Below are 56,304 nucleotides of genomic sequence, written 5' to 3'. Positions count from 1 at the left end.
ACCGGATGATTCGCCTGGACGGCGTGGGGCAGGTCTTCGACGGACGCGAGGGCCAGGTGACCGCCCTGGAGAAGATCGACCTGCACGTTCGAGGCGGTGAGTTCGTCACGCTGATCGGCCGGTCCGGCTGTGGCAAGTCCACGCTGCTCCGGCTGATCGCGGGACTGCTGCCCCCGACGTCCGGTGCGGTTCAGGTGGCGGGGGAGCCCGTCACCGGACCGCGCCGGGACGTCTCGTTCATGTTCCAGCGGCCGGCGCTGCTGCCCTGGCGTTCGGTGTTGTCGAACGTGATGCTGCCGGTCGAGATCGACAAAGGCGCGGGCGACCGCAGCAAGGCGGCGTACCGGGACCGGGCCCATCAGCTGCTCGAACTGGTCGGATTGCAGGGGTTCGAGCGGCGGCTGCCGCACGAGCTGTCCGGCGGTATGCAGCAGCGGGTGTCGCTGTGCCGGTCGCTGATCCGCGACCCGCAGGTGATGCTGATGGACGAGCCGTTCTCCGCGCTCGACGCGCTCACCCGGACCGAGCTGTCCGAAGAGCTGCAGCGGATCAAGATGGAGCTGTCCACCACGATCGTGTTCGTCACGCACTCGATCGAGGAAGCCGTCGTACTGGCCGACCGGGTGGTCGTGCTGACCCCGCGGCCGGGCCGGATGCGGGAGGTCGTCGACATCGATATCCCGCGGCCGCGCAGCCTCGGCCAGAACGCGCACCTCACCGAGGTCGCCGCGATCAGTGGCCGGCTGCACGCGCTGCTGGCCGAGAAAGAGTCCGACGAGGTGCGCCCGGTCGACGAGGTGCGGTCGCGATGACCCGGCGGACGATGCCGAAGCGGACCTGGCTGACCGACTCTCCGGTGGCCGCCGTCGTACTCCCGATCATCGGCCTGGCGGTCGCGATCGGGCTGTGGTGGGGCGCGACGGTCGTGTTCTCGATCGAGCCGTATCTGCTGCCGAGCCCGTGGGACGTGGTGGTCAAGTTCTTCGAGCAGCCCGGTTACCTGCTGCAGGAGACCGGTACGTCGTTGCTCGAGACGATCGAGGGGTTCCTGCTCGCGATCGTGATCGGCGTACCGATCGCGGTGCTGATCGTCCGCTCGGTGGTCCTCGAGCGGCTGGTGTACCCGCTGCTGCTGATGGTGAACTCCATCCCGAAGGTGGCGATCGCGCCGCTGCTGGTGATCTGGATGGGCTTCGGGCAGTGGCCGAAGGTCGTGATGGTGCTGCTGATGTGCTTCTTCCCGATCGTCATCTCGACCGCACAGGGGATGAAGTCGACGCCGACCGAGCTGGTCGAGCTGATGCGGTCGCTGAACGCGAGCCGGGTGCAGGAGTTCTTCAAGCTCCGGCTGCGGTACGCGATGCCGCAGATCTTCACCGGGTTCAAGGTGGCGATCTCGCTGGCGGTGATCGGTTCGGTGATCTCCGAGTTCGTTGGCGCCACCAAGGGACTCGGGTACGTCATCCAGCAGTCCGGCGCGAGCGCGGACACCACCCTGGCGTTCGCCGCGATCAGCCTGCTGAGCGTGATGAGCATCGCCTTGTTCTACGCCCTGGTCCTGCTGGAGCACTGGCTCCTCCCATGGGCGCAGGAGAAGCGATGACCGCACAAGCTTCTGATGCGGATCGGCGGGTGCTGGTCCGGCGCGAGTGGCTGGAGGCGACCGTGGCGGGCGTGTTCACGGCGCTCGGGTTCGACTCCGCGGACGCGACCGAGATCGCCACGGCGCTCGTCGAGGCCGACCTGCGCGGCGTCAGCTCGCACGGCGTGATGCTGGTCCCGATGTACGTCGAACGCCTGAACGCCGGCGGCGTGACCCGGGAACGCGAGCTCGACATCCTGTTCGACGCCGGCGCCGCGATGGTGGTGGATGCCCGCGGCGGGATGGGCCAGCTGTCCAGCCCGCAGGCGATGCGGCACGCGATCGAGCGCGCCGGCCGGTACGGGATCGGCATCGTCTCGGTGCGCAACGCCCACCACTTCGGCGCGGCCAGCCGTTGGGCGATGCAAGCCGGCCAGGCGGGGTGTATCGGTATCGCGATGTCGAACACCACGCCGCTGATGCCCGCCCCGGGCGGCGCGGAGCGGCTGGTCGGCAACAACCCCCTCGCGATCGCGGTGCCGACCACGGCGGGTGTGGAGATCGTCCTGGACATGGCGTTGTCGGCTGTTGCCCTGGGCAAGATCCGGCTCGCGGCGTCGGCCGGGCGGCCGATCCCGGACACCTGGGCCACCGATCCCTCCGGGACGCCGACCACGGACCCGGACGAGGCGGTGCTCGGCATGCTGCTGCCGGCCGCGGGTCACAAGGGCTTCGGGCTGGCGCTGATGATCGACGTGCTCACCGGTGTCCTGAGCGGCGGCGGGTGGGGCGACCAGGTCCGCCCGCTGTACCGGGAGCCGGACCGGCCGAACGACTGCGCGCACCTGTTCCTGGCGATCGACCCGGAGCTGATGGGCGGCGTGGAGGACTTCAAGCGGCGCTCGTCCGGACTGGCTGCTCGCGTCCGTGGGAGTGCGACGGCGCCGGGGGTGAACCGGCTGTACCTGCCGGGCGAGATCGAGGCCGAGCGCGCGGCGCAGCAGCGGCGTAACGGCGTACGGATTGAAAGGTCGGGCCTGGACGGATTGCTGGCGGCCGCACGCGCGGTCGGCGCCGTCATCCCGACGGGAGGGATGTTGAACTGATGCCGAAGACACAGGTTTCCACTGAGGCGCTGCGGAGCCCGAACGGGGTGTTCTCGCAGGCGACCACGATCGAGGCGACCGGGCGGCTGGTGTTCGTCTCCGGGATGACCGCCCGCCGTCCGGACGGCAGCATCGCCGGCGTCGGGGACGTCCGGGAGCAGACCCGGCAGGTCTGCGAGAACGTGAAGTCGGCGGTCGAGGCGGCCGGCGGCACGCTCGCCGATATCTGCCGGGTGGATGTCTATGTGCGCAACATGGAGGACTTCGCCAAGATCCACGAGATCCGCGCGCAGTACTTCATCGAGCCGCTGCCGGCCTCGACGATGGTCGAGGTCAGCAAGCTCGCGCACCCGGACTACCTGATCGAGATCAACGCGATCGCCGTGATCGCATGACCAGGGGGTGAACTCGTGATGCGTGGTGTCGAGTGGACCTGAGATGAAGTACGTGACGGTGGAGTACGCCGGGAGCGAGCGGCCCGGCGTACTCGACGGCGATACGGTTCTGTTGCTCGATGCAACAGACCTGACCGAGGTGATCGCCGGTCCGGCCGAGGTGGTGGACAAGATCCCTTACAGTGAAGAGATCCTGCGCGCGCCGCTGCGGCGGTTCCGGCGCGACATCCTGTGCACCGGGTGGAACTACTGGGACCACTTCGAGGAGAGCAAGGGCAAGCGCGAGGGCCAGGACGTGGACCGGCCCGAGCACCCGACGTTCTTCACCAAGGGTCCGGACGTGGTGATCGGTCCGTACGACGACATCGTCTATGACCCGGCGATCTCCGCCAAGTGGGACTACGAGGCCGAGGTCGCGCTGGTGATCGGCAGGACCGGCAAGAACATCCCGGTCGACGAGGCGCTCAACCACGTCTGGGGCTACACGCTCGCAAACGACGTGTCGCAGCGGGACCTGCAGCGTGCGCACGGCGGGCAGTGGCTGAAGGGCAAGAGCATCGACGACACCATGCCGCTGGGTCCCTGGATCGTCACCGCCGACGAGGTGGGTGACCCGCAGGACATTCACCTGCAGTGCCTGGTGAACGACGAGGTACGGCAGGACGCGTCCACGCGGCAGATGGCGTTCGACGTCGCTACGCTGATCAGTGAGCTGTCTTTCGGTATGACGTTGCGCCCGGGTGACCTGCTGCTCACCGGTACGCCGGCCGGCATCGGAAACGCCCGAGAGCCACAGGTGTTCCTGCAGGACGGCGATGTGGTCGTCACCCGGTCCGACAAGCTCGGCTCGCTGCGCAACCGGGTGGCTCGGGTATGAGCGGGCCACTGGAGTTGTTGCCAGGTGGCGGCAAGGGAGGGCGCCGTACCCTCGCCGAACACGCGGCCGCAGAGCTGCACCAGCTGATCCTGTCCGGTGAGCTACCCAGTGGTACGCCTCTTCGCCTGGTGGAGCTGGCCAGCCGGCTCGAGATGAGCCAGATGCCCGTACGCGAAGGCCTCCGTCGGCTCGAGGCACTGGGCCTGGTCGAGATCATCCCGCACCGTGGCGCGTGGGTGCGTGACCTGTCCCTGGCGGATCTGCGTGACACGCACGAGACGCGGCTGGCGTTGGAGAGCCTCGCAGTACGCGCGGCTGCGGCTCACTTCACCGACGAGGACCTGACGAAGGCAGCGGCGGCGCTGGCCGAGCACCTCCGGTTGTCGCGCGCGGAGGACTCCGCGGGTGCCCGTGGGGCTCATGCGGACTTCCACTTCGCGATCTACCGGGCCAGTGGTTCGCAGTGGTTGCCGCGAGCAATCGAGCCGGTCTGGCAGAACAGCGAGCGGTACCGGTTCGGCAGCCGTCCCACTGCGTTCCTGATCGAGCGGAGCCGGCAGGAGCACCAGGCGATCCTGGACGCGTGCGTGGCACGGGACCCGGACGCGGCGGAGCGGGCGTTGCGCAGTCACCTGGCCGGCGCGTTCCAGCGGATCACCGAGACCATGACATCGAAGCAGAAGGAGACGCCGTGAAGGTGAGCTTCGATGCGACCGGTGAGGTCGTGGTGATCACAGGAGGCGCCCAGGGCATCGGTGCGGCGCTGGCTGCCGCGGTGAACGCCGCCGGCGGTACAGCGGTCGTCTTTGACCTCAATGCACCGGCGAACGGCGTCGAGCACGTCAAGGTGGACGTGGCGGACCGGTCCGCGGTCGAGGCCGCAGTAGCGGGTGTGCTGGAGCGGTACGGACGTATCGACGGTCTGGTCGCCGGTGCGGCGGTGCAGCCGCGGTCGCCGGTGCTGGAGATCGATGCGGCCGAGTGGACGCGCACGTTGCAGGTGAACCTGGACGGTGTGGTCTGGGCGTGTCAGGCCGTCGTACCGCACATGGTGGCGCGACAGTCCGGTTCGGTGGTGGTTTTCACGTCCGGGATGGCGTCGACCGGCTTCGCGGGTGCTGCGGCGTACGCGGCGAGCAAGGCGGCGCTGGTGGCGTTCGCCAAGACGCTGGCGGTGGAGGTGGCCGGCGACCGGGTCCGGGTGAACGTGGTCGCGCCGGGGGTGATCGACACCGAGCAGTTCCGAGGTGCGAACGCCGGTGCGGACCGGGAGCACTGGCAGGACACCATAGGTATCGGCGACCCCGAGGACGTGGTCGGCCCGTTGCTGTTCCTGCTGTCCGACGCGGCCGCGATGACCGGGTCCGTGCTGACCCGGGAACGCGCCTTTGCCAAGCTCACAAGCTTCGTGGAGTGAACTCGTGAACCAACTGCCTGTCGCCGTGGTGGGTGCCGGACCGATCGGTCTGACCACTGCGCTCGGTCTCGCGCACTACGGCATCCCGTACGTGCTGCTGGAGGAGGACGCCGTCCTGTCCTCCGACACCAAGGCCGGTACGACGCTCAGCCGGACGCTGGAGATCTGGAACCGGTACGGCGCGGTCGACGGCATCCTCGGTGCCGCGCTGCGGATCGACGAGATCGGCGACATCGACCGGGCCACCAACACTCCGCGCGCCTCGGTGCAGCTGGCCGAGCTGGTGAACGACACCCAGTTCCCGTTCGTCATCAACCTGCCGCAGCAGAAGATGGAGCCGCTGCTGGCGGCAGCTCTTCCAGAGCCGGTGCGGACGCAGCACCGGATGACGTCGTTCGAGGTCCGCGACGATCGCGTAGTACTGCAGCTGGAGACGCCTGACGGCCCTCAGGAGCTGGAAGCGTCGTACCTGCTGGCCTGTGACGGTGGGCGTTCGCGGATCCGCGATGCGCTCGGGGTGAAGGTGGTGGGGGAGACCCTGCCCGAGCGGTACATGCTGATCGACGTAGTGGTGGATCTGGACGTCGACAACGCCCGGGACTACCCGTACCTCGCGTACTTCGCGGACAAGTCCGAGTGGATGGTGCTGATCCGGCAGCCGGACAACTGGCGGTTCCTGTTCCCGCTGGCGGCCGGGGCCGATGCGCCGGGCGACGAGGACCTGCTGGTGAAGGTGAAGCAGTTCATCGGCGAGGTGGACCGGATCGAGCTGCTCGGCTCGGTGGTCTACAACGTGCACCACCGGGTGGCGGAGCAATGGACTGTCGATCGCAAGGTGTTCCTGATGGGCGATGCGGCACACCTGATCACTCCGATGTGGGCGCTCGGTCTGAACACGGGTGCGCTGGACGCGTCCAACCTGCCGTGGCGGCTGGCCTGGGTACTGCGTGGCTGGGCTGATCCGTCGCTGCTGGACGGCTACGAGCAGGAGCAGCGACCGGTGGCGATCGAGGGCTCTGGCGAGATGGCGGAGGCGGCTCGCAAGTACATGTCCTTCCAGCGCGGTGCTGTCACCGAGGACACGGGAGCGTGGGCCACGGCGTACAACCGGACGCTGCTGAGCGTGCGGCTGGACGTCGAGGGTGTGGGCGACTGGTCGATGGTGGCTACGTCCGCTGCGCCGCCTGCCGTACGGGCGGGTGACCGGGCGCCGGACCTGGTGCTGCAGAGTCCCACCGGTCGTATGTCGATCCACGACCTGTGCCGGGACTCGTTCGTGGCGCTCTACTTCACCGACGTACGGCGCCGGCCGGAGATCCCGGTGAACGAGTCGCCCGCGTTGCAGCACTACGCGGTGTCCCGGTGGGACGCGCCGCACGACTCCGGTCTGCGGGACAGGGCGCTGTTCGATCCAGGCAGCGTCGCCACCAAGCGGTACGGCGTACCGGCGGACAGCGTCGTACTGATCCGGCCGGACGGCCACATCGCCGCGGTCGCCCCGATGGGTACTGGTGTGGCTGAGGAGCTGTACACCCGGGTCACTGGTCGGGAGGTGCCATGAGCTTCAACGAACCGCTGCAGGAGATCCTGCTGCAGACGGAGGACCTGGAGTGGGTGGAGAAGTCGCTGGACGGCCTGTCCCACAAGATGCTGTGGCGGGACCCGGTGACCGAGGCGTCGATCGCACTGGTGCGGTTCGAGAAGGGCTCGGGGATCCCGTCGAAGCACAAGCACGCCTCGAACCAGTTCATGTTCTGCCTGTCCGGCCGGTACGTGTACCTGCCGACCGGGACGACGCTGACCAAGGGCAGCTTCTACTGGAACCCGAAGGGCGTCGTCCACGGTCCTACGCGCGCCGAGGAGACCTCTGTCCTGCTGGAGGTGTACGACGGTCCGCACTACCCGGAGCGTCCGGACTTCTACGACAACGACGAGGACGCGCGCTGACATGGCCGGTTGGGACGTCCACACGCACCTGATCCCGCCGACCGTGCTGGCGGCAGCGCATCGGGGTGAGTTCGGGCTGTCCGTCGACAACGGCTTCCTGGTTGTCGACGGGGAGCGACTGCCGCTGCGTCGGCTCGCCGACCCGGCTGCACTGCTGCACTGGGTCTCGTCACAGGACCTCGACGGTGCTGTGGTGTCAGTGCCGCCGGCTCTCTTCCGGTACGACGCCGGCATCGAGTGGACCGAGCTGGTGAACCAGGGCCTCCGGGAGCTCGCCACACCGCAGCTGCGCGTGCTGGCGCACCTGCCACTGCTGGACCCGGCTGCACCCGCTGTAGCCGCCGGACTGGCCAGTGAGGGCGTCTTCAGCGGTTTTGCCCTCGGTACGCCGAGTTACGCCGGGCTGGATCCGGTGTGGCGGGTGCTGGACGCGCTGGAGGCGTTCACGCTGATTCACCCGGGACACAGTGACGACAAACGGCTTGATTCGTTTTACCTGTCGAACCTGTTGGGGAATCCGTACGAGACCGGACTGGCGGCTGCTTCGCTCGTCTTCGCGGACGTGCCGGGGCGGTTTCCGGGAATCCGGTTCTGTCTGTGCCATGGGGGTGGTGTGACGGCTGCCGTCGCCGGACGGTGGCAGCGCGGGATCGACCAGGACCGGCCGGGGATCGAGCCGGTGTCCTTGCCGGTGGCCGAGGCACTGCGCCGCTTCTACGTCGACGATCTGGTCCACGACGACGCCGTACTGGAGCTGCTGACGAAGACGTTCGGGCCCGAGCGGGTGCTGGCCGGGAGTGACTGGCCGTTCCCGATGGGCAGCGACGAGGTGTCCGCCGCGCGGTCCGCCGCGGCCGAGGTGCTGACCCGGCCGCTGGCGAAGGAGGTCGCCGAGTGGTGAGACGTGTGTTCTGTCTGGTCGAGGTCGTGATCAGATATCAAATCGTGGGGAACGGGGTAGAAGCGTGAGTACACGGGGGACTGTCCTGCGCAGTCATGGACCGGGGGAGCAGCCGAAGGCCGAAGAGGTCGAGCTGACCGCCGGTCCGGGTGAGACGCTGGTGGAGATGCGGCTGGCCGCGGTGACGCCGCTGGACCGGTCGACACTGGCCGGACAGCGGCCGTCCATGTCGTCTGGGCCGTTCATGCCTGGCTCCGAAGGGGCCGGTGTGGTGGTGAGCTCGGACGTCGCCGAGGCGGGTACGTCGGTGGTGGTCCGGGGCGAGGGCGTCGGCGTGACACGGGACGGTGTCTGGGGCCGGTACGCCGTCGTGCCGAATGCCGCCGTACATCGGCTGCCGTCTTCGCTCGAGCCGGGTACGGCGCTCGCGTTGATGACGCCGGCGTTGACCGCGCACACCGCCGTACGACGGGTGGCCGACGTACAAGAGGGCGAGACGGTCGTGGTCACCGGCGTCACCGGTCTGGTCGGGCACATGTGTGCTGCGATCGCACGGTCGGCCGGTGCCTCGCGGGTGATCGGTCTGGTGTCGCTGGACGACCGCGCTGACGGTGCGACCGGACTGGTGGATCAGCTGGTCCGTGTGGACGGTCTGGGGCAGGTGGGCCGGGAGCTGCCGTGGTGCGACGCAGTCATCGACACCATGGGTGGTCCGGTGGCCGGTGGGGTGCTCGGGCACATCTCTCCGGGCGGGCGGATCGCCGTACTGGGCTACAAGGCCGGTGAGTTCACCACGATCGATCTGCACCAGTTGATCGGTCGGGACCTGCGGGTGCTGCCAGTGAACCTGCAGCGGACCACGTTGGCACCGCATGCGGTCGGTCAGGCGCTCGCCGATATCGCAGCGGTGTCCTGGCGAGCGGACTACGACGTCGTACCGGCCGAGCGAATCGGCGACGTGCTGGAGCGGCAAGCAGGCCGGGTTCTGCTCGACCTGACAGGGCTCTGAGAAAGCGTCGGTGGCCTAGACCACTCATGTTTACTGGGCTTTGAGCTGAGCAATCTGTCGTCGAAGGCCTCCAGATACCCGGTCGGCGGCTACGGTACCTCCAGAGCTGAATAGGAGAGAGGCAGCCCGCTACTGATGATCCGACGACTCGAGCTCACGCCTGGGGGGCCGACCGGCCGTCGTACGCTCGCCGAGGAAGCTGCCGCCGAGCTGCACGAGCTCATCCTGTCCGGCGAACTTCCCAGCGGTACGGCGCTCCGGCTGGAGGAGCTCGCCAAGCGACTGGACATGAGCCAGATGCCGATCCGGGAAGGGCTCCGGCGGATGGCGGCACTCGGACTGGTCGAGATCGTCCCGCACAAGGGCGCCTGGGTGCGTGAGCTGTCGATGGAGGACCTGCGCGACACCCACGAGACCCGGCTGGCGCTGGAGTCGCTGGCAGTCCGGGCGGCCGCGACGCGGTTCTCCGACTCGGACGCGTCGGCTGCCCGGACCGCATTGGCCGAGCACGTCCGGTTGTCGAAGCTGGGCGACAACATCGCGTCCCGGCAGGCGCACACCGAGTTCCACTTCGCGATCTACCGGTCCGGCGGGTCGCGGTGGCTGCCGCGGGCGATCGAACCTGTCTGGCAGAACAGCGAGCGCTACCGGTTCGGTTCGCGGCAGACCAAGGCCCGGATCGAGCAGACGCGTCGCGAGCACCAGGCGATTCTCGACGCGTGCCTGGCGCACGACGAAGAGGGTGCGGAGGCAGCGCTGCGCGAGCACCTGGAAGGTGCCATGCAGCGCATCACCGAGACGATGGAGCGTCGCTCCAAGCAGTGAGCTCCTCGAACCGGTCCTGCTGCCAGCCGGTCGCGTCGAACACGGCACGCAGCAGCAGTCCGTCGCTGCTCGCCCGGTGTACGCCGAGGAGCTCTGCGAGCGGCTTGCTGCCCAGGCCGTCGTAGTACTCGTCCAGGGCCTGCCGCCGGCGCTGCTCGGATGCTCCGCCGATCTCTTCCAGCGGCGCATCGCACCCTTTGACGTGGCCTGACCCGACCTGCTGACCCGGTGCGAGCTGCTGGATCAGCTGCTCGCCCGCACGCACGTCCTGAGCTCTTACGCGTGCACCCAGTGCACGACAGTCGACGCGCTGGAGTGCACGCTGGACGCCTTGTGAGATCGCGATGTGGTCCGGGTGACCCGTCAGCCCGTCAGTGCCTACCGTGAGGATGAGCTCCGGTTCGATCACAGCGGCCGCGACCTCGATCGCTTCGGCCAGGTCGTCCGGTGACGCCATGGCCAAGGAGTGTGGTCCACTGCGGCCGCCGTCGTCGATCCACTGGTCCACTGCGCCCAGCCAGTCCCACTCGCTGATCCCGAGCAGTGAGCAGGAGGCGCTGAGGTGATCGAGGGCTCCGTGCATGCCGGCGGTAGCGACCCGCAGTACGACGTGCCAGCCCTGCTTGTTCAGTACGGATGTGGCGGCGCCTGTGGCGAACACCTCGTCGTCAGGGTGGGCGTGGACTACTAACGCCGTACGCATCTACTCAGCGAGATGTGCTGGGAAGCCGCCGGTGGCGATCGGGCTCCAGCGCTCCGGGGTGATGCGGATGAGGCACTTGCCCTGCTTCACCATCGCCTCGCGGTACTCGTCCCAGTCCGGGTGTTCACCGGAGATGGAGCGGTAGTAGTCGACCAGCGCCTCCACCGCGTCCGGCAACTCGATCACCTCGCCGCTGCCGTCCACCTGCACCCACGCGCCGTTCCACTCGTCCGACAGCACGAGCACGCTGGCCTTGCCGGCCCGCTTCACGTTCGTGCTCTTCGCCCGCTCCGGGTACGACGAGATGACGATCCGCCCCTCGGTGTCCACACCACCCGACACCGGCGAAGCCTGCACCGTCCCGTCGGCCCGGGTAGTCATCAGCAGCATGTGATGACGCGGCCGCACGAACTCCAGCAACCCGTCGAGCTCGACCTTGGTATTGGTGGCAATAGTCCTCGGCATGGCTCCCACCTTATGTGCTGGGCTGTTGCAGATCTGCTGGGGTGATGAGGTGCTCCAGTTCGTCGTCGGTGAGCTGGTTGATGAGGTGCTTGGCACGTTGGGCCTGCGGGGTCGTGGGCAGGGCACCGTCGAGCAGGTCGGGAAGGAAGAGCTCGTAGCCGGCCCGGGCGCGGGGCGAGTAGCGATGGCGGGTGCGGGCTACTGCCGAGGAGACGCGGATCGCATGCTCGTTTCCGGGAGGTACGCCGGGGCGGTCGGTCTCCCGCGCGGCGAAGCGGAAGCCGTTCGCCTTGTCGCAACTCGGGCACCCGGAGTCGCCGGCGCCGAGTGTGGCGCCGCAGTCCGGGCAGGTCAGTTGGTTCAGCGCGCCGTCCACGATCCGCCAGTCGAACTCGGAGGTGTCCTGCAGCACGACCTCGGCCAGCTCGCGCGGTTCCGCCGTACCACCCGACTCCGCGCAGAAAGTGTCCCAGGCGGCGTCGATACTGGCCTCGACCTGCCGCAAGGCGGTGGTGAACCGAGGGTGATCGACACGACGCATGCCCCGGACTCTAGCCAGCCTCAGCCCTGTGGACGACCGGATTGACTTGTTCGAACAGGTGTTCGAACATGGAGATATGACGGGGAGCGAGGAAGCGGGAGGCCGGGTCACAGCGCTCGACCACGCGCGCCTGCTCCTCGCCAGAGCCAAGGCGCAGAAAGGCGCCGCCGAAGCCGATCCGGGGTATGAGGCGCCGACTCGGGTTCCTTCGGTGGCTCGGGTGCAGCAGGCGCTGGATACGGCGGGGGTGGATCGGGAGCTGCCGACGCATCCGGCGGTGGGTGAGCTGCTGGCGGGGGCGAGCCTGCGTGGCGGTTCGGTGTACTCGGTGCGCGGGAGTGCCGCGCTGGTGATGGCGCTGATGGCCGGGCCGTCCGCGGAGGGCGCCTGGTGCGGTGTGGTCGGCGTGCCGTCGTTCGGGGCCGAGGCGGCGCGCGGCCTCGGGGTGGACCTGGAGCGTCTCGTGCTTGTTCCGGATCCGGGGCCGGAGTGGCTGAGCGTCGTCGCCGCGCTGGTCGACGCGCTGACCGTGGTCGTCGTCCGCCCGCCCGGCGAGGTGACACCGGGGGAGGCGTCCCGGCTCGCCGCACGGCTCCGGACCCGCGGCGCGATGCTGATCGCGTACGGGTCCTGGCCCGGCAGCGAGGCCCGGTTCGAGATCGAGAGCAACACCTGGACCGGTCTCGGCGACGGCGAGGGTCTGCTCGCCGCCCGGCGCGCGACCGTCGCGGTGACCGGCCGGCGCGCCGCCGTCCGGGCTCGTCATGAGCTCTGGCTGCCCGCCCCCGACGGCACGATCCGCTCCACCGGGACCGCGGAAGCCCGGCCGGAGGAGTGGGCGGACCAGATCGGTGCGGTGGGCTGATGAACGGGCTGATGAACGGGCTGACCCGGACGATGGTGATCTGGGTGCCGGACTGGCCGGTGGCGGCGGCCGCGGTGGCGACCGGGCGATCACCGGCCGAGCCGATCGCCGTACTGGAGAAGGGAAAGGTGCTCGCCACCTCCGCCACCGCACGCGCCGAAGGGGTACGGCGCGGGCAGCAGGCCCGGGACGCGCAGTCGCGGTGCCCGGAGCTGGTCGTGCTGAAGTACGACCCGGTGATCGACGCGCGGTCATTCGACCCGGTGATCTCGTGCCTGGAGGCGATCACGCCGGGCGTGCAGGTGATCCGTCCGGGGATGTGCGCGTTGAAGGCGCGCGGCCCGGCGCGGTTCTACGGCAGCGAGGAGGCCGCCGCGGAGAAGCTGCTCGACCGGCTCGAGACGTACGACGTGCACGGCGGCCGGATCGGGATCGCCGACGGGCCGTTCGCCGCGGAGCAGGCGGCCCGGGTGAGTTCCGCGCAGACCCGGGTGCACGTGGTGCAGCCGGGCGGTTCACCGGAGTTCCTCGCGCCGCTGTCGGTCGACGCACTCGAGCAACCGGCGCTCACGGATCTGCTCCGCCGGCTGGGGTTGCGGTCGCTGGGCGCGTTCGCGCAGTTGCCCCGGACCGAGGTGCTGACCCGGTTCGGCCAGGACGGCGCCTTCGCTCATCGGCTGGCCCGTGGGTACGACGATCGCCCGGTGACCGGCCGGGAGATCCCGCCGGAGCTCACCCGGACGCTCGACTTCGAGCCGTCGGTGGACCGGGTCGACCAGGTGGCGTTCGCGGTCCGGGCGGTCGCCGACGAGCTGATCGCCCGGCTGACCGAGCTCGGGCTGGTGTGTACGACGCTGCGGGTCGAGGTCGGCACCGAGTCCGGGCGGATCCACGAGCGGGAGTGGCTGCACCCGCGCTGGTTCACCGCGGCGGATGTGGTGGACCGGGTGCGCTGGCAACTGCAGGGGAGCGGTACGGCGACCAGCGAGCTGACCTCACCGGTCGTCCGGGTGCGGCTGATCCCGGACCAGGCGGATCCGGTCGGCGCGCATGTCGACGGGTTGTGGGGCGGCGGTCCGGACGAGCGGATCCACCGGGCGTTGTCGCGGGTGCAGAGCATGCTGGGTCACGGTGCGGTGATGTCGGTGGTGATCGGCGGCGGCCGCGGATTCGCGGAGCGGCAGACGCTGGTCCCGTGGGGCGATCCGGCCGTCCCGGCGCGGTCCCCGGACCAGCCCTGGCCCGGTGCGATCACCGGTTCGGTCGGTGCGGCCAAGCGTTGGCCGGCGCTGGCGCCGACCACGGTCTTCCCGGAGCCGATCCCCGCGAAGGTGTTCGCCGCGGACGGCGCCCAGGTCTCGGTCAGCGCCCGCGGTGAGCTGTCCGGCGTCCCCACCGCGTTCACTCTGCTGCCGGCCCGCGGCCCCGGCGTTCAAGTTGCCAACAGCAACAAGATACACCCGATCACCGCCTGGGCCGGTCCCTGGCTCACCGCGGAGCGCTGGTGGGATCCCAGCACCGAGTCCCGCCAGGCCCGCTTCCAGTTCCAGACCGCCGACACCCGGGCCTGGCTCTTCACCCTCCACCAAACCACCTGGCAAGCCCAAGCCACCTACGACTGAGTCAGGTGAAGTCGATGCGCATCACGGTGCGGCGGAACCGTCCGGAACATTAAGTTGGTGCGTATGCATCGGAGCCGGGTTTCTACGTTTCTGATCGACGTCAAGCGGGACGAAGTGCAGGACGCTACGGCGTTCTGGTCCGCGGCTCTCGGCGTACGGACGTCTTCGCCGGACGGGGAGCCGCAGTTCATCAGCCTGCACGACGCGGTGCCCGGGTACGTGACCGCGATCCAGTCCGTCGACGACGAGCCGCGGTACCACCTGGACATCGAGACCGACGACGTCCCCGCCGAGGTCGCGCGCCTGACCGGGATCGGCGCGGTCGAAGTCGCGAGCTGGCAAGGCTGCCACACCCTCCGCGCCCCGGGCGGGCATCTGCTGTGCGTCATCCCGGCGCACAGCGACCCGGCGTACTTCGAGCAGCACGCGACCGTCTGGGGCAGCGAGTAAGAGCTCAGGCGACGTGGACGGCGGGAGGCTGGGCGAGCGCGAAGAGGCGGTCGAACACCGCTGCCCGGTCGAACTGCAACGCGTACGCCCGCGCGCGCTGCTCGGCCCCCGCGCGCTGCTCGCGGGTCCAGTCGCACACGACCTCGTCAAGCACGGTCCGCAGCGTGGCCGGGTCACGCTGCGGCACCAGCAGGGCCGTATCACCGACCGCCTCGGGGACACCGCCGGTCGCGCAGGTGATGATCGGCCCGCCGCCGGCGAGAGCCTTCTCGACCAGCGCGATCCCGAACGTCTCCACGAACTCCGGCTGCTCGCGGGTCGGCAGCACGAACGCCGCGCTCCCCGCCATCAGCGCCGGCTTCTCCGCGTCGTCCACGTCGGTCAGCACCTGCACCCGCTCGCCCAGCCCCGCTGCCGCCACCCGCGCCACCACCTCGGCTTCCTGCGGCCCGCGCCCGGCCAGGACCAGTTGCACCCGCTCGGCTGACCGCGACCCGGCGTAGGCGTCGATCAGGTCGTCGACCCCCTTCGCCGAGGCGATCCGTGACAGGAACAGCACGTACCCGTCCCGCGAAAGGCCACGCCGGGCAAGAGTTTCGGCGATCCTGTCATCGGTGAGCGACAGGTAGGACCAGGAGTCGACGGCCGGGTAGGAGATGGCGATCCGCTCACGGCACTGCTGCGCGAACGTCGTACCGTGCATGCCGTCGAGAGTCGCCGCCGAGGCCACGATCAGGTCCCTGGTGTACTCCGACACCGCCACGCAGTGGTCGGCCGCCAGGTAGACCGACAGGATGTGCGCGGCCGCCCCGAACCGGCCGGTGTTCACGCACTCGCGCACCACGTTGGTGATGTCGGAGCCCACCGCCTCAGCCACGGTGATGACCTGTGCGGGCCCGATCCGGCGCGCCACCTGGACGGCCTCCTGTACGGCGATCGCGTGCGGGCTCAGGTACAGCGACATCGCCACCGTCGGCACCCCGTCGCTGAACAGCTCGACCAGCCGCCCGATGAGCCCGGACAGGTACCGCCCGTCCGGAACTCGGTAGTCACCAACGGGATCGGGCCGCTCCACGGTGATGCCAGGGCTGTACGGCAGCACGCGATCGAGTGGTTTCAACGGCAGCCCGGCCGCCTCCAACGCGTCCAGCGGCCAGGTCACGATCCGCACGTCGTCGAACCCGCGGGTGAGTGCCACCTCCGCGAGGCACCGTGCCTCACCGGAGTGCCCGCAGATCACTGGGTCGGCGCGGACAACAAGGACCAGGCGGCGGTTGGGTGCGGACGGGACGAGCGTGTCCTCGGCGATGTTCATACCTCACCTCCAGCGGCGTGCAGCGGGTCGGATGTGGATGGTGGCCTGATCTGGGTGCCCCAGCCGGAGGGCCGAGGGCCGAGCTCGATGTGCAGGTTGCGGATGTGCCGCAGTTCCTTGCCGGAGATCCAGGGGCGTTCGAGGGTCTTGCCGTCGACCGCGATGGATTGGACGTAGGAGACCGGTCCGCCTGCCTCGACCGGCTCGAATCCTGTGGTGGTGATGGACAGCTCGCCCTCCGGCAGCCGGGTCGTGGACTCCGCCACAGCCGGCGCGCTCACCAGGAACAGGTTCTGCCCAGCCACCGGGAACAGCCCGAGCGTCGCCCACACGTACCAAGCGGACAGCCCGCCGGAGTCGTCGTTACCCGGAAGCCCGCCCCGGCCGGTGCCGAACTGGTTGGCGACCGCGGCATGCACCACCTCGGCGGTTCGGTCCGGCCGCCCGGCGTAGTGGTAGGACCACGGCGCCTCGTAGTCCGGTTCGTTGTTCAATCCCTCGAACCGGCACAGGTCGTACCCGGCGTTCATCTCTGCCACGCTCGGCGCCACCCCCGGCTGGGTGACCGGTGCGGCGCCGTACCCGAAGAAGCGGTCGAGCAGCCCGACGAACGCCTCGTCGCCGCCGGCCAGTGCGATCCGGGCGCGCATGTCGTGCAGCAGCCGGAAGGAGTAGTTCCACCGGCCGCCCTCGTAGAACGTCGAGTCGCGCAGCAGGCCGGTGCCCGGGTCGTACGCCGCCCGCCAGCCTTGGGCGAGGTCGCGCATCTGCTGGGCCAGCGGCCGGTCGCGCACCTTGCGGGCGATCGCCGCGGTGCAGTGGTAGGCGTACGCCAGGTCGAGGGTGTGGCTGATCGGGTGAGCCACACCGTGCACCAGATAGTCCTCGCCGTACGTCCGGCGCAGGTCCATCTCCAGGTGCACCATGGCCCAGTCCCAGTCGACACCAGGTAGATCCAGTTGGCACAGGTCGGCGAAGAAGGTGTGCGCGAGGGCGCTGCCCTGCCGGGAGAACCGGTCGGCGCCCTTGGCCATCCGGTAGCCGATCGGCAGGTTGCCCTCCTGCTCGCAGATCGACAGCAGCGCGCCGGCCAGTGCTACCGAACGCTCCGGGAACAGCGTGGTCATCAGCGGCAGCTGGGTGCGGTAGATGTCCCACATGGTGCAGATGTCGAAGGCGTACGGGCCCTTGGTGGTCCACGACGGGCTCTCGTCCGGGGCGAAGCACGGCTTGACCATCGAGTGGTAGAGCGCGGTGCCGAAAACCGTTGCCTGGTCATCGGACTCGGCCTTGATCTCCACCTTGCCGAGGTGGTCACGCCAGCCGGCTGCCGTGCGCTCACGCCGCCCGGCGAAGGTGGCCTGAGCGCGGCCGACGTCCGCGCGGAGGTTGTCGCGGGCCGTCTCACACCCCCGCAGGGAGAACCCCAGCCGTACCTCGACGGTCTGCTCGGCGCGCGAGGGACCCATGAACATCAGCCCGAACGGCCGCAAGGTGGTCGGCCGGATGTAGTCGAAGTCGAGGCGGGTGCCGCCGGGCATCAGGCGCCGGTCGTACCACAGCAGCTGCCGCCAGCCGGGAGCGTCGACCTCCAGGTGCACGGCGAGCGGCACCCCCTCGACGTGGATCTCGCCTTGAGCCACCCCAGGCTCCAGCATCGCCAGGTGCGCCTTGAGCGGCACAGTCCGGCTGTGCGGGATGGCCAGGCCGCCGGTCGAGGCGTCGATGACGATCCGGGCGGCGTCGTGCGCCGGGAAGGTGTACCGGTGGACGGCCGACTTGGCGCCGACCGTCACCTCGCAACGCACCCCGGAGCTCAGCGTCGCCGCGTAGTAGCCGGGCTCGGCCACCTCGTCCAGCAGGTCCCACGTGGTGCCTAGGTCATCGAGCGGGCCGAGCATCGGCGTGACCTGGAAGTAGTTGTAGTACTTGCGGATCGCGCCGGTGCCGGACTGCTGGAAGTGGGTGAAGCCGGAGGCGACCGGGCGGTCGTACAACAGGTCGGGCACGCCCTCGGTGTTGAAGTCGTACAGCCCGTAACCGGTCGGATAAGCCCCGGAGTACGGGCAGGCCGACACCATCCCGAAGGGGTGCATGGCACCCGGGTGGGTGTTGCCGACCTGCGGCTTGGGCCACCACCAGGTCGCGGCCAGGCCCTTGGGCGTGGGCAGGTCGGTGGCGCCGGTCCCGATGAACGGGTCGACGTGCTCGTACATCATCGGGCCTCACCGCCTCACGCGGCTGACGTGGACTCTCAAAGTAAGAAGCGCATGTTTCAGCCGTGTGTTCGAAGGAGACGCGCAGGTTACGACCGGGCCGTCGGCTGGCAGCAGAATCCGGCGATCGGGCCGTACCGCCCGGTCTACGCTCCGACACATGACTGAGCTTGCGGCGACGTTTCAGCAGGAGGCAGTGGCGGAGGCCTATCAGCATCGGCCGCCGTACCCGGCCGAGGTGTTCGATCGGCTCGTGGAGTTGATCGTCGACGAGCCGCGGCGGGTGCTCGACATCGGCGCCGGCGAAGGCGCGATCGCGCGGCCGCTCGCGCCGCGGGTCGAGCACGTCGACGCGATCGACTTCTCCGCGCCGATGGTCACGGCGGGCAAGCAGCGCCCGGGCGGCGATCACCCGAACGTCACCTGGCAGGTCAACCCGATCGAGACCGCCGACCTCGACGGCCCGTACGCATTGGTGACGGCTGGGGCGAGCATCCACTGGATGCCGTGGGAGGAGACGTTCGCGCGCATCGTGCCGCACCTGACGCCGAACGCCCAGCTCGTCGTCGTCGAGCACGGCCCGGTGGACATGCCCTGGTGGGACGGCGTCGTACAGGCCATCCAGAAGCATTCGCGCAAGAAGGACCACGACCCGAAGTACAGCGTCGTCGAGGCGATCCGTGACCGCGGCCTGCTCGATCTCACCGGTACGGCGCGGACAGCGCCGGTCACGTACCGCCAGAAGGTCGCGGACTACGTCGAGCAGTTCCACTCGACGTCGAGCCTGGCGCGCGACCTGATGACCGCCGAGGAAGCAGCCGACTTCGACGCGATAGTTGAGGAAGCGGTCCACCCGTACGCGAAGGACGGCCTGCTGGAGCTGACGCTCCAGGCCGAGCTCAGCTGGGGCCGGCCGAAGATCGCAGGGTAGCCGCGCGCGCCCGCAGGTAGCGTTGCTCGGGAACACTCTGGGTGAGCCGCGCGGCGAGCTCGTACGCCGACTGCGCGGCAGCCCCCTCGCCGGACAGCTCGAGCAGATGCGCCCGTACGGCGGCCAGCCGGTGATGGTCCTGCAAGGCCGGATCCACGTCGTCGAGCAACGTCAGCCCGGCGGCGGGGCCGTGCACCATCGCGACCGCGACGATCCGGTTCAGCGTCACCATCGGACCCGGCGCGGTCGCCTCGAGCAGTTCGTACAGCATCAGGATCTCGCGCCAGTCGGTCTCGTCGGCGTCCGCCGCCGAGTCGTGGACCGCGGCGATCGCCGCCTGCAGCTGGTACGGCCCGACCGGCGCCGACCGCAACGTCGACTCGATCAACTCGGTGCCCTCGGCAATCGCCGCCGCATCCCACAACGACCGGTCCTGCTCCGGTAACGGCACCAGCGCACCGTCCGCCGTCGTACGGGCGGGCCGACGCGCGTCGGTCAGCAGCAGCAACGCGAGCAGCCCGGCCACCTCACCCTCAGCCGGCAACGAAGCATGCAGTTGGCGCGTCAGCCGGATCGCCTCCGCGCTCAGCTCGACGCGGTGCAGCGACGTACCGGACGAGGCCGTGTAGCCCTCGTTGAAGACGAGGTAGAGCACATGCAGTACGGCGGCCAGCCGCTCGGGCTGCTCGGACGCCGGCGGCATCGCGAACCGCGCACCCTGGAGCTTCGCCTTCGCCCGGCTGATCCGCTGCCCGATCGTTGCCTCCGGCACCAGAAACGCCCGCGCGATCTCACCGGTCGTCAACCCGCCGACGGCGCGCAGTGTGAGCGCCACCTGCGACTGCGGTGTCAGCGCCGGATGACAGCACAGCATCAGCAGCGTCAGCGAGTCGTCGTCCGACGACGCCGGCTCCGGGGGAGTCCACGACGCGACGGTCTCCTCCCGACGCGTCCGGGCCGCCTCGTTCCGCAGTACCTCGATCCGCCGCCGCGAAGCGACCGTGATCAGCCAGCTGCGCGGATTGGCCGGAACACCTTCACCCGGCCACTGCAGCGACGCGGCCAGCAGGGCCTCCTGTACGGCGTCCTCGCACGCGTCGAAGTCGCCGTACCGCCGGACCAGTGCGCCGAGTACCTGCGGCGCCTGCTCCCGGAGCAGCTCCTCGAGCATCAGCTGAACGCGCTGAGGTCACGGACGGGACGTACTTCCACGACGCTGAACGGCGCCTCCGGGATCTGCGCGACGATCTCCACCGCGCGGTCCATCGAGTCGCACTCCAGCAGGTAGAAGCCGGCCAGCTGCTCCTTCACCTCGGCGAACGGGCCGTCCGTCGTCATCGGCTTACCGTCGCGGACCAGGACCTGTTTGGTCAGCTCCGGGGCGTCCAGCGACTCCGACGCGACCAGCTCACCGTGCACGGCGAGCGCCTCGTGCAGAGCGGCGTACCCGGCCATGCCTTCCTTCTTCTGCTCGTCGGTCATCGAGTCCCAGACCGCACGGGACTCCGGGTTGCCGTAGATCAGTACCAGGAACCTCATCTGCTCAGGGTAAGCATCACCCTTGGGTATCGATCGGGTCACCGGTTCGTCGCAGGCGTAGCGGCGGGGAAAACGGCGCGTTCTGGTATCAGGGGAAGGTCCGGGCCTGCCCCGGGACGCCGGGCGTAAACCTGTCGGGGCTCCCCAGTAGAGTTACGACGGGAATCCAGGGTGGAGAGAGGGAGGGGTCGCGTGCCGGACTTGGAAGTGTCCGACCGGGTGTGGACGATCCCGAACGCGCTCAGCTTCCTGAGGTTGCTGGGAGTGCCGCTGTTCCTGTGGCTGGTCCTCGGACCCAAGGAGGACGGCTGGGCGCTGCTGGTGCTGGCCATCTCCGGGTTCACCGACTGGGCCGACGGCCAGATCGCCCGGCGGATGAACCAGACCAGTCGCCTGGGTCAGATGCTCGACCCGGTGGCCGACCGGCTGTACATCTTCGCGACCGTCATCGGCCTGGCCCTGCGCGACATCATCCCCTGGTGGCTGGCGATCGCGCTGCCGCTGCGGGACCTGCTGCTCACCTTCACGCTGCCGGCGCTGCACCGCCGCGGGTTCAACGCGCTGCCGGTGCACTTCCTCGGCAAGTCCGCCACGTTCTGCCTGCTGTACGCGTTCCCGCTGCTCCTGCTCGGCGACGGCGACAGCACCCTCAACCTGCTCGCCCGCGTGTTCGGCTGGGCGTTCGCGATCTGGGGGACCGGTCTGTACTACTGGGCCGGCGCGCTGTACTTCGCGCAGCTGCGACACCTGGTCCAGACGGTCAAACCGATCAAGGACTCGGCCGGGTGACCCAGCAAGCCCCCGAGCAGTCGACCCAGCAGCCGACCCAGCAGCCACGACGCGTCGACGCGTCGATGTCACTGCTGAACAACCTGATGGCACACCCCCTCGACGAGGGGTACGCGGTCGCGGCCCGGACCCGTTCCGACACCGCCAGCAAACAGACCCGGTCCCGGCACCGGGTGATGCTGGTGGTGGCTGCCGCCGTACTGGGCTTCCTGCTCGCGGTCGCCGCCGCGCAGAACTACCGCAGCGCACCGGAGGCGGAGAAGCAGCGCAAGGAGCTGATCACCCGCATCAACCAGGCCGACAACCGGCTGACCGACCTGCGCAACAACCAGTCCCGGCTCGCCGACGAGGTACGCCGGTTGCAGGCGAGCGGACTGAGCAACGACAGTACGGGCGCCGCGCTGCAGCAGAAGCTCGACGACCTCGAGCTGCAGACCGGGGCGATCGCGGCCACCGGCCCGGGCATCAAAGCGGTGGTCGACGACGCCAAGGACGCCGACGCGAAGGAAGGCCGGCTGCTCGACGTCGACCTGCAGCAGCTGGTCAACGGTCTGTGGACGTCCGGCGCGGAGGCGATCTCGGTGAACGGTCACCGGATCACGTCGCTCACCGCGATCCGCGGTGCGGGCAGTGCCATCACCGTTGACTACAGTTCGCTGACCCCGCCGTACACGGTGCTCGCGATCGGGGACACCGCGACCATGCCGGCCCGGTTCGCACAGAGCTCGGGCGGGCAGTGGGTGCAGTACCTGGTGAGCAACTTCGATGTCCGGATGACGATCACGACGGAGGACTCCTTGCTGGTGCCGGCCGATGCGACCATCGCGTTGCGCTACGCGAAGGTGAGAACGAGATGATCGCCGTACTCGGGCTGGTGATCGGTGTCGTCGTCGGTCTGCTGGTGGCGCCCGACGTCCCGGACTGGGCGCAGCCGTACCTGCCGATCGCGGTGGTGGCCGCGCTGGACGCGGTGTTCGGCGCGCTGCGCGCGTTCCTGGACGGGATCTTCGACGACAAGGTGTTCGTCGTGTCGTTCGTGTCCAACGTGCTGATCGCGGCCCTGATCGTCTACCTGGGCGACCAGCTCGGCGTCGGCTCCCAGCTGTCCACCGGTGTGGTCGTCGTCCTCGGTATCCGCATCTTCACCAACATGGCCGCGATCCGCCGGCACATCTTCCGGGCCTGACCATGAGCGACGAGATGCCCGACAAGCCCGCGCCGGCCGCGAAGCCGGACCAGTCCGCGAAGCCGGAGCCGGAGCAGCCCGCGAAGCCGGAGCAGGCCGCGGTCGAGGCGCCGCAGCCGCAGACTCCGACGCCGATGCCGAAGCCCCGGACGCCGAACCTGGCGCTGCGCCGGTTGTGGGCCGGGTTCAAGCCGTCCCGCGGACAGGCGATCGTCGCCGTCGTGCTCGCCCTGGTGGCCTGTGTGGCGGTCGTGCAGGTCCGGGTGAACCGGGCCGACGACGGCTACCAGAACGCCCGCCGCGAGGACCTGATCGCGATCCTCGACGGCCTCGGGCAGAACACCCGGCGGCTGGAGAGCGAGATCGCCGACCTGGAGGAGCGGAAGAACTCGCTGTCCTCCAGTGCCGACAAGGCGCAGACCGCCCGCGAGCAGGCAGAGGCCCAGGTCCGCACCCTCGGCATCCTGGCCGGTACGCTGCCCGCGCAGGGTCCGGGGGTCCGGATCACGCTGAACGACCCGCAGGGCAAGATGACGTCGAGCAACCTGCTGGACGCGATCGAGGAGCTGCGGGACGCCGGCGCCGAGGCGATCCAGATCAACGGAGCCGTCCGGGTGGTGGCCAGCACCGACTTCGTGGACGACGCCCCGGGGATCGGGATCGACGGCCAGAAGGTGAACTCGCCGTACGTCATCGAGGCGATCGGGGAGTCCCACAACCTGTCCGAGGCGGCCAACTTCCCGGGCGGTCTGGTCAGCGAGGTGACCGGTCCGCAGGTGGGCGGAACCGCCGAGGTCAACGAGCTGGAGACCGTCGCGATCACCGCCTTGCACGCGCCGGAGGAGCATCGTTACGCTCGCCCGGCGCCCAGCCCCACGAAGTAGAAACGAGGACAAAGGTGTACCCCGAAGACCTGAAGTACACGGCCGAGCACGAGTGGCTGAAGGCCGGCGAGGAAGGACCCGTGCGGGTCGGCATCACCGACTTCGCGCAGGACCAGCTCGGTGACATCGTGTACGTGCAGCTGCCCGATGTCGGCAGCGTGGTGCGGGCCGGCGACGCCTGTGGCGAGCTGGAGTCGACCAAGAGCGTGAGCGACCTGTTCGCCCCGGTGAACGGCACCGTGACCGCTGTCAACGAGGCGCTCGCCGACCAGCCGGACCTGGTGAACAGCGACCCGTACGGCGAGGGCTGGCTGCTCGACATCGACGTCGAGGACGCCGCCGAGGTGGCCGCCCTGATGGACGCCGAGGCCTACCAGGGCCAGCTCGACCAAGGCTGATAAGTTACGGACCTCAACCGCTGGTCGAGGGTTGAGGTCCATGTCCACACTGTTACCACGGGGTCTATCGAAAACGTCGCCGGACCACCGGCGATCGGGAGGATCACAGCATGCCGTTCTGCAACCAGTGCGGGCACGAGAACTCCGAGGGCAGCCGGTTCTGCTCGCAGTGCGGAGCGATGCTGCCTGGCGCGGACCGCCCGGCGGCGGCCCCGGCGACGCCCCAGCCGACGCCGGGCGTCACCGACACGGCGATGCTGACCCCGATCGGCGCCGAGCCGGAGCCGGAGCGCACCGGTGAGCCGCTGTCGGCCGACGACGCGGCCGCTGTCGGCGCGCTGCCGGCCGGGTCCGCCCTGCTGATCGTCCAGCGCGGGCCGAACGCGGGCAGCCGCTTCCTGCTCGACGTCGACGTGGTCACCGCCGGCCGGCACCCGGACAGCGACATCTTCCTCGACGACGTGACGGTGTCGCGCCGGCACGCCGAGTTCCGCCGCGACCCGTACGGCGTGAAGGTCCGCGACGTCGGCAGCCTGAACGGGACCTACGTCAACCGCGACCGGATCGACGAGGTCCAGCTGACCAACGGCGACGAGGTCCAGATCGGCAAGTACCGGCTGGTGTACTACGCCAGTGGCCAGGCCTGACCCCAGCGCCGAGGGGCCTGCGGGCGGCCGCGGCATCGGAGAGGTGCTGCAGCTCCTGCAGGCCGAGTTCGCCGACGTCACGATCTCCAAGATCCGCTTCCTGGAGTCCGAGGGGCTGGTGACGCCGGCCCGGACGGCGTCCGGCTACCGCAAGTTCAGTGCCGCCGACCTCGACAGGCTGCGGTACGTGCTGACCGCGCAACGTGATCAGTACCTGCCGCTGAAAGTGATCAAGGAACACCTCGGTGCGATCGACCGCGGCCTGCAGCCGGCCGCTGCCGGTCCGCCGGTCGCGCCGAGTTCGTTGCCGCAGACACCAGGTCAGCCGGTCGCGGACGACTTCGGTGCCGCGAGCACCGAGCTGCGGCTGACCCGGGACGAGCTGCGGGCCGCTGCCGACGTAGGTTCCGACCTGCTCGACGAGCTGGAGAGTCACGGCCTGGTCGTGGCCAGCGGCAACCACTACGGCGGCGACGCGATCGTGATCGCGCAGGTCGCGGCCGAGTTGGCGGCGTACGGTCTCGAGCCGCGGCACCTGCGGGCGTTCCGTACGGCGGCGGACCGGGAGGTCGGCCTGATCGAACAGGTCACCGGCCCTCGCCGTACCGAACAGACCGGCGAGCTGGCCGCCCTCACGGTCCGTCTGCACACTGCCCTGGTCCGCTCCCGGCTCCCGCGTTCGTAAGGCTGTCCACAGCGGACCCCCGTGGGCCTGCCCGGGGCTTCCCCTCGGAGTAGGCTGAACGTGTGCGCGAAGTCGACGTGGTCGGAGTCCGGGTGGAGATGCCCTCGAGTCAGCCGATCGTGCTGCTGAAAGAGGTCGGAGGTGAGCGATACTTGCCGATCTGGATCGGCGCTGCCGAGGCGAGCGCGATCGCCTTCGCCCAGCAGGGCATGGAGCCGCCCCGGCCGCTGACCCACGACCTGTTCGCGGAGACGATCCGCGTCCTCGGGCACACGCTCAGCCAGGTCCGGATCGTGAACCTGAACGACGGCATCTTCGAGGCGATCCTGGTGTTCGACGACAAGACCGAGATCTCGGCCCGGCCGTCGGACTCGATCGCGATCGCGCTGCGGACCGGCACCCCGGTGTTCTGCGCCGACGAGATCCTCGCCGAGGCCGGTATCCCGGTCCCGGAGAGTGAGACGGACGGCGCCGACGAGGTGCAGGAGGAAGAGGAGGTCGAGCGGTTCCGGGAGTTCCTCGACCAGGTCACCCCGGAGGACTTCGACAAGAGCTGAAACACCACCCAGACCTAGGTAACGATTCGTACGGCAGTCGCGACACGCTCTCGGCTCGATGCGGTTGTCGTTGACCCGGTTCGGGCGGCGGCTTACCGTGAAGAAGTCGTGGGGTGGTGTTACTCCACGGAGATGACTCGTTCCAGTCGGTATCCAGGGAGGCTCAGGCGTGACACGCACCGGGGACACGGATCTGACGGCGCAGTCGACGTCCGACGCGCACGCAGAGGCGGCCGCCACCGCCGGCGTTCAGGGTCTGCTGTTCGACGACGACCTGCGGCCGATGCCGGAGGACGTCGGGTTCCGGGGTCCGACGGCCTGCGCCGCGGCCGGGATCACGTACCGGCAGCTCGACTACTGGGCCCGCACCGGCCTGGTCTCCCCGTCCGTCCGCCCGGCGACCGGCTCGGGGACGCAACGGTTGTACGGTTTCCGTGACGTTCTGTTGCTGAAAGTGATCAAGCGGCTGCTCGACGCCGGGATCTCGCTGCAGCAGATTCGGACCGCGATCGCGCACCTCAGCAAGCGCGGCTTCGACGACCTGACCCAGATCACGCTGATGAGCGACGGCGCGTCGGTCTACATGTGCTCGTCGCCGGACGAGGTCATCGACCTGCTGGCCGGCGGCCAGGGTGTGTTCGGGATCGCGCTCGGCGGTGTCTGGCGCGAGGTCGAGGGTTCGCTGTCCGAGCTGCCGACCGAGCGGGCCGATGGCCACGACGAAGGCGACTCCGAGGGCCACTCAGGCGACGAACTCGCCGCCCGCCGTCGCGCCCGGATGACCGGCTGATCTGGTTTCTTCTCTGTGCGCCCACTCACTGCTGACTCGCTCCGCGGTGTGTGGGCGACATTGTTGTTACCCCTGAACGCCGACGACTCGATCGACTTCGCCCGCCTGGAATCCCAGGTCGAGGTGCTCGGCCGCAGTCAGCTGGACGGGCTGTACGCCCACGGGACGGCGGGGGAGTTCCAGACCCTGACCGAGGACGAGTTCGACCGGATCAACGAACTCCTCGCCGCAGCGGGCAGGCCGTTCCAGATCGGTGCGAGCCACCCCTCCGCTCAGGTCCAGCTGTCCCGCGTCCGCAGGGCGGCTGCCCTGCAACCCGGCGCGATCCAGGTGATCGTCCCGGACTGGCTGCCGCTGAACGCCCACGAGGTACTCGACTTCCTCCGTCGGACCGCCGACACGGCTGGTGACGTGCCGCTCGTGCTCTACAACCCACCGCATTCCAAGACCACCATCGGGCCGCGGCAGCTAGGTGAGTTGGCGGCGGCAGTGCCGACTCTGATCGGGTTGAAGACTGCCGGCGGTGACAAGGCGTGGTTCGACGAGGCCACGCGGTCGAGGCTGGCGATCTTCGTGCCGGGGCACTTCCTGGCGAGTATGTCGTTACTCGGTGCACACGGCAGCTACTCGAACGTGGCAGCGCTCTCGCCGAACGGCGCCGTCGCGTACGCCGCGGACCTGGACGTCGAGCGCCGCGTCGCCGAGTTCTTCGCAGCCCACGTCGTACCGCTGCAGAAAGCCGGACTGTCGAACCCGGCGCTGGACAAGTTCCTGGCCGCGGTCGGCGACTGGGCCGACGTCGGCCCCCGGGTGCGCTGGCCGATGCAGTCGGCGACCGCGGAGCAGGTCGAGGCGGCGCGGCCGGTCGCCCGGAGCCTGCTGCCCGAACTGTTCGGAGATTCCTGGTAGCCTCGAGGCAGCCGTTCACAGCACTCGGGAGAGACCCGTGTCATCGGGCGCCGAAGGGGCAATTCCTCCCCGGAACCTCTCAGGCCCATGGACCGAGTGTCGCAGGCGACTCTGGAGCGCAGCGCGCGTGACAGAGGGGGAGGCCACCGGCAGCGACAGTCAGCATCGGAGCCTCTAGTGAACGACACCCCTCAGCTTTCGGCCACGTTCGCCGACCGGCACATCGGTCCGCGCCCGGACGAGATCGCCCGGATGGTCCAGCTCCTCGGGTACGACGACGTCGACGCGCTGGTCGACGACGCGGTGCCCGCGTCGATCCGCTCGGCCGAGGCGCTGCGGCTGCCCGAGCCGGCCTCCGAGGTCGACGCGCTGACCGAGCTCCGCCAGCTCGCGGCCCGCAACACCGTCGCCACCTCGATGATCGGCCAGGGGTACTACGGCACCTTCACGCCGTCCGTGATCGTCCGCCGCCTGGTCGAGAACCCGGCCTGGTACACGGCGTACACGCCGTACCAGCCGGAGATCTCCCAGGGCCGGCTCGAGGCGCTGCTGAACTTCCAGACCGTGGTCTCCGACCTGACCGGGCTTCCGACCGCGAACGCGTCGCTGCTCGACGAGGGCACCGCGGCCGCCGAGGCGATGACGCTGGCGCACCGCTCGAACAAGAAGAGCAAGTCCGACCGCTTCCTGGTCGACGCCGACACCTTCGCTCAGACGATCGCCGTCGTGCAGACCCGCGCCGAGGCGCTCGGGATCGAGGTGGTCGTCGCCGACACGACCGACGGTCTGCCCGAGGGCGACTTCTTCGGCCTCCTCGTCCAGTACCCGGGGTCCAACGGCGCCGTCCGCGACCTCAGGCCGCTGATCGAGGCGGCACACGGTCGCGACACGCTGGTTGCCGTGGCCTCCGACCTGCTCGCGCTGACGGTTTTCGAGGCGCCGGGGGAGGCGGGCGCGGATATCGTCATCGGTTCCTCGCAGCGCTTCGGCGTGCCGCTGTTCTACGGCGGCCCGCACGCCGGTTTCATGTCGGTCCGGTCCGGCTTGGAGCGGTCGTTGCCCGGTCGTCTCGTCGGCGTCTCGGTCGACTCCGACGGCGCCCCGGCGTACCGGCTGGCGCTGCAGACCCGTGAGCAGCACATCCGTCGCGAGAAGGCGACGTCGAACATCTGTACGGCGCAGGTCCTGCTCGCGGTCGTCGCGTCGATGTACGCCGTCTACCACGGTCCCGACGGGCTGCGGTCGATCGCCGACCGTGTGCACTCGTACGCCGGCAAGCTGGCTGCCTCGCTGCGCGCCGGTGGTGTCGAGGTCGTGCACGACGACTTCTTCGACACCGTCCTCGCCCGGGTCCCGGGCCGCGCCGCCGACGTGGTGGACGCCGCCCGGCAGAACGGGATCTGGCTGCGGCTCGTCGACGCGGACCACGTCGGCATCTCCTGCGACGAGAAGACCGATGTCGCGACGCTGACCCGCGTCTGCCAGTCCTTCGGCGTGCAGTACGACGACACGCTCGAGGCCGCTGCTCTGAGCGTGCCGCGGACCACGGAGTACCTGACGCACCCGGTGTTCAACACGCACCGGTCCGAGACGGCGATGCTGCGGTACCTGCGCAAGCTGTCCGACAAGGACTACGCGCTGGACCGCGGCATGATCCCGCTCGGGTCCTGCACGATGAAGCTGAACGCGACCACCGAGATGGAGCCGGTCACCTGGCCCGAGTTCGCCGACATGCACCCGCTGGCGCCGATCGAGGACGCGGCTGGGTACGTGACGCTGATCAGTCAGCTGGAGCGCTGGCTGGCCGAGGTCACCGGGTACGCGAAGGTCTCGATCCAGCCGAACGCGGGCTCGCAGGGTGAGCTGGCCGGTCTGCTCGCGATCCGCGGCTACCACCACGCGCAGGGTGACCACGACCGCAACGTGTGCCTGATCCCATCAAGCGCGCACGGCACCAACGCCGCCTCCGCGGTGATGGCCGGCATGAAGGTCGTTGTTGTCAAGGGCAACGACGACGGCACGATCGACCTCGACGACCTGCGGTCGAAGGCCACCGAGCACGCGGCGAAGCTCGCGGCGATCATGATCACGTACCCGTCCACGCACGGCGTGTACGAGGAGAGCGTCCGCGAGGTCTGCCAGATCGTCCACGACCACGGCGGCCAGGTGTACGTCGACGGCGCGAACCTGAACGCCCTGCTAGGGCTCGCGAAGCCGGGTGAGTTCGGCGGCGACGTCAGCCACCTGAACCTGCACAAGACGTTCTGCATCCCGCACGGCGGCGGTGGCCCCGGTGTCGGCCCGGTCGCGGTCGCGGCGCACCTGGCGCCGTACCTGCCGAACCACCCGCTGCTCGACGAGGCCGGACCGGAGTCCGGTGTCGGCCCGATCAGCGCGGCGCCGTTCGGCTCGGCCGGTGTGCTGGCGATCTCGTGGGCGTACATCCGGATGATGGGCGCCGAGGGGCTGACCGCGGCGACGAAGGCCGCCGTACTGACCGCGAACTACGTGGCGAAGCGGCTCGAGGGTGCGTTCCCGGTGCTCTACACCGGCGAGAACGGCCTGGTCGCGCACGAGTGCATCCTGGACCTGCGGCCGATGACCAAGGAGACCGGGATCAGCGTCGACGACGTCGCGAAGCGGCTGATCGACTACGGCTTCCACGCGCCGACCATGTCGTTCCCGGTCGCCGGCACGCTGATGGTCGAGCCGACCGAGTCCGAGGACCTCGGGGAGCTCGACCGGTTCTGCGACGCGATGATCGCGATCCGGCACGAGATCGACCGGGTCGCCGCGGGCGAGTGGCCGGCCGCCGACAACCCGCTGGTGAACGCGCCGCACACCGCGGAGTCGGTGATCAACGACAAGTGGGAGCACGCCTACACCCGCGAGGAGGCCGCCTTCCCCCGCTCGGTCGACCGCGCCTCGAAGTACTGGCCCCCGGTCCGCCGCATCGACGGCGCGTACGGCGACCGCAACCTGATCTGCTCCTGCCCTGCACCTGAGGCGTTCGAGTAGGCCTGCTCGACTGTCAGGTCCGAAGCAGCGTCAATCTGGTCGAATCGGATCGGGTGACCAGGAGCAGGTCGGCCGACAGGACAGTCAGGTTCCCGGTGAGGTCGACCGACTTGGACTGTCCCGTCTGATCGAACGCCCGCACACGGTCGCCTCCGGTACGGATCCACACGTAGGAGCCGAATCCGGTGGTCGCCGTGGTGGCTTCGACGGGCAGAATCTTGCCGCCGACCTGCACCGAGCCGTCCTTGGTGTACTCGACCAGGGTGGTCCCGTTCGCCGACCCGTCGGGACTCGATCTCGAGACCACCCGCCAGGCCAACGGCCCACCCGGCACCGGAGAAACCTGCCACCCCACGGCGGCAGGCTCTGCTGTGGGGAGGGTGGCCAATGCCCCGTCCCGAACTCGAAGAAGGCGCACTGCGACGACATCCTGACCCGTCTGTCCATAGTCGAATACGATCGCGTGCTCGACACCGAGACCACCCCAGCTCGCGCTCGTCCCGGGTGGCATCGACCACAAGGTCGTCCCCTTCCGAAGGTCGACGCCGACCGGGACTCCGCCGGGCGCCTTCGGACGCGTCGACCGCACCAGGCCGATCAAGGTGCCGTCGACCACGTCCTCGCCAATCAGCCCGGAACGGCGCCACAGCTCCTTGCCGGTCCGCGCGTCGTAGGCGATCGTCAGCGGTGCACTGTCCTTGTCGTCCCAGTTCAGGTCTTCCCACTCATTCCCTTGGACACCGACTGTCGCCACCACGACACCTGCCTCGGCGTCAGCGACGCTGATGAGACGCAGGCCTTTGGAGCTCGACCCGCCGTCCGGCGGCGCCGCGGAACGCATCGGCTCGGTGTGCCAGACCTGTGACCGATCGGCCAAGGAGAAGGCCACCAGACCGCGGTCTCGGTACGGCTTCAGCTCTTTCGGCTTGCAGTCATAGCTTCCGTCCTGACAAGGACCGAGTTGATATGGCAGCACGAGGATTCCATCGCGACCGGCGGCGACGGGCCAGCCGGCACGGCCGGGACTTGCTGTAGCACCGCCGATCTCGAACTCGCGTGGCAGTTGGCCGGCCCGCCATCGGACCGATCCGCTGTCGCGGTCGATCACGACGGAGTCCTGGTCCCCGGCGACCTTTCCCCACCCGGTGACCACCAGCGAGGATCCGATCAGGTCGGCGCTGGCGACATTGACGAGCGGCTGGTTGTCGACCGTCCAGACCTTGGTGGGCTCGAGCGGATCGGCAGCCGGTCCGTCGTACGTGGCGGGTGTGGAACCCGGGGCCGGCGAAGGGCTCGAGCCGGCCTGAGGTGAGGACCCGGAGCTGCAGCCCGCGAACACGAGTGCCACGCCGGCAGCGAGCACCGCGAGGGAAGGACGAATCGGAGGCATGGTGAAGGGTCTCTCCAACTCCGGGGTTGACAGAGGCGTGCAGGGTAAGACCGGCGAGACTATTCGACGGTGAGGTCAGGCCCTTGACGGTGCACGGGCAAGGTGATTCGCGAGGGTGCCGCAGCCTACGATGGGCGAATGTCTGTGCGCGCTGACACCGCTGCTGCCCTGTACGCCGAGGTTGCGGCGGCGCAGGGGGATACCAAGTTGCCCTCGGTGAATGCCGGCCTGGTCCGCGACGGTGCGTTGGTGTGGACCGCGGCGCGGGGGCGGTTCGCCACTGCGGACGGTGGATTGCCGGGGTCGGATGTGCAGTACCGGATCGGGTCGATCACGAAGACGATGACGGGGATCCTGATCCTGCAGTGCCGAGACGACGGGCTGCTGTCGCTGAACGATGCTGTGGGCAAGCATCTGCCGGGGATCGCGTTCGGGGACCGGACGATCCGGCAGCTGCTCGCGCACAGCGGCGGGATGAACGCGGAGCCCGAAGGCCCTTGGTGGGAACGGAATCCGGGCGTCACGTTCGACGAGCTGACCGCGGCGATGGACGACTCGCAGGCGGTCGGCCCGGTGGATCGGCGGCACCACTACTCGAACCTCGGGTACGGCCTGCTCGGCGAGATCGTCGCCCGCCTGCGCGGAACGTCTTGGCTGGAGCTGACGCAGGAGCGCATCCTGGATCCGCTCGAGATGCGGCGTACGTCGTACTTCCCGGAAGGCCCGGCCGCCGACGGGTTCTCGGTGCATCCGTTCAGCGGGCAGCTGGACCCGGAGCCGGCGTACGACTCGGGCGCGATGGCGCCGGCGGGGCAGTTGTGGAGCACGATCGAGGACCTGGCGCGGTACGCGACGTTCTGGATCGACCCGGTGCCCGAGGTGCTGAGCCGGGAGTCGGTCGAGGAGATGGCGGCGTCGGTGGCGTCGGATCCGCGGGAGGGGCTGAACGCGTCGTACGGGCTCGGGCTGCGGCTGATCGCGGACGATCCGCACCTGCTGATCGGTCACACCGGTTCGATGCCGGGCTTCCTCGCCGGTCTGTTCGTCGACCGGGTCCGCCGGGTCGGTGCGGTGACGCTGGGCAACGCGACGTACGGCCGGGTGGCCTCGCTGGCTCCCGACCTGGTCCGCATCCTGACGAGGTACGAGCCGCCGATCATGCAGGAGTGGGTGCCGGAGCCGCCGCTGGCCCAGGGCGCCGAGCTCCTCGGCCACTGGTACTGGGGCAACACGCCGCTGACGATCTCCGTCTGCGCGGGAATCCTGCAACTCTCCGGCGGCCTCACGACCCGCCTGTCACCGCTCGCCCCCGACCTCTACCAGGGCCGCGACGGCTACCTGTCCGGCGAAAAACTCCACGTGATCCGCGACGGCGACACCATCACCCACCTGACCGTCGCGACGTTTGTCCTCACCAGAACGCCGTACGGTAGTTAGGCTGTAGCAAAACTGCCTAGACCACATGGAGTAGATCAGGGGTAGATCGCCCGGCTGCTTACCGGGAGGGCGCAGGTTCGAGTCCTGCCTCCATGTCGAAGCGCTGTTCCATCCTGAGAACGGGGGTTCCGGATGTACGCGACGGGCCGGCTTCAGCACGCGCTCGAACGAGCGCTGGTTGCGGACGATGTCGCCGTACGGCGGCGTGCCGCGGTCCGGGTCGATGCCTGGCGCACCGTTCTGGAGGGCATGGCGTCCGGAAAGCTGACGATCGGGTCGCGGACTCCGGTCGCCGACACGCCCGCGTGGGTCACGCTCGAGGTGGTGACCGGAGGGTTCGTGACCGGACGGTACGTGGCGGAGTCGCCGCCGGGTGCCGAGGAGCTCGCCCGGCTGCCGGTGAACGCGCCGGGGGAGACGGATCGGGAGCGGGTCAATCTCTGGTACCTCGGTGACGAAGGGCTCGCGGAGCTGGGGCAGGCGCTGCGTACCGGGCGTTGCCGCGTCGACGTACCGGAGGAGTCGGCGCTGCTGGTGGTCGCCTGGTTGCTCGAGAATGGGCACTTCGCCGCGGCGCTCGACCTGGTGGCCGAGCTTCGCCCGTTGATGCACCGTCTCCGTTTCACTCCGACGTTCGGTCCGTCGTCGGCTCCGGCCGGGGCGGTGGTACGACGGCAGTCGGTGGACGAGGCCCGTGCTCAGTTGCGACAGGCAACGGTGCCGCCGCGGATCGCCGCGATGCGGGAGACCCTCCAGGTCTGGAACCCGCTCCACGACCGGCTGGTGTCGCTGTGGTGCGACACGGTCGACGGTGACCTCCCGGAGCTGATTTCGGGCGTGGTGAACGGTGGCTGGCCGTGCCGGGTCTGGCCGGACGACTGGATGGAACGGCGTAGCCAGTGGCTGGACGACTACGCGACCGCGGCTGAGCTGCACCATGCGCGGCACCCGAAGAGCAACTTCGCGCGGCTGCAGGCGGCGCTGGAGCGCTGTCCCGTCGACAGCTCGGCCTTGACCGGTCGCGAGGTCGGATGGATCCGGCGTGCGCTGGCGAACACGATCAGCGCCCACGGCGCACCGGGATCCGAGGCCCGCGCGACCTTGCGTACGGCGCAGAACGAGGTGGCGGCGCGTCCGACGTACGCGACGTTGGCGCACGTGCTGAGTACGCGGCTGGACCGCTTCCCGCGGGACGGCGGACTGCCCGCGCTTGATCCGATCGCCGGGGCCGTCGACGGCGCGGAGCTCCCGGCGGCCGCCGGCGTGGCGATGCCGCCGCATCTGCTGGCGAAGGCGGCCCGGGCGCTCGAGGCGCCGATCGGTGAGTTGGTGGATCGCGGCGTCATCGGCTCGGGCGAGGTGCTCGCCGAGGTGCTGCCGCAGGTCACGTCGCAGTTGCTGGCGGCAAATATCGCGGACCCGGTGCTGGCCTCGGTCTATGCGCAGACCTACGCGGCCTTCCGCCGTCGGCGCAGTCTTCTGCTGCTCAACCTCGAACACCAGGTGCGGTTCGACGAGCTGCCGTGGGTCGCCGCGGTCGCGCCGTACCGCGACCGCTCGCAGAAGGCGACGCGGGCCGCCGCGCAGACGCTGCGGGAGACCACCGCCGTCGCGCTCGGCGCGTTCCCGCAGACGATCCTGCCGAACCCGCTGGTCCGCGAGTTCCATGCGCTGGTCAGCCAGGCCGGCCTCGGACTGCCGCTCGTCGAGGAGGTCGCTGCCGACATTTTCATGGGCACGTTCACGGCGAAGTGGCGGGAGGCGGCGTCGGTCGCGAGCCGGGTTCTGTCCGGGACGCTGTACGCGCGCTACTACGACCTGCCCGCCGCGTGGCCGGCCGCCGAGCAGCGTTCGCGGATCCGCTGGCGCAAGCTGACGGCCGACGACTTCGCGGAGCTGTGCCGCCGGCGTGCTCAGGAGGCGCACACCTCGCAAACTCCTGGGTACGTCGCTCAGAACGGGACCGTGCTGGAGCAGAGTCAGATCCTGACCTCGCACAACCTCGCCGTACTCGTCGAGGCGCTCGACCTGACCGACTGGCTGCGGGAGGTCGGCCCCGAGCTCGCGGACCGCGCGTTCAGCTGGGCGATCCAGCGTCAGACCCAGCCGGTCTCGACCTGGATCAGCGGGCTGCAGGGCCTGAAGAACACGGCGTACGCGTGGCGTCAGGGGATCTTCTTCCTCAGCTACTGCGACGGCGCCGACGTCCTGGCCAAGCTCGAGGAGCGGGCCGGCGTCCTCGGCCCACGGTTCGCGCCGGCCGTGACCGGGCTGCTGGACGTGGCCGCGGGGGACCGCTTCGACGCGCACGGCCGCACCGGACGCGGCGGCCGTCGCCTCCTCGGCTGGACCACCGGCCCGCATTGGTGTTCTGCATCGTTGCATTGATCGTGAGGATCGCCACTCCGGACGTGATCGAGTTGACACCGTGGGTGCACAGGGCAAAGGTTAGGGCTGCCTTAGTAAGGGTTGCCTTACTCGACAACTTCCCGGGAGATCTGGATGTCGCAGCCTGCGCGTCTGACCGCGCTGCCCGCACCCGTTCGCGATCCGTTCGCCGCACGCTGGCCGCTGGCCTCGACGGTCTCGGACCGTGAGCGCGGACCGTTGCCGCACGGTTCGCCGGGAGCGGTACTGCGGCGTGCTGGCGAGGTCCTGGGTGAGCCGCGGGTCCCGTCGACCGGGGTGGGGGAGTCCGCCGCGCTCGACCTGATCGCGGGGCTCCTCGACGAGCACGGGATCGACCTGAGCCACCCGCACGCCGCGGCGCACCTGCAGCCGCCGGTCCTGCAGGTCGCGGTCGACGCGGACGCGCTGGCCTCGGCTTCGAACGCCTCGATGGACACCTACGACTCCGGTCCCGCGACGCTTGCGATCGAGCAGTGGGTCGTGCGGGCGCTGGCCTCGCTGGCCGGGTTCGGCCCGCAGGCGGACGGCGTACTGACGCCCGGTGGGTCGATCTCGAACCTGCTCGCGATCCTGATCGCCCGCGACAGCACGGCCGCCGCCGCGGGAGTCGACGTCCGGCGGAACGGTCTGCAGGGCTTCGAACGCCCGGTCGTGTTCTGCTCCGAGCTGGCCCATTTCTCGGTTCAGCGCGCCTGCGCCGCCCTCGGGCTCGGTGAGCAGGCCGCGATCACCATCGGCTCCGACGAGAACTTCCGGATGCGGACGGATCTGCTAGCCGACGAGCTCGCGAAGCCCGGCCGGACGCCGGTGGCAGTGATCGCAACCGCCGGTACGACGGACTTCGGATCGGTGGACCCGATCGCGCCGATCGCCGCACTGGCCCGGCAGTACGGCGCCTGGCTGCACGTCGATGCGGCGTACGGGTTCGGGGCACTGTTCTCGGACCGGCTGGCGCCGCTGCTCGCCGACGTACCGCTGGCGGACTCGGTGACCCTGGACCTGCACAAGATCGGCTGGCAGCCGGCCGCGACCAGCGTGCTGCTGGTGGCGGACCGGAGCCGGTTCGCGGCGTTCGACCGCTCGGTGGACTACCTGAACCCGGCAGACGACATCGACTCCGGGCTGGACGGGCTGCTCGGCCGCAGCCTGCAGACCACCCGCCGGCCGGACGCGGTCAAGGTTGCCACCACACTGACGGCATACGGACGGGCCGGACTGGGAACGATGGTCGACACCTGCCACGAGCTCGCGCACGCCGCCGCGGCCCGGGTCGTTGCCGACAGCAACCTCGAGTTGCTGGCACCGGTGACCCTGACCACGGTGCTGTTCCGGGTCGCCGGGCAGGGACTGGACGCGTCCGGACTGGACGCGCTCCAGGGCGAGGTCCGGCGCCGGTTGCTGACCTCTGGGCGGGTGCTGATCGGCCGGACCAAGCTGCCGGCCCGCGGCGGCCGCCCGGCGGCGGTCGCGTTGAAGCTGACGCTGCTGAACCCGAACGCCACCGCGACGGACATCGAGGACCTGCTCGACCAGGTCGTGGCCACCGGCCTCGACGTCCGGACCGGCGAAGGAGCGGCGTGACTATTGCGGCTGATGCGCATCTGAACGCGATCCTGCGGTGCTACACCCGGGAGTCGTCCGTGCCGGTCGCGGTCGGGGCGCTGACCTTGGATGTCGGCGGTTCAACGGTGTCGGCGCGGGTGGAGCATGCGTCGCGGACCGGGTTGCACCAGTTCAGCGACGTACAGGTGGACGGCGTACCAGCTGTTCCTGAGGCCTTGGTGCGGTTGCTGTCGGCGGACGCTGATCCGGCGGAGATCGACGATCTGGCAGCGCGTACGGCGGAGTCGGTGCGCAATGTCGAGATCTTCGTCTCAGAGGCTGACGGTCAGCGGGGGCCGGGGCGTTTCCTCGAGCTCGAGCAGGCGTTGCTGTTCGGGCATCTGAACCATCCGGCGCCGAAGAGCCGGGACGGACTGAGCGGTGACGAGCTGGCGGCGTACTCGCCGGAGCTCGGTGGCCGCTTCGCAGTGCACTGGTTCGAAGCCGACGCCGAACTGGTGTCGTCGGACCAGGTGGCCGGCGCGCCCTCGCTGCAGGGACTGGACGCTGTGCAGTTGATGGGCGCGCTGGCCGGTATCACCCCGTCGTCGGGCCGGGTGCTGATCCCGGCCCATCCGTGGCAGGCTGCTGCGGTGGCGGAGCGTCCGCGGGTCGCCTCGCTGATCTCTGCCGGTCGGGTGAAGGCCCTGGGACCTGGCGGCGCTCAGTGGTACCCGACGTCCAGCCTGCGGACCGTGTTCCACCCGGATCTGCCGGTGATGCTGAAGCTGTCGCTCGGTCTGCGGATCACGAACTCGCGGCGGGAGTCGACGCCGACCGAGCTGCGCCGCGGGCTGGAGATCAACCGATTGCTCGACGCGGCGTACAACGCGGGTACGGCGACCGCGCACCCGCGCTTCACCATCGTTCGCGACCCGGCCTGGGTCGCGCTCGACGAGGGTGGACCGACGCTGACCGGCCTTGACGTTGCGGTCCGGGAGGTGCCGGCAGACGTCAACAGCTACGCCTGCTTGGCGGGGCTGGTCGCGCCACGACCCGGCGGTGTGAGTCGGCTGAGTACCTTCGCGGCGGCCGACCCGGCCGAGTGGGTCTCGGCGTACGTCGACAACGTGCTGATCCCGATGCTGCACCTGTACGCCGAGACAGGCATCGGTCTCGAGGCGCATCAGCAGAACACGCTGGTGCGGCTGGACGGGGCAGGGCGGATCAAGGGCGGTGCTTATCGCGACAACCAGGGCTACTACCTCGCGTCGTCGTACCTGCGTGGTCTGCTGGCGGTCACAGGGCTGCGTGACTCGACACTCGCGGTGGTGGACGACCCAATCGTCGATGACCGGTTGACCTACTACCTGCTCCACAACCAGGCGCTGGCCGTGGTGGGCTGTCTGGCGGCTGACGGGGTCGCGGACGAGGGCGACCTGCTCGGTGTGGTGCGGGAGCGGCTCACACTCGCTCTGCCGCTGCTGAAGGCTGCTGGGCCTTCTGGTGATCGGCTGGCGCGGCGATGGCTCGAAGCGGAGACCCTGCCGTGCAAGGCGAACATGCTGACCCGGCTGCGGGGCATTGACGAGGTAGTGGCGCCACTGGACGCACAGTCCGTCTACCTCGACATCCCTAACCCGCTGCGGTGACCTCGTTCGAGCTGCGGCCGGCGGGGCCGTCTGACGCGCCTCGCATCGCACTGTGGATGTCGCAGCCGCACATCCGGCGCTGGTGGCACCAGGGCTGGTCCGTGGAGCGCTGGGCGCAGGAGATCGAGCAACAGGCGGCGGGGGAGCACTCCACGCCGTATGTGGTCGCGGCGGACGGGGAGGAGTTCGCGTACGTCGAGTTGTACCGGGTCAGGCACGACCGGCTTGCGGAGTACTACGCGTACGGCGAGGAGGACTGGGGCGTGCACGTGGCGATCGGTGACGTCGCGCGCGTCGGCCAGGGCCTCGGGCGGCAGGTACTGCGTTGGCTCGCTGATGAGGTGCTGCGCACAGAGCCGGACTGTTCGCAGGTGGTCGCCGAACCAGACATCGAGAACACCCCTTCCGTCCGCGCGTTCGCCGCGGCCGGATTCGTCCAGCACGGGGAGCTACAGCTGCCCGAGAAGACAGCACTACTGATGGTCCGTACCCGGGCCGTGTAGGGAGGCATGACATGTACGACGTGATCGCGATCGGCTGTGGGCCGTTCAACCTCGGACTGGCCGCACTGGCGGACGGCGTGGACGACGTACAGCTGGCTGTGCTCGACAGCCGGCCGGAGTTCACCTGGCATCGCGGGTTGATGTTCGACGACGCAATGCTGCAGGTGTCGTTCCTGGCGGACCTGGTGTCGTTGGTCGAGCCGGCGCACCACCTGTCGTTTCTGTCGTATTTGAAGGACAACGACCGACTGTATCAGTTCTACGTGCGGGAGAAGTTCCATCCGACGCGGCGGGAGTACGAGACGTACCTGCGGTGGTGTGCTGCGCAGCTGGACTCACTGCACTTCGGCCACCACGTGCGTGACGTCGTCTGGAACGGCTCGTCGTTCGAGCTGACTGTTGAACGCGGCGAGAGCGTTGAGCAGTTCGAGGCAAGGCATCTGGTGGTCGGCGTCGGTACCGAGCCGTTCGTACCTGCTGCGCTGGCAGGGCTCCCTGCTGAGCGATTCGCACACTCTGCGGACTACCTGTTCCGTAGGGACGATCTGCTGCGCACAGGTCGCGTGACCGTGGTTGGCTCGGGGCAGTCAGGTGCTGAGTGCACTCTGGACCTGCTGCGAGCTAACGGCCCCGCTGTGTGGTGGCTGACGCGTACGCCGTCGTTCGCTCCGCTGGACTACTCCAAGCTGGTGCTGGAGATGACGACGCCGTCGTACGTCGACTACTTCCACGGACTGGACGAGCCGGTACGCGACAAGCTGGTGAAGGAGCAGTGGCGGCACTACAAGGGCATCTCGTCGGAGACGCTGGACGACATCCACGACGTCCTGTACTCGAGGGAGCTGCCGGCTGAACTGCAGTGTGGTGTGGCTGTCGTCTCCGCTGTGGCGCGCGCTGACGGGCTGGAGCTCACCATGCTGCACGCGGACAGCGGGAAGACGTTCCAGCACACAACAGGCGCCGTCGTCGCGGCCACCGGCTACCGGAACCGTCCGCTGCCGTTCCTGGAGTCGCTGCAGGAGCAGATCGAGCACGACGCTGCCGGTCGCTGGGTCATCAACCGCGACCACAGTGTGCGGGGTGCTTTGGAGGGGCGGATCTTCGTCGCGAACGCCGACCTGCACAGCCACGGCGTCGCGGCACCGGACCTCGGCATCGGAGCGATCCGCAACGCGACCATCCTGAACAGCGTGGTGGGCCGAGAGGTGTTCCGGCTGCCCAAGTCCACGGCGTACACGACGTTTGCGATCCCGGGATGAGTGTTTGGACCCAGTGTTCGTCGGAGCTGCTGGCGAAGCTCATCTCGCAGTTCTGCACAGAGGGGTTGCTCGAGCCCGTCGACAACCGGCTGGACCTCGGCGCAGTGTCTTACGTGTTCGACGCGACGCGCGGTGGCTTCGGCAGTTGGCGGGTCGATCCGGCGTCGATCCGACGTACCACTGCTGGCATCCTCGGCAACGACGAAAGCGAGATCGCCACCGACCCGATCCGGTTCTTCGTCGACGCTGCCGACGTACTGGGGGTCGACGGGTCCACCGTGGCCGGGTACGTCGCCGAGCTGACGAGCACGCTCGCTGCCGACGTACGGATGGCTTCTACGGCGGTGCCCGCTGCTGAGTTGCTAGAGCTGCACCACACCCGGCTGGAAGGACACCTGACCGGGCACCCGCTCCTGGTCGCCAACAAGGGCCGGCTGGGCTTCTCCGCCGCCGACAGCGAGCGCTACGCCCCGGAAGCCCGTACTCCGCTGCACCTGGTCTGGCTCGCCGTACGCCGAGGTCTGGCCGAATTCCGCGGTACTCCGGACTTGTCCGAGCACGCCGTCATCGCCCGCGAACTGGACACACCCGTCATCGAGGCGTTCCGCGCGCGGCTGGACGACCCCGACGCATACGTCTGGCTCCCGTGCCACCCGTGGCAACTGGACCACGTCGTCCGCACCCAGTGGGCCCGCGAACTGGCCACCGGGGAGATCGTCGTGCTGGGGGAGAGCCCCGACGAGTACCTTCCGACCCAGTCGATCCGCACGATGGTCAACATCTCGAATCCTTCGCGCTACCAGGTCAAGCTTCCCCTGAAGATCCTGAACACCTCGGTCTACCGCGGCATCCCGTCGCATTGCACCCTCGCCGCCCCGATGATCACCCAATGGCTCCGCGGCCTCTGGTCCCGCGACGAGGTCTTCCGCGACCTAGGCACTGAACTCCTGGGCGAGGTCGCCTCAGCCACCGTCCCGCACCCCGAACTCTCCACCCACGCCGGCATCCCGTACCAGTGGACCGAAACCCTTGGCTGCATCTGGCGCGACCCCGTCGACCCCCGCCTGCAGAATGGCGAGACCGTGTGGCCGCTGGCCGCCGTACTCCATCCCGGCTTCGCATCAGCCGCGATCGCCCGCTCCGGCACCGACGCCGAAACCTGGCTCGGCCACCTCCTCGCCACCCTCCTACGCCCGCTGCTCCACCTGCTCCACCACTACGGCATCACGGTCAACCCACACGGCGAAAACCTCGCCGTCATCTGCTCACCCACCGGCCTCCCCACCCGCCTCGTCATCAAGGACCTCGTCGACGACATCAACCTCTCCACCGCCCCCATCGTTGCCCGCGGCCCCGAACCCGACTCCCACACCCGAGTCCTCCCCAGAAAACCCTGGTCCATCCTCCGCCAGTACGTCGTAGACGCCCTCCTCCTAGGCGTCCTCAACCCCCTCGCAGCGCATGCCCTCATCCCCGAATCCGCTTTCTGGTCCCTGACCCGCGCCGAAGTAGACCTCTACACCAGAACCCACCCCGAACACGCCACCCGCCTGGAGGCCACTGCCCTAACCGGCGAAACCTTCCTCCGCTACCCCCTCAACGGCTACCGCCTAGCCCTCGGCTACACCGACCTAGACACCCGCCCACCCATCCCCACCACCGGCACCATCCCCAACCCGCTCCACACCGCTCACCGAGGCGTCTGATCCAGCAGAGATCCTCTTGCTACCAACGACCTGCCAAGATTTCGCCACAGCGGCTCAAATGGCTCATGCATTTGCCTCGTGCAACCGCCGGCTGAGGATACTCGTGCGTACACCGGAACGCTCGTCAGGCAGTATTGACGCCTATGTCGCGTCAGCCTGCTCTACTGAGTTTAACTGTTCATTACTGAGAGTGTCGACTTTTACACGCTAGGTTACGTTGGCTTACGCTCCCGAGTGACCGGTCGCTTGATCGGACGGACGGAGTCGGCGGAATGAGACTCATCGATCGTGCACGGGTAAAGAGTGCTGCCGCCCAGCGGTCATCCGGCCTGACCCGACTGCTCGCCGATCGCGACCTGCTGGCCACTACGACACATCGAGTCCGCGTGCTCCGCGCCCTCCTCGAACAAGAAGGCGCGCAGCAAACGGCCGTCTTTCTGCGTGCCTGGAAATTGAGTAAGCGGCTGCGGGGATACCGCGACGTTTTGGCCAAGACATGGTCAGAGGTGACCTGTTACCAACCGTCTCTGCAGAGCCTGCAGAGCAGCACCTCGCCTTCTTTCGGGCAATGCGGCGTCAGTTCCGCCTGGCTCATCCCGAGGTTGAGTTGGCACCAACGATTGCGTGCCACATATTGCGTTGGACACGTCATCTTCGACGATGGCCGTCGTGGGACATCAGCGGCCCACTGCTGGGTCGAGATCGGCAGTTCAACAAGGAGATTGGTGATCGATCTGACCTTCGATCAGCTCGGGCATCCAGACCCAAGGCAGGTTCTCTGCGCACCGCACCAGAGACTTCTGGATGAGTCGATCGACTACCAAAGTGAGGGCCGAATGCGCTTCCGTCATCTACGTGCCGACGACGTCTGGCAGCGTTACAAGATCCTTGTTGATGCCACGGCCGTCCGCAGAGATTGGACCGCAGTGCTCACGCGGCGGTGAAGTCTGATCCCGAGTACCATGTCCTTGGGTTGGTGGCTCCAGGTAGGGATGGAAGCGCGTTTGTCAGATGTCAGGCGGGACGTTGCCGGCGACTTGCTTGCGCTGTTGCCTGTGGGGCTGACCTTGGCCGAATGCCGGCAGCCGATATCCGGGTTTCTGGATGTGGTGTCGAAGGTCGCGGGGCGTCGTGACGTCGAGCCGCGAGGGCTCGCGGTACGGACCAGATTGCATCTCCCTCGCGTCGCTCGACCGGATGGGACCGTAGGGCGGCGCTTGGCGCTGGCAGAGGCAATCCGGAGTGCCCGACACTTGTCGGCCGATATCGCCGCGATTCGTGGACTCGTGCCGAGCGGCGGAATCCGCAGGCTCGATGACCTCAGGTTCGTCGTGTATGACGATGACAAGGCGTTCGCTGTCTTCACCCACATGCACTACCTCAGGAGCGCACGACCGGGTTCGGTGAACTTCGCATTGGTGGATCGATCAAGCGGGTTGCCTGTTGCACTGTGCAGCGCAACGCCGTTGGACTGGCAGCGTTTGGGCGGCGCGCTCGAGCAGCGGTACGGCGTTCTGCTGGAGGAGGTGTGGGACATCTCGCGGGTCTACTCGTTCCAGGTGGCGCCGCACAACGCGATCTCGAGGCTGTTGGCTGAGGTACGGCGCTGGTTCCGACGTGAACGGCGCGACGCGAGTCTTCTGGTCACTACGGTGGATCCCAACTTGGGGTTCACCGGTACGAGTTATCGGGCTGCCAATTGGCAGGAATGGTTGCGCGTCAGGCCGCGGCCCTACCTCTACCTGTATCGGCAGTATGTAAGCCCTCGGCAACTACGCCTGGAGTTCGGCTCCGCGAGCCGACATGACCTGCATGAGCGACTCGGGGTGCGGCTCGAGGTCAGTAAGGCAGCGCTGCTCGACTCGTCGATCTACTGCTGCCGTCTCCGAGGTTCGACCGACCCTGTTCCGCTCGACCAGCTACCGCGCCTGCGCCGGTGATCACTGAACTAATCCCTGACGGAAGCCGCCGCGAGCATCGCCTCGATCCGGTCCGTTGACGGCAGGGAGACGTTGAGCTGATAGTTCGGCGATCGCACACGACATCGCATGATCGCGCCGGGAGAACTGCCAAGCCAGATCCCGAAGTGCAGCCAGCTCGATTGTGTCGGCGAGATCACTCTCGCTTGGAACTCTGCCTACTGGCGGCGCTCCTGCAATGTCGGCGAGCGCCCCGTGAAGGGTGTGCCAGTTCTCCAGAAGCGGGTGCCGCCGGCCGAGCTCCTTGTCCGAGAGCCGCTGTATGGTCTGCTCGCTGATCCCCGGACTGTGCGTACCGCTCGGCAAACAATCCCAAGCCCAGTGCCGCGTCGATAACGACTCGGTCTGTCGTGTGCAGTTCGTGGACGCGTTGCACGATTACTGCCAGGGCACTGGACTCCGCTGCCGTCGACCGCAATTTCATCAGAATGTTCAGAAAAGCGCCTGGAGTTGGTTGGACGAATTCACTTCGTTCACGTTGCTACCCCCGTCGGTGGTTGGCCGCGGCGAACCGCGGCCAACCGTCAGCGTTGGTGGGAGTTGGTCTCGGTCTTCACGAACTGGTCACCCTGAGTGGGCGGCTCGCCGTTCAACAGCTGATCCAGCATGAAGATCCCGAATCCGAAGATGGAGATCACTACGACGGCCAAGAGGAAGACCAACTGCCTCCAGCAGCTGGCCAGGTAGTACGCGATGACGATGATGAACATCAGTGCGACTGCTTGACTTCCGGCCATGGTGAGCCTCGATTCTGAACTCGAGCGTACCTGCCCTGCGCAGCGCTCCGGGAGGTTCCTCCCATCACCAGTGCAACCCGGGCCTTTTGGCTGCGATAGCCCGAACATTGGCAATCACCGAGCGGCCTTCTACTCCGGCGAGCGGAATCCGGAAAGCATATTGGCACCTGCCGGCGGAGTATCTGCTGTCCTCGCGGTCCGAATCATGCCGATCGGCAACAGGCTCAGGCGAAGTATTTCTGGTACATCGCGTCGACACGGGCTCGCAACGGTGGTGAAGGCGATTTCAAGTAGTCCGCGGATACCGCGGCCATTGCGGCTGCTGCCCAGCGAACGGCGTCGGCGAGGGGACGTCGTTCAAGTAGGCCTGTCGCGAGGGCGGCGCAGAACGCGTCACGCGTGATCGACGACTCTTTGATGACCGATGACGTAGACGGGATGTCGATCGAGTCGCCGGCGGACAGGTAGACGGTGCCGCCTCGCGTGCCGAGTACGCAGAGTGCCTTCAGACCCTGCTTCAGGAGTTCGTTGCTGATCAACTGTGGGTCGTACCGTGCATCCGCCGATCGAGCGTAACGTTCCAGCTCCCAAGGGCGCGCCACCAAGTAGTCGATCTGGCGCAAGGTGTCCCGTGGCAGCTCGGCGTCAGGGTAGGGCTGACCTGGTGTGACGATGATGACGGGACGTTCGTCGGGCCGACCCGCAGCCAGGTCCAGCGTCCGATGAAGAATGGGCAGCGGAACCTCAAAGGTCAGCAGGAGAGCTGCACAGCTTGACAGAGCTTTGGCGTGCCGATCGAGGTGGCGGCTGTCCAGCCCCAAAGGACCGCGCCACACGGCTGCGGCGCTCTCACCGAGCGGTCGCTCGAAGATGCCCGTGGCTGGTGTCGTCGCGTTGGGCACAGCCCTGATCAAGGATCGATCGATGCCCTCGAGCTCCAGGTGGTCGAGGATCTCCTGGCCCTCCTGGTCCTTTCCGACTGCGGCGAGCAGGGCAATGTCGAAGCCGAGACGAGCAACTGCCACTGCCTGGCTGAGGCCTTTGCCGCCCGGAGCTCGACTGTAGCCAGTGGCGATCCGCGAGGTCTCGAGATCGGGTGGACGGTCGACTCGCCAGACATGATCGATCGTCACGCCGCCGACGACAATCACACGACCGATCGGCTTCGGCCAGGCTTCGGACACGACTGCCGCGGTCGCCGTGAGATCAGATGTCCGCTGAGAGATGTGCAAGTGCGATGCAGTGAGTAGTTGGACGGCGAGCCGCTCGAACACCTCGTCTTCGGCTCGCCCGCGGAGACTGCGATCGCTTGGCGCTTCCGGTGCGCCGGCGAAGTCGGACCCCGCCAATGCCTGATGAAGATCCACCCAGTACGACAGCACTACTGCGCGTCTGACTCCGAGGTCCCCGGATTCGAGCTTGTGGAGGATGTTGGCCGGGAGCCCGCCTGACCGGTACACGTCAGCAAAGCTGCCCAATCCAAGTGCCGCGTCGGCAATGATCCTGTCGGTCAGATTGTCCAAGCCGCGCACATGGTCACGGACCAGATCGACGGCTGCCACTGCCGAGTCTTCCCCGGTCCGTTCGGCTCGATCGCGAACCATCGGCAGGTGGAGAAGCGGCTGCGCCCGGCTGATTGCAAGGCGCTGCGCGGTCAAACCCTCGTTCTTCCTCAGGGCGATGAACACCGAGACGAGTGGGGCTACCTCGGGTGATCGCGAGGTGAAGTGATCGGACATCTGACCCGCCAAGGGAGAGTTGGAGTCATCGCCAGGTTTCGCCGGGGAAGACGCGGAGCATCTGTTCTATGCGGTTGCGGTCGGGGAAGGTGCGGGCGTTGGCGTAGTCCTCCGTGAAACTGGCCATTGCGGCCGTTGCCCAGCGGACGGCGTCGTCGGTGAGGGACCGGTCCTCGACGAGTCGGGCGACCAGCGCCGCGCAGAAGAGATCTCTCGTGATGGAGGATTCCTTCAGCATCGACGGCGGGGGAGTGATCGACCTTTGGGGGGCGTTGTGGGAGTAGATGGTTCCGCCTCGGTTGCCAAGGACGCAGACCGACTTCACGCCTAGGCGGAGGAAGTTCTCACCGAGGTGGTTCGAGGCTTGTCTGCCAGGGGTGTAATAGCTCAGCCGCCGAAGCTCCCAGCTGTGGGCGACCAAGTAGTCGATCTGAGCGAATGCCTGACCGGACGGCGGGCCTGTGTCGTATGGCTGCCCGGGCGTGACGACAGTGACGGGTCGCTCCGGACCCATCCCGGTCACGAGGTTCAGCGTGCTGGAGAGCACATCCTGCGGGATCTCGAACGTCAGCAGTACGGCGTCGGAGGCTGCGAGTACGGCGCGATATCGGTGCACGTCTTGCGTGTTCAGGCTGACCGCGTTCTCGTTGTGCCAGACGACTGCGGCGCTCTCGGCATCGGGGAACTCAATCACTGCGGTCTGAGGCGTTGTCTCGTTTCGGACGATCTTCATCATGGAGGTGTCGACGCGTTCGTCTTCCAGATACTGCTTGATCGTCGTACCGTCCTCGTCGTCGCCGCAGGCGGCGATCAGCACGACTTCAAGGCCGAGACGAGCGGCCGCGACCGCCTGACTCAGACCTTTGCCGCCAGGTGACCGGGCATGGTCGGTGGCTCGGACGGACGTCTCGGGCAGCGGTACGGCTTCGCTGTGGAAGACGTGATCCATGGCGACCCCGCCGACGACCACGACCTTGCCTGGTGACGACGTACGGGCGCCCTCCGGCAGCGTCCTTGGGGCCGTGGTGATCGGGCCGGTCATCGCATGGTCGTCAGCGGAGCCGGTGATCAACATGGCCAGGTCGCGGAAGATCCGTGGCTCGATGGTGTCGCGGAGGTAGCGGTCGCCGGGTGTTTCGGGGGCACTGGCGCCGACGGCCTGGTGCAGGTGGTGCCAATGGTTGCGCAGCGAGTCCCGCCGGTCGCCCAGGTCGGCGGTCTCGAGGGTCCGGATGACTGGCGGCTGTACGTGTTGGTCGGTGTATTCGGTGAGGAAGAGTCCCAAGCCGAGGACGGCATCGGCGACGATCTGGTCGGAGAGGACCGAGAGTTGGCGAACGGACTCGATGACGACCTGGATCGCGGCGGCTGCAGGATCACCGACGCCGTGCTTCGCCATGTAGTCGCTTACCGCACGAGATCCGAGCAAGTTGCCGGCGCGGTCCTCGGTCAGCCGGGATTGCTTGAGACCTTGGTTCTTCCGGAGCACCGTGAAGTCGTAGACGAGCGCCTTGGCCTCTGATGGCAAGAAGTGGTCGCCAGACATGGTGCCCCCGGTGAAACAATCGCCAGAAATTTCAGTATCCGCCAATTGGCAGGATGGCGACCGGTCAGCCGCGCGTCGTGCCAAGCGCTTGAGTTAGCGGAGGTTTGATACCCAGCGGGTGGCTTGTTTGGCTTGGGTTAGGCGGCGTTCGTAGGTGGCTCCGGTGGTTAGGAGGATTAGGCCGGCGGTGGCGAGGGTTATCCAGCGGGGGATCAGGGGGGCTACTTCCAGGAACTGGGCTATGGCGATTTTGGCTACCGCGGCGGAGCCGATGATGAAGGGGGACTGGAGGCAGTAGCGGACGGCGATGAGGATTAGGAGGACGGCGGCGGCTACTACGAGGGTTGCCCGGAGCCAGTTGTCGGTGGTGTCGGCGACCAGGGCGGAGGGGGCGAGGCCGAGCATCAGGCCGGGGCCGAGGAAGACCCAGCTGGGTTGATTGCGCCAGGCAACGATGCCGACGGCGAGCAGGATCACTGCGGGCGGGACGGTGTACCACTCCAGACTGTGGGCGTCGGCGCCGAGCATGAAGGCGGTGTTGGCGATGATGAGCAGGAGAGCGGCCTGTAGCAGGGTGGGGCGGCGGCGCGGGTTCATGCCGTAGGCAATCAGCGGGGCGGCAACGATGGTCAGGACCACACCGGTTGCGGTGTACGGGGATACCGACACGGCGGCGATCTCGGCCAGTACGGCGGCGCAGGCGGCGGTGGTGAGCAGGACTGGTTCGAGCGGTTTGCCGACGTACCCGCAGGTGACGGCGATGCCGATCGCGGCGACGGCGGCGAGCGCGACGGCGGCCGGCCACGTGCCGACGTACCCGTCGATGGCGAACAGGACGATCGCGAACTGGGCGCTCAGGCTGGCGACGGCGGCGGTAGGGACGGGGTCGGTGAGCTTGCGGACGGCGGCGAGGACGGCCAGTACGGCGAGGATCGCGGCGAGGTAGCCGAGTTGGCGGATGTCGTCGGCCGCCACGCAGTACACGAGGTCGACGGCGGCGACGGTGATGGTTGCCGCGTGCAGGACGACGGCGACCCTGCCGGTACGGCGGGCAGCGACGGGCTCGATGACGGCGAGGGCGGTGGCGAGTGCTGTGGTGAACCAGCGGCTCGGGCCGGGGAGCTGCGGGAGCGTGGTGGCGACCGCGAACGCCGCGGCTGCGGCGCAGACGCATTCACCGAACCCGGCCGGGATCGTCGCAGGGAGTGGACGCTTGTGGAGGATCGCGATGCCGGTCGCCGCGGCGAGGCAGACGATCGCGGCGGTCGCGACCGTGATGGACAGGGTGGCGGTGCTCAGGAGGCCCAGGAGGGTGCGGGTCATGCCGGCTACGAGGATGCCGGAGAAGACGATGGCTGCGGTGACGGATCCGGTACGGCGGACGATCGCGGTGCCCTTCGCGGACAGGAACAGCGTGCTGACGACCTGGGCGAGGAGCGCGCCGAGGAGGACCGGGAGGCTCGCCCGGTCGATCAGGACGAGGGGGACCGGGAGTTGGGCGGCGATGACGGTGGTGACGCCGTACGTGACGACCTTGGGGGCGAGACGGGTCATCAGGAGGGCGAGTACGGCGATGGTCGCGAAGACGATCGCGCTGTAGGTGAGGCCGTCGACGGCGGTCGGTGAGATCAGGCCGAGGGCGCGGGCGCCGTACAGGTCGACGGTGAGCAGGCCGGTGCCGAGGATGGCGAGGGCTTCGGCGGTGCCGGCCAGGGCCCGGCGGCTGGCGGGGATCGAGCCGGCGAAGGAGAGGGCGGCGAGGGTGCCGATGATGGCGGCCTGGGCGGCGACCGGGAGGCTGTCCCAGTTGACGGCGAGGAAGGTGACGCCTGCTGCCAGGAGGAGGAGTACGCCGAGGGTGAGGAGGGTGGCCTGGGGGCTCAGGCGGTGGATCCTGGAAGGTTTCGGCGGCTCGTTGGTCGGTGGTTGGAGGAGTGGGCGGGGGTCGCCGAAGGTCGTCGGGTACGGCGGGCGGGACCCGGACACCGGCCGCGTAGAACGAGCCGCGGCAGGCGGTGCGATGGGCGCGACAGGAGGTGCGACAGGGGGTGCGGGGGGAGGGGGCGGAGGATGGATGCCGAGGTGGGGTGGGGCGGTGGGGAGGCGCAGTTCGGGTTGTGGGTAAGGCTGTGGATAAGGGGCCGGCGCGATCGTCAGGTGCAGCTGGGAGCGGCAGGTGGGGCAGGTGATGGCGGCGGTCGGCATCGAGTCCTCCTCGGGTCCCTACCACTGTCCCGAGAGGGAACGGTCCGCCGCTTGAGTACGTCTACTCAAAGTTCTGACGTAGGCTGGCGCGGTCTGCCGATCGTCCAGACCGGCGTGACGAACACGGGGAGCACGATGAACACTGGGCATGTCGAGCTCGCAAGAGCTCAGCAGGAACGTTGGGACTCGGCGTACGCGAGACGTCCGCAATTGCACGGACTCGAGCCATCGGCCGCGGCGCAGCAGGCCGTTGAAAGGTTCGGTGCCGCGGGCATCGATGACGTGCTGGAGCTCGGCGCCGGCCACGGCAGGGACGCGCTTTTCCTGGCCAGACAGGGATTCAGTGTGCACGCCACCGACTTCAGCGAGACGGCGCTCGACCAGTTGCGGCACGAGGCGCAGCGCGAAGGGCTCGACGACCGGGTCACTGCCGCGTTGCACGACGTCCGCGACCCGCTGCCGCCCGCCGACGGCGGGGTGAACGCGGTGTTCGCGAATCTCCTGCTGAACATGGCGTTCTCGCCGTCCGAGCTGCGATCACTCGTCGGCGAGATCCACCGGGTGCTCAGCCCCGGCGGGGTTTTCGTGTACGCCGTGTGGTCGACCGGCGACCCGTGCTCGCAGTACTGGCAGCGGCTCGACGACGGGCTGTCCGTGCACGACGGCTTCGTCGGCCGCTTCTTCGACGAGGACCTGGTGCGTGAGCTCGCCGAGCACTGGCAGCTCGACGAGCTCACGCCGTACCACGAAGGCCAACGCCAGATGTGGCGTGTGGCCCTCACCAAAAAGTGATCAGTTCGCCTGGCTGACGCTCGACATGTTGAAGTCGGGGACCAGCAGCGGCGGGGTCGCGGTCCGGGAGAAGTAGTCGCCCCATTCCCGCGAGTACGACGGAACGGTCGCGCCGGCCGTGGTGAACCGGGACAGCAGGTCGACCGGGCTTTCGTTGAAGCGGAAGTTGTTGACCGCCCCGGTAACCTCGCCGTTCTCGACCAGGTAGACGCCGTCGCGGGTGAGGCCGGTGAGCAGCAGCGTCTGCGGGTCGACCATCCGGATGTACCACAGGCAGGTCAGCAGCAGCCCGTTGTCGAGCCCGGCGACCAGGTCGTCGGTCGACCCGGTCGCGCCGTCGACCGAGACCACGTAGTTCTCGATGTCCGGGGTGGCCGTCGGCGCGCCGATCAGACCGGCGGTGTACCGGCTCGTCATCAGGTGCTCGAGTTTGCCGCCGCGGATCCAGTCCGTGGCCGCGAGCGTGAGTCCGTTGTCGAAGACGCTCGACGAGCCGCCGGACGAACGGGCCACCGCGAACGCGAACGCCTCGAGCCCGGCGAGAGCCGGGTCGGAGTGCAGGTTCACCGGCTGTGACGACAGCGTGTCACCGAGCCGGGTGCCGCCACCGGCCTTGGAGAACACGGTCCGGCCCTCGAACGCGTCCCGGCCGTCGAGCTGCCAGAACAGGTACGTCATCAGGTCCGCGACCGCGGCCGGCGGCAGGATCGTCGGGTGCCGGCCGGCGTCGACGGACACCGTCCTGTTCGCCCAGCCGAGGCGGCGGGTGAGTTCGGCGTCGAGCGCGAGCGCGTCGACGTCGGTGAAGTCGCGGGTGGCGGTGCCGACCCAGGCGGAGTGGCTCAGGTCGGCGTTCTTGCCGGTCGACGACACGTACCCGCGGGGGAGCGCCTGGCGCAGCCGCAGTCCCGTCGAGGAACCGACGTACAGCGTCACGACCTCGTGGTTCGCGAAGCCGTAGAGCCTGCGCCGCTCGAGCCCGGCGCGCTTGAGCGATTCGCCCAGCGACGGCGCGAACTTCTCGTACACGCCGACGGACGTCTCCTCCGGCTCGAGATCCCAGTCCGCTCCCGTCGTACCGTCGACGAGCGGGCGGGCGTCCTCGGCCGGGCCCGCGGCGCGGGCGGTCGCGATCGCGGCGGACACGATCTCGCGCAACGAGTCGTCGGTGACCGACGAGCGGCCGATGATGCCGGCCGCCGTACCCTCACCGGCGCCGACCGTGGCGATCACGGTCACGCTCGAGCCGCGCATCGCGCCGTTCGTGGTGAGGGTGTTGTTCGCCCAGCGCAGGTTGGTGCTGGAGGTCTCGGCGACGAGTACGACGCACCCGTCGGCGCCCTCGGCCGCGGCCAGCGCGAGACCGCGCTCGATCGTGTCCTGCGGGGTGAGTTGAATGCCCGTCACCGTCCGGCCTCCTGAGTGGTGTTGAGAATGCGGACGCCGCGGAACAGCGCGGACGGGCAACCGTGGCTGACGGCGCCGGACTGTCCAGGCTCGGCCTTGCCGCAGTTCAGCGCGCCGCCGAGGACGTAGGTCTGCGGTCCGCCGACGGCCTCCATCGACCCCCAGAAGTCGGTGGTCGTGGCCTGGTACGCGACGTCGCGGAGCTGACCCTCGAGCTTGCCGTCGGTGATCTTGTAGAACCGCTGGCCGGTGAACTGGAAGTTGTACCGCTGCATGTCGATCGACCAGGACTTGTCGCCGACGATGTAGATCCCGTTCTCGACCCGGCTGATCAGCTCCTCGGTGGACGGGCCGTCCACGGCGGGCTGCAGCGAGACGTTGGCCATCCGCTGGATCGGGATGTGGCCGGACGAGTCGGCGTACGCGCACCCGTTGGAGCGGGGCGTGCCTAGCACGTCCTCGTTCTTCTTCGCCATCCGGCGGTCGACCTGGTAGCCGGCCAGGATGCCGTCCTTGACCAGGTCCCACTGCTGGCCGGCGACGCCCTCGTCGTCGTACCCGACGGTGGACAGGCCGTTCTCCGCGGTGCGGTCGCCGGTGACCTGCATGACGGGCGAGCCGTACTTGAGCGTGCCGAGCTGGTCGAGCGTGGCGAAGCTGGTGCCCGCGTAGTTCGCCTCGTAGCCGAGGGCCCGGTCGAGCTCGGTGGCATGGCCGATGGACTCGTGGATCGTGAGCCAGAGGTTGGACGGGTCGACGACGACGTCGTACGTGCCGGCCTCGACGGTCGGCGCGGCCATCTTCTCGGCCAGCCAGGCGGGGATCTGGGCGAGCTCCTCGTCCCAGTTCCAGCCGGTGCCGGTCATGTACTCCCAGCCGCGGCCGGCCGGCGGGGCGGTGGACGACATCGAGTCGAAGCGGTCCTCCGCGACGGCGTGCGCGGTGATGTCAGGGCCGATGCGGACGCGTTGCTGCGTGTACGACGTACCGGCGGTGTTCGCGTAGTACTTGCACTCGTGGATCGTGGCGACGTGGACGCTCACGTGGGCGACGCCGTCGGCCTTGAGGAGGCGGTCGCTGTAGTCGGTGAGCAGCGCGACCTTCTCGGCCCGCGGAACGCTGAACGGGTCGATCTCGTACGACGAGATCCAGGTGACGTCGTCGTACGTCGGCTCGTCGGCGAGCTCGATCGTCTCCGCGTTGATCGGCCGGGACACCTGGGCCATGTTCACGGCCTGCTCGGCCAGACTCACCGCTTCGTCGGTGGTCAGCGCGACACCGGCGGCGAACCCCCAGGTGCCGTCGTGGATCACGCGTACGGCGAGACCGAGGTCCTCGTCGTCCTTCGCGCTCTCCAGCACACTGTCGCGCAGGGAGATGGACTCGGACCGGATCCGCTCCAGCCGGAACTCGGCGAACGTGGCCCCGAGGTCACGGGCGCGCTGCAGGGCGGCCGCCGCCAACTCCTGCCGGGGGAGAGCGAGAAAGCTTGCGTCGATATCAGGCACGACCCCGACCTTATACACGGGAACCTGGAGATGATCGGCGGTGTAGTGCCAGTGTCCGGAAGTAGACAGGAGGCCTTTGACCAGCTCCGGTGACGAAGCCGAGATCGTGGCTCGGGTGCGCGGCGGGGAGTCGGCCGCGTACGGCGAGCTGGTGGATCGGCATGCCTCCGTGGCGAAGCGGACCGCGGTCTTTCTGGGCGCCGGAGCGGATGCGGACGACGTGGTGCAGGAGGCGTTCGTCAAGGCGTTCAGAGCGCTCGGTGGGTTCCGGGAGGGCGCGGCGTTCCGGCCCTGGTTGTTGCGGATCGTGGCCAACGAGACCCGGAACGCTGTGCGTGCTCGTGGACGCCGGGCACGGCGGGAGGAGCTGGCAGCTCCGCTGGACGTCGTACTGGATCCTGCCGACGCGGCTGTGACGTTGGAGCGGCGTACCGAGTTGCTGGCCGCCGTACGCACGCTGCCCGAGCAGATGCGGTTGGTGGTGACCTGCAGGTACCTGTTGGACCTGGACGAGCAGGAGACCGCGGTAGTGCTCGGCTGGCCTCGAGGAACCGTCAAGTCACGGCTGCACCGCGCACTGGGCCGGTTGCGTGACGCTCTACCCGACAAGGAGGTGCAGCGATGAGCCTCGAAGACGAACTGCGGTCCGTCGGACGCTCAGCCGTCGTACCTCCGGTGGACGACGGCCTGACCGCGGCAGTGCTGTCACGGGTCGCCGGCGTTCCGGTGCGGAAGCGGCTACGGGACAGGTGGCGGGCGTTCCTGGCCGGCTTCCTCGTCCTGATTGCGGGCGCTGCACTCACTCCTCCGGTACGCGCGACGGTTGCGGAGTGGCTGCACATCGGGGGAGTCCAGGCGGATCCGGTAGGCACTGGGCCTCGGAGTGCGCCGGCAGTTCCGACAGTGGCCGGTCACATGTCCCTGGAGGCCGCTGCACGCGTCGCTGGCTTCACGCCGCGGCTCCCCAGGGCACTGGGTACACCGACGGGTGTAGAGGCGTCAAAAGGCTTCCTAGCGACCAGCTGGGACGGCGTACGGCTGGAGCAGTTCCAGTCCGGGATCGAGCCGAGGTACATCAAGCAGTACTACAGCGGGCTCGGCTACGTCCCCGAGGTCCCCGGCTTCTGGTTCAGTACGCCGCACCAGCTGATCCTGGTCGACGAACGCGTCGTACGGATCGCCGGCCCGACACTTGTCTGGGAGCGCGACGGTGTCACGTTCCGTCTCGAAGGAGTCGACAAGGCCCACGCCGTGGAGCTGGCGACCGGAACCTCCTGACCGCGAGCGGTGTACCAGCAGCAAAGGAACCGAAAGGGAGAGCTGCCATGGTCCGCCGCATTGTCATGCTCGTTGTCGTGCTCTTCGCGCTCGGTGTCACCCCCGCACACGCAGGTGGCCCGACCAGCGTTCTGCTCAGCGCACCCCCGTCGGTCGTCGCTTTCGGCTACAACGACCCGCGGTACGACGAACTGGTCAAGCTCACCGAGCTGACGCCAGGCAAGCCGAGTGGCGAGCACCTGTCCGGCCGGTTCGTCCGCGCCACCTGGCTGATCCACGACATGTCCGTCTGGCGCATCGACGTCATCTACCCCGACGCACCGGGCGGACCGTGGATCGCTACCGAGGACCTGATGTCCGGGACCAGACCCGCGAGGCCCACGTGGCACCGCGCCACTGACCCCGTGAAGCTCCTGAAGCTACTCAACGACCTCAAGCTGCTCAGCGGAGAGTTCTACGGCGGCCCCAGCCTCAACGACGGCTACACGGCCGAAGAGTCCACGCCAGAACCGGCAGCGACACCTGACCCACCAGCTCAGGCTCAGGTGTCCGCGACCTCCAGTGTCTTCACCGGGTGGCGCTGGATCATCCCCGGCGTACTCCTGGGCGCAGCGGTGGCGGTCGTCGCCGTACGCATGTTCCCGAA

At 68.6% G+C, this 56,304-nt stretch carries 54 protein-coding genes, 1 tRNA gene and 1 riboswitch (1 of these 56 cut by a window edge); of the genes, 41 read left to right on the top strand and 14 right to left on the bottom strand.

Features of this window, described 5'->3' with window-relative positions; all coding sequences use genetic code 11:
• Window positions 1-5: 5 nt before the first annotated feature.
• From E0H45_RS24330 to E0H45_RS24275, 12 genes are all read left to right on the top strand, one after another.
• The gene (locus E0H45_RS24330; protein WP_131341294.1) at window positions 6-812 is read left to right on the top strand and encodes an ABC transporter ATP-binding protein; all 807 of its coding nucleotides are present in this window, start codon (window positions 6-8) and stop codon (window positions 810-812) included.
• The gene (locus E0H45_RS24325) at window positions 809-1,603 is read left to right on the top strand and encodes an ABC transporter permease (RefSeq protein WP_238155231.1); all 795 of its coding nucleotides are present in this window, start codon (window positions 809-811) and stop codon (window positions 1,601-1,603) included. The genes E0H45_RS24330 and E0H45_RS24325 overlap by 4 nt, the downstream gene beginning before the upstream one ends.
• Window positions 1,600-2,688 (top strand): Ldh family oxidoreductase, encoded by a 1,089-nt coding sequence (locus E0H45_RS24320; protein WP_131341291.1) that lies wholly within the window; start codon window positions 1,600-1,602, stop codon window positions 2,686-2,688. Before E0H45_RS24325 ends, E0H45_RS24320 begins: the two co-directional genes overlap by 4 nt.
• Window positions 2,688-3,083, top strand: coding sequence for a RidA family protein (locus E0H45_RS24315; protein ID WP_131341288.1), 396 nt, complete (start codon window positions 2,688-2,690; stop codon window positions 3,081-3,083). The genes E0H45_RS24320 and E0H45_RS24315 overlap by 1 nt, the downstream gene beginning before the upstream one ends.
• A gap of 43 nt (window positions 3,084-3,126) precedes the next feature.
• Window positions 3,127-3,960 (top strand): fumarylacetoacetate hydrolase family protein, encoded by an 834-nt coding sequence (locus E0H45_RS24310; RefSeq protein WP_131341284.1) that lies wholly within the window; start codon window positions 3,127-3,129, stop codon window positions 3,958-3,960.
• Entirely contained in the window at window positions 3,957-4,655 is a 699-nt protein-coding gene (locus E0H45_RS24305; protein ID WP_131341281.1) for a GntR family transcriptional regulator, read from the top strand. Before E0H45_RS24310 ends, E0H45_RS24305 begins: the two co-directional genes overlap by 4 nt.
• Window positions 4,652-5,377, top strand: coding sequence for an SDR family NAD(P)-dependent oxidoreductase (locus E0H45_RS24300; RefSeq protein ID WP_131341278.1), 726 nt, complete (start codon window positions 4,652-4,654; stop codon window positions 5,375-5,377). Before E0H45_RS24305 ends, E0H45_RS24300 begins: the two co-directional genes overlap by 4 nt.
• Before the next feature lie 4 nt (window positions 5,378-5,381).
• On the top strand, window positions 5,382-6,938 hold the full coding sequence (locus tag E0H45_RS24295) for an FAD-dependent monooxygenase (RefSeq protein WP_131341276.1): 1,557 nt from the start codon (window positions 5,382-5,384) through the stop codon (window positions 6,936-6,938).
• The gene (locus E0H45_RS24290; protein ID WP_131341274.1) at window positions 6,935-7,324 is read left to right on the top strand and encodes a cupin domain-containing protein; all 390 of its coding nucleotides are present in this window, start codon (window positions 6,935-6,937) and stop codon (window positions 7,322-7,324) included. Before E0H45_RS24295 ends, E0H45_RS24290 begins: the two co-directional genes overlap by 4 nt.
• Window position 7,325: 1 nt before the next feature.
• Window positions 7,326-8,225 carry an amidohydrolase family protein gene (locus tag E0H45_RS24285; RefSeq protein WP_131341272.1) on the top strand — a complete coding sequence of 300 codons (900 nt, stop codon included), beginning with the start codon at window positions 7,326-7,328 and terminating at the stop codon, window positions 8,223-8,225.
• Window positions 8,226-8,289: 64 nt separating this feature from the next.
• The gene (locus E0H45_RS24280; RefSeq protein ID WP_131341270.1) at window positions 8,290-9,234 is read left to right on the top strand and encodes a quinone oxidoreductase family protein; all 945 of its coding nucleotides are present in this window, start codon (window positions 8,290-8,292) and stop codon (window positions 9,232-9,234) included.
• Window positions 9,235-9,369: 135 nt separating this feature from the next.
• Window positions 9,370-10,059, top strand: coding sequence for a GntR family transcriptional regulator (locus E0H45_RS24275; protein ID WP_131341267.1), 690 nt, complete (start codon window positions 9,370-9,372; stop codon window positions 10,057-10,059).
• On the opposite strand, the gene E0H45_RS24270 is transcribed toward E0H45_RS24275, so the two are convergent.
• From E0H45_RS24270 to E0H45_RS24260, 3 genes are read right to left on the bottom strand one after another with little or no spacing between them, the layout of a single operon-like run.
• Entirely contained in the window at window positions 10,025-10,762 is a 738-nt protein-coding gene (locus tag E0H45_RS24270) for a PIG-L family deacetylase (RefSeq protein WP_131341264.1), read from the bottom strand. The two genes, E0H45_RS24275 and E0H45_RS24270, sit on opposite strands and share 35 nt — an antisense overlap.
• On the bottom strand, window positions 10,763-11,227 hold the full coding sequence (locus E0H45_RS24265; protein ID WP_131341261.1) for a PPOX class F420-dependent oxidoreductase: 465 nt from the start codon (window positions 11,225-11,227) through the stop codon (window positions 10,763-10,765).
• 10 nt (window positions 11,228-11,237) lie between these two features.
• A complete protein-coding gene (locus tag E0H45_RS24260; RefSeq protein ID WP_131341258.1) occupies window positions 11,238-11,768 on the bottom strand; it encodes a hypothetical protein in 531 nt (176 codons plus the stop codon).
• A 76-nt stretch (window positions 11,769-11,844) separates the two neighbouring features.
• Here E0H45_RS24260 and E0H45_RS24255 point away from each other — a divergent pair, with 76 nt between their 5' ends.
• From E0H45_RS24255 to E0H45_RS24245, 3 genes are all read left to right on the top strand, one after another.
• Complete coding sequence (locus E0H45_RS24255; RefSeq protein WP_165546580.1) at window positions 11,845-12,633, top strand: hypothetical protein; 789 nt, start codon at window positions 11,845-11,847, stop codon at window positions 12,631-12,633.
• Complete coding sequence (locus tag E0H45_RS24250) at window positions 12,633-14,255, top strand: DNA polymerase Y family protein (protein ID WP_238155230.1); 1,623 nt, start codon at window positions 12,633-12,635, stop codon at window positions 14,253-14,255. The genes E0H45_RS24255 and E0H45_RS24250 overlap by 1 nt, the downstream gene beginning before the upstream one ends.
• 63 nt (window positions 14,256-14,318) lie before the next feature.
• Window positions 14,319-14,705 carry a VOC family protein gene (locus E0H45_RS24245; RefSeq protein ID WP_131341255.1) on the top strand — a complete coding sequence of 129 codons (387 nt, stop codon included), beginning with the start codon at window positions 14,319-14,321 and terminating at the stop codon, window positions 14,703-14,705.
• A 4-nt stretch (window positions 14,706-14,709) separates the two neighbouring features.
• On the opposite strand, the gene E0H45_RS24240 is transcribed toward E0H45_RS24245, so the two are convergent.
• Window positions 14,710-16,020: a glycosyltransferase gene (locus tag E0H45_RS24240; protein WP_131341252.1), complete on the bottom strand. Its 1,311-nt coding sequence runs from the start codon at window positions 16,018-16,020 to the stop codon at window positions 14,710-14,712.
• Entirely contained in the window at window positions 16,017-18,239 is a 2,223-nt protein-coding gene (locus E0H45_RS24235; RefSeq protein WP_238155227.1) for a glycoside hydrolase domain-containing protein, read from the bottom strand. Before E0H45_RS24235 ends, E0H45_RS24240 begins: the two co-directional genes overlap by 4 nt.
• A 157-nt stretch (window positions 18,240-18,396) precedes the next feature.
• On the opposite strand from E0H45_RS24235, the gene E0H45_RS24230 reads away from it, so the two are divergent.
• Window positions 18,397-19,167: a class I SAM-dependent methyltransferase gene (locus E0H45_RS24230; RefSeq protein ID WP_165546579.1), complete on the top strand. Its 771-nt coding sequence runs from the start codon at window positions 18,397-18,399 to the stop codon at window positions 19,165-19,167.
• Here the strand turns inward: E0H45_RS24230 and E0H45_RS24225 are convergent.
• Complete coding sequence (locus E0H45_RS24225; RefSeq protein WP_131341246.1) at window positions 19,136-20,338, bottom strand: RNA polymerase sigma factor; 1,203 nt, start codon at window positions 20,336-20,338, stop codon at window positions 19,136-19,138. The two genes, E0H45_RS24230 and E0H45_RS24225, sit on opposite strands and share 32 nt — an antisense overlap.
• Window positions 20,338-20,706, bottom strand: coding sequence for a YciI family protein (locus tag E0H45_RS24220; protein ID WP_131341243.1), 369 nt, complete (start codon window positions 20,704-20,706; stop codon window positions 20,338-20,340). Before E0H45_RS24220 ends, E0H45_RS24225 begins: the two co-directional genes overlap by 1 nt.
• A 192-nt stretch (window positions 20,707-20,898) precedes the next feature.
• Here E0H45_RS24220 and clsA point away from each other — a divergent pair, with 192 nt between their 5' ends.
• From clsA to gcvP, 11 genes are all read left to right on the top strand, one after another.
• Window positions 20,899-21,495, top strand: coding sequence for a cardiolipin synthase ClsA (clsA, locus tag E0H45_RS24215; protein ID WP_131341240.1), 597 nt, complete (start codon window positions 20,899-20,901; stop codon window positions 21,493-21,495).
• Window positions 21,492-22,352, top strand: a complete 861-nt coding sequence (locus E0H45_RS24210; RefSeq protein WP_238155226.1) for a DUF881 domain-containing protein — start codon at window positions 21,492-21,494, stop codon at window positions 22,350-22,352. Before clsA ends, E0H45_RS24210 begins: the two co-directional genes overlap by 4 nt.
• Complete coding sequence (locus tag E0H45_RS24205; protein ID WP_130379362.1) at window positions 22,349-22,681, top strand: small basic family protein; 333 nt, start codon at window positions 22,349-22,351, stop codon at window positions 22,679-22,681. The genes E0H45_RS24210 and E0H45_RS24205 overlap by 4 nt, the downstream gene beginning before the upstream one ends.
• A gap of 2 nt (window positions 22,682-22,683) precedes the next feature.
• A complete protein-coding gene (locus tag E0H45_RS24200; protein WP_131341237.1) occupies window positions 22,684-23,565 on the top strand; it encodes a DUF881 domain-containing protein in 882 nt (293 codons plus the stop codon).
• A gap of 14 nt (window positions 23,566-23,579) precedes the next feature.
• On the top strand, window positions 23,580-23,963 hold the full coding sequence (gene gcvH, locus E0H45_RS24195; RefSeq protein ID WP_131341234.1) for a glycine cleavage system protein GcvH: 384 nt from the start codon (window positions 23,580-23,582) through the stop codon (window positions 23,961-23,963).
• Window positions 23,964-24,073: 110 nt separating this feature from the next.
• Complete coding sequence (locus tag E0H45_RS24190) at window positions 24,074-24,610, top strand: FHA domain-containing protein (RefSeq protein ID WP_131341231.1); 537 nt, start codon at window positions 24,074-24,076, stop codon at window positions 24,608-24,610.
• Complete coding sequence (gene ftsR / locus E0H45_RS24185; RefSeq protein ID WP_131341228.1) at window positions 24,597-25,295, top strand: transcriptional regulator FtsR; 699 nt, start codon at window positions 24,597-24,599, stop codon at window positions 25,293-25,295. The genes E0H45_RS24190 and ftsR overlap by 14 nt, the downstream gene beginning before the upstream one ends.
• A 62-nt stretch (window positions 25,296-25,357) precedes the next feature.
• The gene (locus tag E0H45_RS24180) at window positions 25,358-25,852 is read left to right on the top strand and encodes a bifunctional nuclease family protein (protein WP_131341225.1); all 495 of its coding nucleotides are present in this window, start codon (window positions 25,358-25,360) and stop codon (window positions 25,850-25,852) included.
• 283 nt (window positions 25,853-26,135) lie between these two features.
• Window positions 26,136-26,642, top strand: coding sequence for a MerR family transcriptional regulator (locus E0H45_RS24175; protein WP_238155393.1), 507 nt, complete (start codon window positions 26,136-26,138; stop codon window positions 26,640-26,642).
• Window positions 26,643-26,690: 48 nt separating this feature from the next.
• Complete coding sequence (locus tag E0H45_RS24170; RefSeq protein WP_238155225.1) at window positions 26,691-27,551, top strand: dihydrodipicolinate synthase family protein; 861 nt, start codon at window positions 26,691-26,693, stop codon at window positions 27,549-27,551.
• Window positions 27,552-27,566: 15 nt separating this feature from the next.
• Window positions 27,567-27,656, top strand: a riboswitch (glycine riboswitch).
• Between the two features lie 72 nt (window positions 27,657-27,728).
• The gene (gcvP, locus tag E0H45_RS24165) at window positions 27,729-30,569 is read left to right on the top strand and encodes an aminomethyl-transferring glycine dehydrogenase (protein ID WP_131341219.1); all 2,841 of its coding nucleotides are present in this window, start codon (window positions 27,729-27,731) and stop codon (window positions 30,567-30,569) included.
• Window positions 30,570-30,582: 13 nt separating this feature from the next.
• Here gcvP and E0H45_RS24160 read toward each other — a convergent pair whose 3' ends face one another.
• Window positions 30,583-31,959: a hypothetical protein gene (locus tag E0H45_RS24160; protein ID WP_131341216.1), complete on the bottom strand. Its 1,377-nt coding sequence runs from the start codon at window positions 31,957-31,959 to the stop codon at window positions 30,583-30,585.
• A 138-nt stretch (window positions 31,960-32,097) separates the two neighbouring features.
• Between E0H45_RS24160 and E0H45_RS24155 the strand changes: the two genes are divergently transcribed.
• From E0H45_RS24155 to E0H45_RS24110, 10 genes are all read left to right on the top strand, one after another.
• Window positions 32,098-33,396 (top strand): serine hydrolase domain-containing protein, encoded by a 1,299-nt coding sequence (locus E0H45_RS24155; RefSeq protein WP_131341213.1) that lies wholly within the window; start codon window positions 32,098-32,100, stop codon window positions 33,394-33,396.
• 24 nt (window positions 33,397-33,420) lie between these two features.
• A tRNA-Ser gene (locus E0H45_RS24150) sits at window positions 33,421-33,492 on the top strand.
• A gap of 36 nt (window positions 33,493-33,528) precedes the next feature.
• The gene (locus E0H45_RS24145) at window positions 33,529-35,784 is read left to right on the top strand and encodes a hypothetical protein (protein WP_131341210.1); all 2,256 of its coding nucleotides are present in this window, start codon (window positions 33,529-33,531) and stop codon (window positions 35,782-35,784) included.
• A 114-nt stretch (window positions 35,785-35,898) separates the two neighbouring features.
• Window positions 35,899-37,386: a pyridoxal phosphate-dependent decarboxylase family protein gene (locus tag E0H45_RS24140; protein WP_131341207.1), complete on the top strand. Its 1,488-nt coding sequence runs from the start codon at window positions 35,899-35,901 to the stop codon at window positions 37,384-37,386.
• A complete protein-coding gene (locus E0H45_RS24135; RefSeq protein ID WP_131341204.1) occupies window positions 37,383-38,999 on the top strand; it encodes an IucA/IucC family protein in 1,617 nt (538 codons plus the stop codon). Before E0H45_RS24140 ends, E0H45_RS24135 begins: the two co-directional genes overlap by 4 nt.
• Window positions 38,996-39,502 (top strand): GNAT family N-acetyltransferase, encoded by a 507-nt coding sequence (locus tag E0H45_RS24130; RefSeq protein WP_131341201.1) that lies wholly within the window; start codon window positions 38,996-38,998, stop codon window positions 39,500-39,502. The genes E0H45_RS24135 and E0H45_RS24130 overlap by 4 nt, the downstream gene beginning before the upstream one ends.
• 11 nt (window positions 39,503-39,513) lie before the next feature.
• Window positions 39,514-40,761 (top strand): lysine N(6)-hydroxylase/L-ornithine N(5)-oxygenase family protein, encoded by a 1,248-nt coding sequence (locus tag E0H45_RS24125; RefSeq protein WP_131341198.1) that lies wholly within the window; start codon window positions 39,514-39,516, stop codon window positions 40,759-40,761.
• Window positions 40,758-42,467, top strand: coding sequence for an IucA/IucC family protein (locus E0H45_RS24120; protein WP_131341196.1), 1,710 nt, complete (start codon window positions 40,758-40,760; stop codon window positions 42,465-42,467). The genes E0H45_RS24125 and E0H45_RS24120 overlap by 4 nt, the downstream gene beginning before the upstream one ends.
• Before the next feature lie 272 nt (window positions 42,468-42,739).
• A complete protein-coding gene (locus E0H45_RS24115; RefSeq protein ID WP_131341192.1) occupies window positions 42,740-43,411 on the top strand; it encodes a hypothetical protein in 672 nt (223 codons plus the stop codon).
• 273 nt (window positions 43,412-43,684) lie between these two features.
• A complete protein-coding gene (locus tag E0H45_RS24110; RefSeq protein ID WP_131341189.1) occupies window positions 43,685-44,407 on the top strand; it encodes a Mom family adenine methylcarbamoylation protein in 723 nt (240 codons plus the stop codon).
• A gap of 563 nt (window positions 44,408-44,970) precedes the next feature.
• Here the strand turns inward: E0H45_RS24110 and E0H45_RS24105 are convergent.
• The 4 genes from E0H45_RS24105 to E0H45_RS24090 form a co-directional block, all read right to left on the bottom strand.
• Complete coding sequence (locus E0H45_RS24105) at window positions 44,971-45,156, bottom strand: hypothetical protein (RefSeq protein ID WP_131341186.1); 186 nt, start codon at window positions 45,154-45,156, stop codon at window positions 44,971-44,973.
• Between the two features lie 251 nt (window positions 45,157-45,407).
• Window positions 45,408-46,922, bottom strand: a complete 1,515-nt coding sequence (locus tag E0H45_RS24100) for a PfkB family carbohydrate kinase (RefSeq protein ID WP_131341184.1) — start codon at window positions 46,920-46,922, stop codon at window positions 45,408-45,410.
• 25 nt (window positions 46,923-46,947) lie between these two features.
• The gene (locus E0H45_RS24095; protein WP_131341181.1) at window positions 46,948-48,468 is read right to left on the bottom strand and encodes a PfkB family carbohydrate kinase; all 1,521 of its coding nucleotides are present in this window, start codon (window positions 48,466-48,468) and stop codon (window positions 46,948-46,950) included.
• Between the two features lie 93 nt (window positions 48,469-48,561).
• Window positions 48,562-50,454 (bottom strand): SCO7613 C-terminal domain-containing membrane protein, encoded by a 1,893-nt coding sequence (locus E0H45_RS24090; RefSeq protein ID WP_238155224.1) that lies wholly within the window; start codon window positions 50,452-50,454, stop codon window positions 48,562-48,564.
• Window positions 50,455-50,808: 354 nt separating this feature from the next.
• Here E0H45_RS24090 and E0H45_RS24085 point away from each other — a divergent pair, with 354 nt between their 5' ends.
• Window positions 50,809-51,465, top strand: coding sequence for a class I SAM-dependent methyltransferase (locus E0H45_RS24085; protein ID WP_131341178.1), 657 nt, complete (start codon window positions 50,809-50,811; stop codon window positions 51,463-51,465).
• Here the strand turns inward: E0H45_RS24085 and E0H45_RS24080 are convergent, their stop codons facing one another.
• Complete coding sequence (locus E0H45_RS24080; RefSeq protein ID WP_131341175.1) at window positions 51,466-52,872, bottom strand: metallopeptidase TldD-related protein; 1,407 nt, start codon at window positions 52,870-52,872, stop codon at window positions 51,466-51,468.
• Window positions 52,869-54,380 (bottom strand): TldD/PmbA family protein, encoded by a 1,512-nt coding sequence (locus E0H45_RS24075; RefSeq protein WP_238155223.1) that lies wholly within the window; start codon window positions 54,378-54,380, stop codon window positions 52,869-52,871. Before E0H45_RS24075 ends, E0H45_RS24080 begins: the two co-directional genes overlap by 4 nt.
• 76 nt (window positions 54,381-54,456) lie before the next feature.
• Here E0H45_RS24075 and E0H45_RS24070 point away from each other — a divergent pair, with 76 nt between their 5' ends.
• The 3 genes in view from E0H45_RS24070 to E0H45_RS24060 are tightly spaced (at most 47 nt apart) and all read left to right on the top strand, a layout consistent with a single transcriptional unit that may run on beyond the window.
• A complete protein-coding gene (locus tag E0H45_RS24070) occupies window positions 54,457-55,005 on the top strand; it encodes an RNA polymerase sigma factor (RefSeq protein WP_238155222.1) in 549 nt (182 codons plus the stop codon).
• Window positions 55,002-55,658, top strand: coding sequence for a hypothetical protein (locus E0H45_RS24065; RefSeq protein WP_131341170.1), 657 nt, complete (start codon window positions 55,002-55,004; stop codon window positions 55,656-55,658). The genes E0H45_RS24070 and E0H45_RS24065 overlap by 4 nt, the downstream gene beginning before the upstream one ends.
• Window positions 55,659-55,705: 47 nt before the next feature.
• Window positions 55,706-56,304, top strand: the 5' portion of a protein-coding gene (locus E0H45_RS24060; protein WP_131341167.1) for a hypothetical protein. The gene runs 25 nt beyond the window's last position; only the first 599 of its 624 coding nucleotides appear in the window; its start codon is at window positions 55,706-55,708; the stop codon falls past the right edge of the window.

This window comes from Kribbella soli, from assembly GCF_004331345.1.
In the GTDB taxonomy this organism is placed as follows: Bacteria; Actinomycetota; Actinomycetes; order Propionibacteriales; family Kribbellaceae; genus Kribbella; species Kribbella soli.
The sequence above is the reverse complement of the archived record's forward strand: the minus strand, read 5'-3'. Positions and strand labels throughout refer to the sequence as shown.

What these genes read in the sequence shown, in the direction of transcription:
- E0H45_RS24225 (WP_131341246.1), bottom strand. Translation starts at nt 20,338, where the DNA reads ATGCTCGAGGAGCTGCTCCGGGAGCAGGCGCCGCAGGTACTCGGCGCA.
- E0H45_RS24105 (WP_131341186.1), bottom strand. Translation starts at nt 45,156, where the DNA reads ATGTTCATCATCGTCATCGCGTACTACCTGGCCAGCTGCTGGAGGCAG.
- E0H45_RS24160 (WP_131341216.1), bottom strand. Translation starts at nt 31,959, where the DNA reads ATGCCTCCGATTCGTCCTTCCCTCGCGGTGCTCGCTGCCGGCGTGGCA.
- E0H45_RS24125 (WP_131341198.1), top strand. Translation starts at nt 39,514, where the DNA reads ATGTACGACGTGATCGCGATCGGCTGTGGGCCGTTCAACCTCGGACTG.
- E0H45_RS24240 (WP_131341252.1), bottom strand. Translation starts at nt 16,020, where the DNA reads ATGAACATCGCCGAGGACACGCTCGTCCCGTCCGCACCCAACCGCCGC.
- E0H45_RS24330 (WP_131341294.1), top strand. Translation starts at nt 6, where the DNA reads ATGATTCGCCTGGACGGCGTGGGGCAGGTCTTCGACGGACGCGAGGGC.
- E0H45_RS24200 (WP_131341237.1), top strand. Translation starts at nt 22,684, where the DNA reads ATGAGCGACGAGATGCCCGACAAGCCCGCGCCGGCCGCGAAGCCGGAC.
- E0H45_RS24260 (WP_131341258.1), bottom strand. Translation starts at nt 11,768, where the DNA reads ATGCGTCGTGTCGATCACCCTCGGTTCACCACCGCCTTGCGGCAGGTC.
- E0H45_RS24235 (WP_238155227.1), bottom strand. Translation starts at nt 18,239, where the DNA reads ATGATGTACGAGCACGTCGACCCGTTCATCGGGACCGGCGCCACCGAC.
- E0H45_RS24250 (WP_238155230.1), top strand. Translation starts at nt 12,633, where the DNA reads ATGAACGGGCTGATGAACGGGCTGACCCGGACGATGGTGATCTGGGTG.
- E0H45_RS24275 (WP_131341267.1), top strand. Translation starts at nt 9,370, where the DNA reads ATGATCCGACGACTCGAGCTCACGCCTGGGGGGCCGACCGGCCGTCGT.
- E0H45_RS24320 (WP_131341291.1), top strand. Translation starts at nt 1,600, where the DNA reads ATGACCGCACAAGCTTCTGATGCGGATCGGCGGGTGCTGGTCCGGCGC.
- E0H45_RS24100 (WP_131341184.1), bottom strand. Translation starts at nt 46,922, where the DNA reads ATGTCCGATCACTTCACCTCGCGATCACCCGAGGTAGCCCCACTCGTC.
- E0H45_RS24175 (WP_238155393.1), top strand. Translation starts at nt 26,136, where the DNA reads ATGCCGGAGGACGTCGGGTTCCGGGGTCCGACGGCCTGCGCCGCGGCC.
- E0H45_RS24265 (WP_131341261.1), bottom strand. Translation starts at nt 11,227, where the DNA reads ATGCCGAGGACTATTGCCACCAATACCAAGGTCGAGCTCGACGGGTTG.
- E0H45_RS24270 (WP_131341264.1), bottom strand. Translation starts at nt 10,762, where the DNA reads ATGCGTACGGCGTTAGTAGTCCACGCCCACCCTGACGACGAGGTGTTC.
- E0H45_RS24065 (WP_131341170.1), top strand. Translation starts at nt 55,002, where the DNA reads ATGAGCCTCGAAGACGAACTGCGGTCCGTCGGACGCTCAGCCGTCGTA.
- E0H45_RS24115 (WP_131341192.1), top strand. Translation starts at nt 42,740, where the DNA reads ATGAGACTCATCGATCGTGCACGGGTAAAGAGTGCTGCCGCCCAGCGG.
- E0H45_RS24085 (WP_131341178.1), top strand. Translation starts at nt 50,809, where the DNA reads ATGAACACTGGGCATGTCGAGCTCGCAAGAGCTCAGCAGGAACGTTGG.
- E0H45_RS24220 (WP_131341243.1), bottom strand. Translation starts at nt 20,706, where the DNA reads ATGAGGTTCCTGGTACTGATCTACGGCAACCCGGAGTCCCGTGCGGTC.
- E0H45_RS24095 (WP_131341181.1), bottom strand. Translation starts at nt 48,468, where the DNA reads ATGTCTGGCGACCACTTCTTGCCATCAGAGGCCAAGGCGCTCGTCTAC.
- E0H45_RS24325 (WP_238155231.1), top strand. Translation starts at nt 809, where the DNA reads ATGACCCGGCGGACGATGCCGAAGCGGACCTGGCTGACCGACTCTCCG.
- E0H45_RS24230 (WP_165546579.1), top strand. Translation starts at nt 18,397, where the DNA reads ATGACTGAGCTTGCGGCGACGTTTCAGCAGGAGGCAGTGGCGGAGGCC.
- E0H45_RS24190 (WP_131341231.1), top strand. Translation starts at nt 24,074, where the DNA reads ATGCCGTTCTGCAACCAGTGCGGGCACGAGAACTCCGAGGGCAGCCGG.
- E0H45_RS24120 (WP_131341196.1), top strand. Translation starts at nt 40,758, where the DNA reads ATGAGTGTTTGGACCCAGTGTTCGTCGGAGCTGCTGGCGAAGCTCATC.
- E0H45_RS24245 (WP_131341255.1), top strand. Translation starts at nt 14,319, where the DNA reads ATGCATCGGAGCCGGGTTTCTACGTTTCTGATCGACGTCAAGCGGGAC.
- E0H45_RS24290 (WP_131341274.1), top strand. Translation starts at nt 6,935, where the DNA reads ATGAGCTTCAACGAACCGCTGCAGGAGATCCTGCTGCAGACGGAGGAC.
- E0H45_RS24155 (WP_131341213.1), top strand. Translation starts at nt 32,098, where the DNA reads ATGTCTGTGCGCGCTGACACCGCTGCTGCCCTGTACGCCGAGGTTGCG.
- E0H45_RS24145 (WP_131341210.1), top strand. Translation starts at nt 33,529, where the DNA reads ATGTACGCGACGGGCCGGCTTCAGCACGCGCTCGAACGAGCGCTGGTT.
- E0H45_RS24310 (WP_131341284.1), top strand. Translation starts at nt 3,127, where the DNA reads ATGAAGTACGTGACGGTGGAGTACGCCGGGAGCGAGCGGCCCGGCGTA.
- E0H45_RS24285 (WP_131341272.1), top strand. Translation starts at nt 7,326, where the DNA reads ATGGCCGGTTGGGACGTCCACACGCACCTGATCCCGCCGACCGTGCTG.
- E0H45_RS24305 (WP_131341281.1), top strand. Translation starts at nt 3,957, where the DNA reads ATGAGCGGGCCACTGGAGTTGTTGCCAGGTGGCGGCAAGGGAGGGCGC.
- E0H45_RS24315 (WP_131341288.1), top strand. Translation starts at nt 2,688, where the DNA reads ATGCCGAAGACACAGGTTTCCACTGAGGCGCTGCGGAGCCCGAACGGG.
- E0H45_RS24255 (WP_165546580.1), top strand. Translation starts at nt 11,845, where the DNA reads ATGACGGGGAGCGAGGAAGCGGGAGGCCGGGTCACAGCGCTCGACCAC.
- E0H45_RS24205 (WP_130379362.1), top strand. Translation starts at nt 22,349, where the DNA reads ATGATCGCCGTACTCGGGCTGGTGATCGGTGTCGTCGTCGGTCTGCTG.
- E0H45_RS24140 (WP_131341207.1), top strand. Translation starts at nt 35,899, where the DNA reads ATGTCGCAGCCTGCGCGTCTGACCGCGCTGCCCGCACCCGTTCGCGAT.